This is a genomic window from Streptococcus pyogenes (assembly GCF_002055535.1).
In the GTDB taxonomy this organism is placed as follows: Bacteria; Bacillota; Bacilli; order Lactobacillales; family Streptococcaceae; genus Streptococcus; species Streptococcus pyogenes.
Genome location: NZ_LN831034.1, coordinates 1,321,670 through 1,379,340 on the forward strand (window position 1 = coordinate 1,321,670; position 57,671 = coordinate 1,379,340).

The following is a 57,671-nucleotide window of genomic DNA, read 5'->3' on the forward strand; positions in this document are numbered from 1 at the left end:
TAAGATTGGTGAGTAATTGGGACGCTTGAAGCTGACGAAAATATTTTAAAGCAATCCGCCCATTGCTGGTTTTATTCAAAATAGCAACGTAGTAAGTGGCATCATTAGCAAATAATTTTTGTCCCTTGATGAATGATTTACCAATTCTTTTATTGTCTTCAGTTGCTAATGTTATAACAGGAGGCGTATCGTCATCATCATCTTCTTCAAGTCCATCATCAAAGATTGGTGATACAATATCCAACCGACTATCATTTGTTAAATCATCGCTGAACCAGTTGATTAAATATTGAGAAGACCCTAACCAAGTACTGGTATTTTTATTTTCTAAAAGGTACTTGAGCATTAAATGAATCTTTTCGGAAGTTTCATAGCCAACACTAAAAACGTCTTCGCGTTCTCTAAAACGTCCTTTATAAGCTTCTCTTTTATTACTAACAGAGATGATTTTAGCATTCCCCATCAAACCTCTATGCTTATCGGTAAGCTGTTCCTCTCGTCCACTAATATTACAAATACCGAGATTTTCACGATTGGCTTCAACAAAAGAAATATAGGATTGGTGTAAGGCTTTAAATGTCGAAACCGATTCATTTTTAAAGCCCTGGAACTGATCAATTGAAAATTCTAAAAAGCAAGCTGATAAATCAATTAATTTTTCTTTTCCAGTGGCATCACAAAATGTGACTTTTAATTGATTATGTTGATAATCAGGACCAATTAAAGAATCAAGAATCAATGTTAGAAATTCTGGCTTCAAAATGAACTGCTGAACAAAGGTTAAAAATTTCTTGACATCACCCTCCTCACAATAATCAATCCAGTTATTCAGTTGCTTATGAAAAGAATCATACTGAATCTGCCCCATTTCAGCACTATAATAAGCAAATTTATCGACTAGGGGATGCGGTGCAGGATGACTACCTGACCTAGCAACAGAATCAGCCGTTACAGGAAAAATAATCATTTGCTTATCTGCCATAAATTCTGCCTTGTGAAACTGGCCATCTTTGTCAAGTTTCACTGAAATGATATTTTTACCATTTGACTTTAAACTCGTATGATAAATCGGCAGTAAAACCGGCTCATTATTTCTTTTTTGATGATCAACCAAGTCTGCTAGCTCTGCTTTTTCATAAGTCTTCAAGAGAGAAGTAAAAAAATCCATCAGTTTTCTCCTTTCTCCATGGCATCATACTCCATGCATTCATCGTTAACCGATTTTATCTCCTCTGGTGCTTTAAAAGCATAACTAGAAAGCGTGTTAACAATATCGCATTCAGACTGTGCTTTAAACGTAATGACTCCATTTTTCATCACAGTCTTTGTAAAGTATGATTTTAATGGTGTCTTTTTGTCCTTCGGATAGGCAAAGGAATGGAACATGATTCCCAAGTCGATATTGACACCATTATAATACGACACAGTAGTCTCATACTCTTCTTGGCTGATATCATCTACAAGCCCTAAACATTCTCTTGTACCCAAAAACACATCTCGACGTCCCCCTTTACGAATAGAACGCTCCATAATGGCTTCATGTTTAGCTGGAAGTCTATCTGAGTTCAAATCTTTTCTATCTTCATTCCAAACAAAATGAAACTTGATCAGATAAACAACATCACTCAAATAGGATACATAACTTAAATCTGCACTATAATCATGTAACAGAGCCCTGACACCCTGTAATTCGGTTTGAATCTGGTTAATAACCTTAACCTCTGTGACGATATTAGTAAAGGTCGGCTTATAATAGATGGCATCAACGATACCATTCAGTGCCTGTCTAGTCGGAACCGAATAGGATGAGCGTTCCGATCCCCCTTTTGTGGCTGGATTTGTAAAAAGAGCTCGCTGACCACTTACTCTCACGTAGAAGTCTCTAGATCTGTACAAGCTACTTTCCTCCTTCTGTTTTTTTGTAATCTAATTTTATTAAATAGTCTAAATTGATAATAATTACTAATGATGATTGGCAGGTTAACAAGGTCCTCTAACAACCTTTTGTTAATCTTCTTTCGTTTTGAGTTAGAAGTAAAAGCTAGCTGAATCGTATTTAACTCCTCTTTCCGTGTCATAATACTCCGACGTCAAAACCAGAATCTGACCATTTAGATAAGATTTTGTTGTCTCAAAGAGAGGATCGTTCTCGCGGACATTAACCGTAAAAGGTTGTAACTCTTTTAGTAATGATTTTATCGTTTGATAATCTTTTGCTGATAAAAAATGTGACACACCTAATTCTTCTAAATAAGCCAATTTTTTCTCAGCTTCGCCATAAGGTACGAGAATTCCTATCATATCATTATTGATGAGGTTCATTTTGGCTCCTGCTGTTTTAAAAGCTTGTTTTAACTTACCTTTGAACTTTTTATTTGCCGTCTGATAAATATTAAGGCTTAAATAGTCGTAGATTGATAGGTTGTCTTCCAAAGGATAATCCATCAGTCCCTGATTATTGGCATAATAATACTCAAAAAAGTCACGGTTTAAAGTTGAGATATCAATTGGAGACCCAATCTTATGAAGAATAGATTCTGTGGCTTCTTTTTTAGTTTTTATTTCTGTCAGCCTAGAAATATTTTCCTCTTCATTGGTCAGATTGACAAGAGTGACTTGCCCTTTATCTCGTTTGCCTTCTCGGTTACACCGTCCAGCAGCCTGAACAATAGAATCAATCCCTGAGTAGGAACGAATGACGCGATGAAAATCAACATCTACACCTGCTTCAATTAATTGCGTGCTAATACAAATAATAGGGATATTATTTTGTAACTCCGTTTTGATCTTAGCAATCAAGTCAAGTCTATGCTGCGCACACATATTTGTCGAAAGCTGATAGACCGGTCTATCAGTCATGTCTTTTAGCATAGTATAGCAGTTATGAACCGTTTTTTTCGTATTAAAAATAGCAAGAACTGAGTTTTCCTCACCTAGAATAAGGTTAATAACATCAGTCAAGTGAACTTTCTGATCACTATCATCAAATTTTCTAAGCTCTGTCCTTGAAAAAATCTGTTTTTCTTCAATCGTTAACTCAACTATTTCAGCTAATTCTCCCAAGTTCCCTCCATAACAGATACGATGGTCAATCTCTGAAGAATCATAAGCAGGTTGTGTCGCTGTGCAAAGAACGATGGTTGTATCCATAACTTTATTTAAAAAATTCATCGTTAAATTAAACAAAGTGGTGACTTCAATAGGCAGGGATTGAACTTCATCTAGAATCACAACACTATTAATCAAACTTGAAAAACGTCTCAGATTAGCTGATTTTGTTTTGAAAAGTGTTTGGAAAAATTGAACCATAGAAGTCAAGACTACTTGACTGTCCCAGCTATCACTAAGATAAGCTGACAATAAACTGTCCTTATCATCATCATCTTCATTAGCCTGTTTCACCACATTGGAATGGTGTTCTAGAACGCCAAGGTCACCTGTAACTTTTCTAATTTCGGAAGCATTTTGCTCAAGAACCGAAAGAAAGGGCGTTATGTAAAAAAACCTTGATTTGTCGTGATGAACTAATTGGTGAAACGCATAACGCATACTAAGATTAGTCTTGCCAGCTCCTGTCGGTAAATCTAAGCGATAAATCCCCTTGGAATCTCGTTTACCTCTTTCTTTAACACGCTCAGCGATTTCTGTCCGAATAGTGTTCAACTGATTGTTTGGCTGTCCAAAGCTAGCATATTTTTGTTCAATGGCCGCTAAATAGGAGTGTTTTAGAAAGGATCGCTCTGTTTTATCCATAGGACTTATCTTAAGGCCATAGGCATTTACTGTGTCCAAAATATCAGCGTTTTTTAAGAGTGACAAGTAAAGTCTCACCATACAAGACTGATAATAATCCCACTCACTCTTATCTTGCCAGTTTAAGGAAGACATGGCTTGTTGGTAATTATCAAAAGCTTTATCAATAAGCTCCCTTAAATCTTTGTAGCCATAATCACATAATTTTTTTCTAATTTTAGAGCGTACCCTTTAATATCTTCATGATAGTGATAACCATCTAAGTCTCTATTGATACGATTTTTAAACTTATTAAAGCCATAATATTCAGCATCGTCAAAATAGTAGCATAAATCATACATCCCATGATGAGCAGAGATGACATACCCCACCATTTCGTTGAATGTCATTCTCTCATTTTTATCAACCCCTCGGTTTTTTAGATGAGGCCCAATAATAGAACATAAGTATTTTGCCCCTGCATAAGAGTGATCAACATGCCGATTTGGATTATTTAATAATTTATCTTGAAAGGTTCGATCAGCTTTGCCCAGGTCGTGGTAAAGACCAATTAAAAAAAGCACATCTCCTTGACCAATTATAGATGCTTCCTGTCGACTAGAACAGGCCACATGCCATAAATGCTCATCTAAAGATTGCTTTTTATCTTTTTTACAGTCATAGTGTGCTAAAATCATTCTCATATGCCTCTCAAAATAACACTATTTGTACGATGATTGTAATAGTATTGTAACATAACTCTTTAAATAAAGAAAGCGTTTTTCTCATAATTAAACTTCAATCTAATATCTCTATTAGTAAGAAAAGAACACAGTTTTTCAACTGCGTTCTAAACACTATGATTTAATTTTCTTCATCTCTGCAATCCGTTCTTGGGTTGCGTCGTACTTAGCTTGGTAGTCAGCTTGTTTGTCTTTTTCTTTTTGGACAACTTCTGGTTTGGCGTTGGCAACAAAGCGTTCGTTGCCGAGTTTTTTGCCGACCATGTCCAGTTCTTTTTGCCATTTAGCCAGTTCTTTATCTAGGCGAGCAAGTTCTTCTTCCACGTTAAGCAAATCTGCTAGTGGCAAGTAGATTTCAGCACCTGTGATGATGCTGGTCATAGCCAGTTCTGGCGCAGCAATGGCTGAGCTGATTTCTAATTTTTCAGGGTTAGTGAAGCATTTGATGTAGTTGATATTGCTGTTGAAAAAGTCTTCTAATTCACTATCTGCTGTCTTCACCAAAATGGTGATTGGTTTTGATGGTGCCACGTTAACTTCAGCGCGCGCATTACGAACTGCACGAATCAGGTCTTTCAAACTTTCCACACCTTTATGCGCAGCTTCATTTTCAAAAGCTGGGCGAACCACAGGATAGTCCACCGTCACAATAGAACCTTGGGCATATTGAGCGTAAATTTCTTCTGTTACAAATGGCATGATTGGGTGAAGGAGACGTAAAATCTTGTCCAAAGTATAAAGAAGGACAGAGCGCGTGATAACTTTTTCAGCTTCGTTGTCGCTATACAGCACTTCCTTGGTCAATTCCACATACCAGTTGGCAAATTCTTCCCAAATAAAGTTGTAAAGAATGTGTCCTGCCACACCAAACTCAAACTTGTCAAAGTTTTCTGTCACTTTAGCGATGGTTTCATTGAGATTGTGGAGAATCCACTGGTCAGTCACATTTCCAGCTTCTGAGGCAGCTACCTTAGCCACATTACTTTCAGCATCTTCCAATGTCAACCCTTCATTATTCATGAGGATATAGCGAGAAATATTCCAAATTTTATTAATGAAATTCCAAGAGGCGTCCATTTTTTCGTATGAGAAACGCACGTCTTGTCCTGGGGCAGAGCCGTTTGAGAGGAACCAACGTAAGCTATCGGCACCATATTTCTCAATGACATCCATCGGATCAATCCCGTTCCCCAATGATTTAGACATTTTGCGTCCTTCTTCGTCACGAATAAGACCGTGAATCAGGACATTTTGGAATGGCTGACGCCCGGTAAATTCAAGCGATTGGAAAATCATACGTGACACCCAGAAGAAAATGATGTCATAACCTGTTACTAAGGTTGAGGTTGGGAAATAACGTTTGAAATCTTCTACATCTGTGTCAGGCCACCCCATAGTTGAGAACGGCCATAAAGCAGATGAGAACCAAGTGTCAAGAACATCTTCATCTTGAGTCCAGTCATCACCTTCTGGTGCTTCTTCGCCAACGTAAATCTCACCTTCTGCATTGTACCAAGCAGGAATTTGGTGACCCCACCATAATTGGCGAGAGATTACCCAGTCATGGACATTTTCCATCCATTGGAGGAAGGTATCGTTGAAACGTGGTGGGTAGAAATCTACTCGGTCATCTGTTTCTTGGTTGTCCATAGCTTGTTTAGCAAGCTCATCCATTTTTACAAACCATTGAGTGGATAGACGAGGCTCAACGACTGCACCTGAACGTTCTGAGTGACCTACTGAGTGAACACGTTTTTCGATGTTTACTAGGGCGCCAAGTTCTTCAAGTTTAGCAACGGTAGCTTGACGAGCTTCAAAACGGTCCATGCCTGCAAAGTCGCCAGCTAACTCATTCATGGTACCGTCATCGTTCATGACATTCACTTGTGGTAGATTATGGCGTTGACCAACCTCGAAATCGTTAGGATCATGGGCAGGCGTGATTTTCACAACTCCAGTCCCAAATTCAGGGTCAGCATGCTCGTCACCCACGATTGGAATCAATTTATTCACGATTGGTAAAATAACATTTTTGCCAATCAAATCTTTGTAACGAGGATCTTCTGGGTTTACGGCAACGGCAACGTCTCCAAACATGGTTTCTGGTCGCGTTGTTGCCACTTGAAGGGCGCGTGAGCCATCTGCCAACATATAGTTCATGTGATAGAAAGCTCCCTCAACATCCTTGTGGATAACCTCGATGTCAGAAAGGGCAGTTCTGGCAGCAGGATCCCAGTTGATGATGAATTCACCACGGTAAATCCAGCCTTTTTTGTAGAGGTCAACAAAAACCTTGCGAACTGCTTTTGACAAGCCCTCATCAAGGGTGAAGCGCTCACGGCTGTAGTCCACAGAAAGCCCCATTTTGCCCCACTGCTCTTTAATCGTAGTGGCATATTCGTCTTTCCACTCCCAGACCTTGTCTAGGAATTTGTCACGACCAAGGTCGTAACGAGAAATCCCCTGCTCGCGCAGACGCTCCTCTACCTTAGCCTGTGTCGCAATTCCTGCATGGTCCATCCCTGGAAGCCAAAGCGTATCAAAGCCCTGCATGCGTTTTTGACGAATGATAATATCTTGAAGTGTTGTGTCCCAAGCATGTCCCAAGTGCAACTTACCAGTCACATTTGGCGGTGGAATCACGATAGAATACGGTTTTGCTTTTTGGTCTCCTGATGGCTTGAAAACATCTGCATCAAGCCATTTTTGATAGCGACCTGCCTCAACCTCGGCAGGATTGTATTTAGGTGATAGTTCTGTCATCTTAGTTCTCCTTGATATGAGTCATTTTTTGGATAATAAGCTGCGCTGTTTCAGCAGCGGTGAGCTGGGTATTATTGATTTTTTGGTAATGCGTGAGCGTTTTGGGTGGTTCTTCTGGATTAAAAACAGCATATGCCATCGTGGATTGAATATCTTGTTCTGACCACTCGATGTTGCGTTTAAGAGGTTTATGTTTGAGACGATTTTCTGTGCGATTGCGTTTAAGACGTTCCTCTATATCTGTTTTTAATTCGACAAAGAGAACCTCTTGGTCATAAGACTGAAAAACAGCCTGAATCTTTTCAAGCATTGCTACATCATTTGGATCATTGAAGTCAATTACAATAGTAAAAATCATGTCTTGACCTGTCTTAGCAAAGGTTTCAAAAAAAGCAAAACGGATACGTTCAATCAAGGCAGTGCTCTCTTGAGACCAAGGCATAAACCGTAAAACAAAGTCAATAGAATCGTGATTATGAAACAAAGTCATGCCTGTCTGCCTGGCAACTTCTTGCCCAATGGTCATCTTGCCCGACGCTTGAGCACCAATGATGATAAGGTTCATTTTTGTTTCTGCTCCTCCCACTCACTTCTCAGTAACCCAAAACGCATGTCGCCACAGCGGCGACCTTGAACGTCCTTACGGTCACGGGCATTGGCTTCTAAGGTAAAGCCTAATTTGCGAGCCACTGCCTGACTTTGCTTGTTGTAGTCGTAGCAACCCAGCTCAATTTTATGCAAATCAAGTAAGGTAAAACCAATTTCAATCAGAGCTGAAGCCGCTTCTGGAACAATGCCTTGTCCCCTTTTCGTTGACGTAATAGCAGCCGTTCTGTTTCCACTTTGGGCAAAGTTTTTCTATTATATACTTCTAACAACATTTTAACAATAAGCCATCATCTTCTTTCAAATGAAACCAAATAATCCCTGCCTAGATAACCTAGACAGGGACGAATTTCGTGTTACGATTTCCGCGGTACCACCACTGTTTCAGACCATAAAATGGGTCTGCTACTTTTCATATCTGATTTCTGATCCTCAGCTACTAGCCTTGACATCTGTGCGGATTTCTCAACACCACCGCTCTCTGTAACAGACCAACTCAATGCACCTCTGATTGCTAATATTCTAACAAATTTATAGCCATTAAGCAACGAGAAGATGACTATTTTTTAAAGCTTGCACCATTTTCGACCAATTTTTTAACCGTTGCTGGACCAATGCCCTTAAGAGCAAGGAGGTCTTTTTCTGTCCACTCCTTAAAAGCTTGCGCTGAATGGATGCCTTCTGCATATAGGGTTTCGACAAGGTCAGAGCGGATACCAGCTACAACTGGCTGCCCTGCAAACTCATCAAGAGTAAGTCTTTCCTTGCTTGCTGTCAGGTTTTCAACTGTTTGGCTGCCTTTTTCCACAAGATTTTTACCAGCAGAAATGGTTTTATCCACAGCTGTTTCAACACTTTCAACTGCCTTATCAAAAACTTGACCTGCTTTTTTTAACAAGCCATTACGCTTCATTTCTAATTTCAATGCTTTTTTACGATTTTTTTGTTTTGCCACTATTTCGTGTCTCCTTCTTAATAATGCCTTGCTCCAAATAACTCATCTGGAATATCGTGAAAGGCTTTACCATTTTTATAATTGTCAAATTTACCTAGTAAAAATTCGTAGGCGTCTAACTTACTTTCATAACGAATAAAGGCATCTTTAGCCCTTTCATCGCCATCTTCTTGGGCAACTTCTTGACTGGTTGCCATGGCTAGCTGATTGACTTGAATCTGAGTTTTAACCCAGTCTTCAAAATCTTTTAAAAATTCTTTTTCATAAGACATGCTTGGCTTCCTCTTTCTGAAATTATCTTTACCATTATACCATAAGGCAGGCCTCTTGTGCCATGTTATTAATAACTGGTACCCTCATTTTGATGATAAACAATTAAGGAAATATTTTTAAGAAAAGCTTGCATCAATTAATAACTTATAGTATTATAAAAAGGTAGCCGCTGTAGTTAAATGGTATAATAAAGCAATGGTAATGCTTCGTTCCGAGTTCGATTCTCGGTGGTGGCATCTATAAAAAAATACTGTCCTAATAAGATTTAGGGCAGTATTTTTTTATAGCTAGTAAGCCTTTTTTAATAAAAATGACTAAGAACATAGACAATCTAGGGTTTACTTGCTATTTCATCTTGTTTATGGTATCATTTCACAGGCTAAGGGTGCTTCATGGATAACAACGAGATTTTGTATTCCTAAATAAGACGTTATCCCATAGAGCACGCCATACAGAATTAGTAAAGGAATCAAACGAATGATTGACATTATGTCTGACTTTCAAAATAAGACTTGTTCTAAGAATAATTTTATTGTTGGACCTTGTTCCATTGAATCTTATGATCACATTAGATTAGCAGCTTCAAGTGCCAAAAAACTTGGTTACAACTATTTTAGAGGAGGCGCCTATAAACCAAGAACATCTGCTGCTTCTTTTCAAGGCCTTGGCCTGCAAGGAATTCGTTACTTGCATGAGGTTTGTCAGGAATTTGGCTTACTATCGGTCAGTGAAATCATGTCCGAGCGCCAATTAGAAGAAGCCTATGACTATCTCGATGTCATTCAGGTTGGTGCCCGCAACATGCAAAATTTTGAATTTTTAAAAACCTTGTCACACATCGATAAGCCTATTTTGTTTAAACGAGGCTTGATGGCTACTATCGAGGAATATTTGGGCGCCCTTTCCTACTTACAAGACACTGGAAAATCTAACATTATCTTATGCGAACGTGGCGTTCGTGGCTACGATGTGGAGACTAGAAATATGCTTGATATTATGGCAGTCCCTATTATTCAACAAAAGACAGATTTACCGATTATTGTGGACGTATCTCATTCGACAGGCAGACGAGATTTACTCTTACCTGCTGCTAAGATAGCGAAGGCTGTCGGTGCCAATGGCATCATGATGGAGGTTCATCCTGATCCCGACCATGCGCTGTCAGATGCTGCCCAGCAAATTGATTATAAGCAATTAGAACAGTTGGGGCAGGAACTTTGGCAAGATTAAGCTCTAAATATCACTGCGTTATCTCTGTTACCTAGTACTGATGAAAGGAGTGCTTATGCCACAAACACTTCATGTCCATTCTCGGGTCAAGGATTATGATATCCTGTTTACCGACCATGTTTTAAAAACCTTAGCAGATTGCCTTGGTGAGCGCAAGCAGCGTAAACTCTTGTTTATCACCGATCAAACGGTCTACCACTTGTATCAGACTCTCTTTGAAGAATTTGCTCAGCAATACAACGCTTTTGTCCATGTCTGCCCTCCGGGAGGTCAATCCAAATCCTTGGAACGTGTCAGTGCTATCTACGACCAGCTCATCGCTGAAAATTTTTCCAAAAAAGATATGATTGTTACTATTGGTGGTGGTGTTGTTGGGGATCTGGGTGGTTTTGTCGCTGCAACCTATTACCGTGGTATTCCCTACATTCAAATCCCAACGACTTTACTTAGTCAGGTGGATAGCAGTATCGGGGGCAAAGTTGGAGTCCATTTTAAAGGTCTAACCAATATGATTGGCAGCATTTACCCTCCAGAAGCTATCATTATTTCAACCACCTTTTTGGAGACCTTACCGCAACGGGAATTCTCCTGCGGCATCAGTGAGATGCTCAAAATCGGCTTCATTCATGATAGACCGCTTTTTCAGCAGTTACGTGATTTTCAAAAAGAAACCGATAAGCAGGGACTTGAACGTCTGATTTACCAATCCATTTCCAATAAAAAACGGATTGTTGAACAAGATGAATTTGAAAATGGTTTGCGCATGTCTTTAAATTTTGGGCATACCTTGGGCCACGCGATTGAATCGCTCTGCCACCATGATTTTTACCATCACGGTGAAGCCATTGCTATCGGTATGGTGGTTGATGCTAAACTGGCTGTTTCCAAAGGACTCTTGCCAAAAGAGGACTTGGATAGCCTCCTTCAAGTTTTTGAACGTTACCAGTTACCAACAACACTTGAAAGAGCTGATGTCTCTGCGACATCCCTCTTTGACGTCTTTAAAACAGATAAGAAGAATTCTGAGCAACATATTATCTTTATATTACCCACAGAAACCGGTTTTACCACCCTAGCCATTAACAAAGACGATCACCAATTTGTCGAGAAGCTCGACAGTTTATTATAAATAGTGACTCCACTCTAGCTAGTTAAGCTTGCTAAGAGAATAACGGTATCCTGGAACTCCTAAAACATGTTACTACAGACAAGTCTTGATAACAATATAACTTTTAGCTAAGAATAACTAACAGCAACATCAAAAAGAGGATTTATGGAACTATAGGAGAACGGTATCACTCGTAAAAAGATCTTTCTTTTGCCTGTCGTTCAATTATTTCGTCTAAAAAGCCTTAATGAGAAACCTATAAGGAGATAGGAAACTCATTAAGGTTTTTTTAGTGAATTCTAAAATAAACCAAGCTAAAGGGCTTAATCTGGAGATGAGAAAGCCAAGCTTTAAAATTCGTATTGTCATCGCTTTGAATACGTAAAAAGAGAAGATGAGCGTCACCTTCTCTTTTGCTTTTCCATAGGCCACCCAATACAGTTGACAATAAGCCCTTAATCTAAAAGCACTTGTAATAGTTTACAATCGGTTTTAGCTTCTAAATGATGGACTTTTTGGGCAGGTATGGCTATGAGACTTTCTTGAGTTAGGACCTGTTTTTGATCCTCTAAATCGAAAATGAGCTGACCTTCTAAAACAAGTATTACTTTATCTCTTGGACTAGTCTCTTGACTAATGCTTTCTCCTTGGGCCATGGCATATAAAACAATAGATTGAGATAATCCCAGTAGACGGCTCAAGGATCGGCTAGCCACCTGATGATCATGATATTGCACCAATTGAGAGAGATTTTCAATCATGTTAAGCCTCCGGTTTTACTACTACTAAAAGCATTTGAAAGGCTTCTACTGCATATAAGGCATGAGGAATCCCAGCTGGCATCACAATGGTTTGACCTTCAGCAACCCGGTAGGTCTCTTGATCAATGGTGATTTCTGCTAAGCCACTTAAGATAGTAACCATGGCATCTCCTGGTGATGAGTGTCGCCCAATTTCTTGGCCCTTATCTAAGGAAAAAACTGTTATTCCTAGGTCTTGCCTTTGGACTAGTGTTCTACTTAACATTTGATCTTGCTCAATCATTACTTCTTGCGTCAAATCAAGAACCTTCGCGTGCTCAATATTATTGATATAAGACATCTTCGAACTCCTCTATGGTCTGTTTAGTTGTATGGACAGGTTGGTCTAAGGTTTATTTTACACTTTTTACAGCAATATAGCAGAGATTTTTGCCTGTTCTGGTAAAAAAACGACGCATCTTTAAAAACTGTTGTCTGTTCTCTTTCTTAAGGCCTCGTCTCATAATGTTCAGGGTGTTCATAAGACCTTCATCCTTAATCATTCCACGAGGTGTCATCAAAGACATTTTCCCATGGTGATAAGTCACTTGAGAAAAACCGTGTTCTTGATATAAGGCTTGCCAACCTGTTAGTGACAAGGGAGCAACATTGACATGAATCGTTTGACGTAACTCGTCAAGTACTTGTCTTGTTTTTGGATCTTCATAAGCTACGTCATGTGTCAAAAGTCGCCCGCCTGGTTTTAACACACGCCAATATTCATTGAGTGCCTTCTCCTTGGCTTGGGCGTTCAACATGGTTAACATGGCTTCATTAATCACAATATCAAAATGGTTATCTGGAAATGGTAGTGATAAAGCACTGGCTTGGGATACTGTAATGTGACGGGTTAACCCCTCAACAGCAACCCTTTCTTGTGCTTCTTTGACAACCTTGGGGTTTAAGTCAACGGCATCAATCTGACAACCGAAGGTTTTAGCTAACTCTATTGCTGTCGTGCAGCGATTGCAGGCAACCTCTAAAACGTGACAATCCTGAGAGAATTGTCCTTGTTCAATCAACCAGTTTGTCGCCTCAACACCGCCAGGTCTTAAGCGTTTTTTTCCTAGACGTGCTAAAAAGTCATGCCCAACTTCCTTTGTTACCATTGCTATTCTCCTTTATTCATTGAACTTTTCCTTTTATAAGAGCTTCTTTTCTAAAAAAACGGTAGGTTATCTGGCAGACCTCAAAGGAACTATGACTTGTATCACGTTAGGGATAAGGCTCTTCAAATAAGCTTTTTGCTCTTAAAAACAGCTCTCGCAAAAAGAATTTTAGCAGCCCATGATGACTGCTCCATCTCTTATTAATATATCATAATTAAGCTTACTTAAAAAGTGTTACTCATCACCTAAAAGAGGTTTAATAGCGTCAACTGGCATGTCTTGACCAGTGATTAATTTAAAAGCTTCTGCTCCTTGATAAAGCACCATTCCTAGCCCATTAATGACTTTTTGGGCGCCATGTTGACGGGCAAAGGCTAGTAACTTGGTTTCTGCTGGGCTGTACACGATGTCAAAGACCACCAAGTCTGGGCGAATGAGCTCGGGGTCGGTAATCAAACTTAGATTTTCTAAAGGCTTCATTCCTACACTTGTAGCATCAATAAATAGATGAGATTCCCTGATGGCCTCCTTAAAGGCAGTCTGATCTTCCAAGTCTTGAAGGGTTACTTTAGTCCTTGTTAGCTGGTTCAGTTTTGTCACAAGCTTTTGAACGCTACTTAGACGTGTAGCTTGTCGGTTAAACAAACGAACCTCTTTGGCGCCGTCAAAAGCGAGCTGGACAGCGATAGCTTTCCCAGCCCCACCAACTCCTGCTAGGGTAATGATTTTGTTCTTTACCGACACTCCTTCGTCAGCCAAGGCTCTGAGCGCTCCTATACCGTCTGTAATATGCCCCACGAGATGTCCTTTACCATCCTTATTGACAACCGTATTGACTGCACCGACCAACTCAGCAGCTGGGGACAAGTCATCCAATAAGGGTAAAATAGCTTCTTTATTTGGCATAGACACATTGGAGCCACGAATTCCTAAGGCACGAATCCCTTGCACGGCATCTGCTAATTGCTCTGTCCCTACTTCAAAAGCAAGGTAGGCATAATCCAGCCCCAGTTTAGCATAGGCTTCATTGTGCATTTTGGGAGACAAACTATGACGAATAGGGGTAGCAAGCAAAGAGACCAACAGGGTGTGGCCTGATAAACGTTCTGACATTTAGAAATCTCACTTTCCATTTCAACCTTGTAAAGGCGCCTTTCACGTAATAAAGGACGCCTATTTGTTTTTTATTATACCTTATTTTACAGAATTCATCAGACCTGGTGCCAAAGAAGTCTTCTTTTACTCATGCTTCATGCTAAATCCCAAAGGCCAATTTGAATACTGTCTTCAGTTAGGTCAGGTCCTTCAATGACTTCAAGGGTCACTGCCAGATACAAAACAGTCAAAATATCATCGAAGAAAATAACCTCTTCTAACTGGCTCAAGTGGCTATCAGCTAGCATCAAGGTTTCTTGCTTAATAGAGCTCTGACTACCATAACTGATTGCCACAGAAACACTAAGAGATGTGCCTGTGTGATTTTGCAAGCTAATGGCTCCTATGGCTTGCACCGTATCATATTGGTAGCAATAAGTTAGCCTTTTTTGACTTGCGGCCAGGGATTGCTTGGCGACTAAACTGAGATCCTGGTGCCGTCTTTTGCTAGCTTGTGCTAGGTTAAGCCTTGCCTCAACCGGTATTGATTGCCCAAAACAAGAAACATAGCCTGTGACAAGAATAGGCTTGGCAAAGATTTTCTCTTTTAGGTACCACGTCATTGAAAAAGCTTTTTTCACAAGAGAACCTTGGGCATCTTTGACTTGGAGCCACTGAGGCAAGAAGATATCGTCGCCTTTTTTAAAATCAAATGCCTGAGAACAAACCTGCAAGGGCAGAGATAAATAGTGCTGGTAACTAGTGATAAGAATGTGAGGTGTGCTAGCCTTACCTGCTTTTTGCTGGGTGTCTTTGTTCTCCAAAACAGAAAGGAATTGTGTGGTCTTTAGACAAGATTGACCAATTTCTTGTTGACTTGTCAGTCGGCTCTTTTTAAACTGATATTTCTCTAAAGGTAGTGTCACTAAGTGTTCTTTGGGGGCACGGCAGGCTACTTGTGTCTGAAAAACACTGCTAAGTTGCTGCGAGGCTTTTGCCGTGACCTTAATGTGTCCCGCCTCTCCAGTGAGGGCTAAAATGGCTAATAATTTTCCCCCATATGCCTGGCGCAGAGGCTCCTGATAAGGGGTGTGGTCAGTCGGATTCCCATTATCAAGAGCCAACAAACGGGCTGGTCCTTCTACTTGAACCTGCAACCAATCTTGAGCATGGCTGACCAATTCACCTCGGCTATCCAAGAGTGATAAATCCAGATAAAGCAATTCCCAAGGAGCGTCAATAGGTGCTTCAAAGGCTTTCCAAGATAGCTTTGCCACTGAACCATAGGTTCTAACCTGAGAACGTCCACTGGTTTTTGGAATGCTTTTACCAGAAATGTCGTAGGCCACTGCCCTTAGCAACCCTTTTTGATAGGGCACTCGCCAAGTCAGGTAAAGGTTCTCGTGAGGATTCTTAGCAGCGTCAGCTCCTTGGTAAAGCTGATAAGTGTGTCCCGTTGGCGTGCTATAAGTATGAAATGCCTTCCTTCCATAATCTGTTAAGTTGCCCTGCTCATCTTCAAACATCAGTTGCACACTGGCAGCATTGCTATAAACCACAACCTCCACCAATCCCTGCTCATCGAAACAAAGCTGGTCCTTCTGCCAGACTGGTAACAGGTGCAAGGTGGTCTGCCCCTGCGCCCACTGACTTTGGTAAAAATAATAGCTATCTTTTGGAAAGCCTGCCGTGTCTAAAATGCCAAAGTAGGCATTTTTAGGAGAAGGCCAAAGGCCTACAACACCGCTGTCGATCTTGTTCCAGGGGGTAGGTTCTCCTAAATAATCAAAGCCTGTCCAAACGCATTCGCCAGCAACAAAATCACGGGTAATGGTATCATACCAAGCCTGGCTAGCGAAGGCACCCCAATCAACCTTAGCATGATCATAAGAGGTTAGGTGATAACCGGAGTCAAGAACTTTTTTTGTCTCTTTATAATAAGCCCTGCTGGTAATGGCTGAGACTGTTTCAGAACCATACAACAGCCAATCAGAGTGCTCCTCATGAAGCCTATCATAGTCTTTTCCATCAGCATAGTTTAACCCAATGAGTCCCTGAGGATGGTCTAATTGACTAAGAAGAGTTGCCATTTGCGACACTTCCTCATGCCAGCAAAAGTCAGCTTCTTTTAATTTATTGTCCCCAAAGGTAATGGGACGTGAGGTGTCAATAGCAGTAATCCATTGGCACATTTGTCTTGTCAGCTCTGGGTAATGACTGACATCGGCTGAAAAACCCTCCATCAATTCATTACCAATCGACCACATCAACACTGACGGGTCATTCTTGGCAGACCAGACCATGGCCTCAATACTATACTGGGCCCAGCTCGTTTCAGGTGACCTCACTCTTTGAAGATAGTTTGCATTTTCAGTTCCGATAGTCTGATGGAAATAGTTTGAAAAGTCATTAACGTTTCCATTTTTGGCATAGGTCCAGGTGTCAAAGGCTTCTTCAATCACAAAAAAGCCGAGACGATTGGCTAGTTGCCTAAGTTTGGGACTACTTGGGTTATGGGTGCTACGAATGGTATTAGCCCCCATGTCTTTCAACAGGACTAATTGTCTGGCTAGGGCATCTTCGTAAGCACAAGCTCCTAGGCCTCCTTGGTCATGATGCAAACAAACTCCCTTTAATTTGACAGCTCTGCCATTCACAAAAAGCCCCTGATTGGCCATAAAAGTCAGCTGACGAAAACCAGTTTCAAGGCAAAAGCAATCAATGACCTGACCTTGATAGTAAAGAGTGAGTTCTAAATCGTAGAGGTGAGGATTATCTGGTGACCACAATTGGAGTTCTTCCAAAGACAGTGTAAGACCATACTGTCTTTGGAAAGCCAAATCAGCTAGAGGCACTTCTGTTTCTTGATAAAGGAGTTTCTTGTCTTTTGAGCAATGTGATTGTTCCCATAAACAGAGGCTCAATTGGTAGTGGCAAGTCTGAATAGACTGATTGAGGGCAAAGCGTAAATCAACTTTCTGTTGCCCTTTCTCCTGCACAGCAGTATCAGCCAAGGTCATTGCTACCTGGTCTGCCACAAAATGAAGCTGGGGAAGAACAGACAAACTCACTTCACGATAAAGACCACTGCCTGAATACCAACGAGAACTGGGAACCTTGTTTTCAACCCGGACAGCCAGAAGATTTTCAGCTCCAAAAGTCACAACATCAGAGATATCATAAGTAAATTCCTGATAGCCATTTAAGTGTTTGCCAATGAATTGCCCGTTAACATAAATTTCCGTTTCCATATAGGAACCCTCAAAAGTAATGGCAACATGACAACCAGCTAAAACCTCATCTAACACGAGATAATGCCGATACCAACCGACACCACCTAATTTATAAGCACTTTCAGCTTCACCATTTCTTGTGTAAGGCTGCGTAAGACTGAAATCATGTGGTAAATGAATCACCTGCCAGTTCGAATCATCAAAAGAAGGGTCCTGAGCACACGCCACATCTGCCATAAGAAAACGCCAGCCTTGATTAAAGGGCTGCTTTCTTCCTTCTTGATCAATATAGTGGTATTGGTAGCCAGTCACTGTCTGCTCCTTGCTATCTGGTGTCATATCAATCTCCTGTTTGACGTTACTGGTCGCCCTTGATGGCTTGGTAATTGTCCTTGTAACGATCTCTGAACTCTTTTGGCGATAAACCATTCAACTTTTTAAACATCTTGATAAAATAATGATTGGTATTGTAACCTGTTTCATAAGCAATTTCATTGATGGATTGGTTGGTGTAAAGCAATAACTGTTGCGCTTTTTGAATCCTAACATGATTTAAGTACTGGGTAAAACTACGCTCGGTTTCATTTTTAAAGCATTGCCCTAAATAAACCCCATTGACATGTAACCTATCAGCGATAGCTTTAAGAGTTAATTCTTGATGGTATTCCTTGCGAATGCAATCAATGGTTTCACTAACTAAATCTGAATAGCGTTTTTCAGGGGAATTGTTCTGATTGGTGACATCCAACACTTTTTTTAGTTCCCTCAAAATGCAATCAATGGATTGGCTGTCATGAATAGTTTTTACCATGGACAGATAAGTCATTTTATCTAAAATGGGAAATTGACGATAAATGTCAGAAAACAACAAGAACGAAACATGCTTCACATCCTCTGGTGAAAAGTTCAAGGTCTTCATCTCGTCAAAAATAGCTTCTAATTTAGACAAGATTGTAGGTTCGTCCCCAATCATCAACGCCTTGTTAAAAGCAAAGAACTGCAAACGGGACTCTGGTAGTTCAATTTTGGACTTATCTTTTGCTCTAATTGGTGACACTTCACAATTGTAAAAGAGGCTCTTAAGCACCTGATTGTAGCTTTCATAAACATTTTCCCAGTCATCAACTGTTTCTCCCAAAATAAGTTGATGCATGTTTCTTGAGAATCGCTTTTGTAGATCATAGGTAAACGCCTTGGCTTGATCAGTTTTACCAAGTAGGACAGCCAGATAAACCTTCTTATCTTCTTCTTTTTTGAGATAAAAAGGCTGACCTTCTCGTTCAAAATAAGCATCGATGGCTGCTTGCCACTCTTGACAGTCCAAATACAGCACTGTAAAACCAGTTAAAGCAGCCGCTGGCAAGCCTTGACTTAACTGCTGAAATTCTTTCTCACTCAATTCATCTGTAAGCCAAAGGGTCAAAAGGCTGTCATGATAGGCTTCTTGCCGGATTGATTCTGCCTGCTGGGCATCCAACCAGTCTTTAAATTGTTTCATTTTAGCCTGTAATTCTGCCTTATCAACAGGTTTTAACAAATACCCCTTGGTTTCTAATTCCATAGCCTTTTGCACATAGGAGAATTCTTGATAACCAGATAAAATCAAGGTTTGTAGCTGAGGATGATAGGTTTTAGCTGCTTCTATTAAATCCAGTCCTGTCATTCCAGGCATGGTAACATCTGAAATCATGACATCCACTGGGTACTGAGTCAAATAGGCTAAGGCTTCCTTGCCTGATCTTGCTGTTTGAACCACTTCAAATCCAAGTGCCTGCCAATCAATAATCATGGTGAGCCCTTGTAAAATCATGTATTCATCGTCAACTAATAGTACCTTATACATCAAGCATCCTTTCTAATCCTAATTTGAATGATAAAGCCACCATTTGGCTCCTTAGCCATGGACCAAGAAACCCTGTCTCGAAAATGATGAAAGAGACGGAGGTAAACATTTTGCAAACCAATAGAGCTATTGCCTGTTGTTTGGTGCTCTTGAAGCCTTTTTTCCATATCTGCTAAGCGCTCTTGACTAATACCACGTCCATTATCAAGCACCTGAATCAAGAGATGATCCGTCTCATCTAAAGCCTTGATGCTTAGTGCATTGTCATGGCGACTATAATCAATCCCATGCACAAAATAATTTTCAACGAGAGGTTGAATGACAAATTTAGGAATGGCTAAGTCAGCAACACTCTCATCAATTTTTACATGATAAGCGAAGCTATCTGGATACCGCATTTGATAAAGGTAAATGTACTTTTCACAAAAAGCCAGTTCTTCTTTTAAGGTGGTCATCTTATCTTGGCTAATATTGTTGCGAAGCAGACTCGCAAAGGCATAAATGACATCTGCTAATTCTTCTTGTTGACAACTAAGGGCGTACATCCGAATATACTCTAACGTGTTGTATAAAAAATGAGGGTTGATTTGAGACTGCAGAGCTCTCATTTGGGCATCTCGTTGCTCTACCTCTAACACATAAACTTCGTCAATATAAGCTTTAATGCTGGCCAACATCTGATTAATGGCTTCTGAGATATGATACAGTTCCAATTCCATGTGGCTGTTGTCGATGGTTAAAGACAAATCGCCTGCTGCAACCATTTCAACAGTATCCGTAATTTCAGAAACCTGCTGGATATAATTTCGGAAAACCCTAAAGAGCAACTGCAATAACAGCCAAGCTAAAAGTAGAGAAACAAGGCCATACACAAAAACTGTCCTGACAGCTTCCGCTAATAAATAGGATTTTCTGACAGCCACATAAGCCAAGAGGTCTCCCGAGCGATTGTACTGCATCCGATAAGCCTTGCTAAGATTACTAAGATCAGCTGCCCGATCTGCCTTGATAGCCTTTTTAACCTCAGCCTCTAAATGAGGAAATCTCCGACCTCCTTGATGGAAGAGTTTGCGGCCATAGTAATCAAAAGCAAAAGTAGCTAAATAGTGATCCTGCTGTGTCTCTACCAAAGTCGGTGGTTTGTCAAAGGTCAGGTAAAGACGACCTGTCACATCTCCTGATTCTGGATTTCGAATAGAGCGAACTAAAACATTTCCGGTTACTTTTTCAGGCTTGCTATAAAGCAAACGACCCGTCTTAATGACCTTATCGGCGTACAGATAAGCACTACTGTCCTCTAGCAGTAGGGTCATAGAAGTCACATCAGGGTACAAGTCAAAAAGACGCCTCACCTCTTCAGAAAATAGGACCGTGTCTTTTCCTTTTTCCCAGTCTTCAAAAACGTTTGAAAAATATTGGTTTGGGGTTAACGTCATGTATTGATAGAGATTATGGTAATCTTCTGAACGGCCAACCAACTGGTCTAAAACCCGTAGGGTAATATCGTTTTGTGACTGCAATCTACCTAGAGTCTCCTCCAATCGCATCTGCGCCTCAGCATCCACCCTTTTATAAGTACTACTAATAGAATAACTGCTCAAGCCAATAGCTGCTAAAGTGAAAAAACTTACAATTAGCAGGCTATATAATTTCATCAGTCGATTAATCAAAAAACCCTGCTTAAAGTGGTTAGTCACATACCTTCCCAATGTTTTAACACTCATCAATCACTCCATCTACTAGTCGACGATTAGCCTTAGTGACAAAGTCCAAGCAAAAGACTAGAGCTCCGAAGGTTAAAAAGAGATAAAGACCTTTGTATTGCCAAGTCACTAAGGTAATTCCCAACAAAACACTCAGCATGAGTAAAAAGGATTTGAAACTTAAAAAGACGCTGATAAAGGCTAATTTCATATTATTCCAAAGGTTAATCTCATAGCTCACTGCATAAAAAACCATGTAAAGATAGGTCATGGTTAGCCAAACCATGGCTATTACAATCAAGAAAGACACGGTAAACCAAAACAAGGATGGAAACTGTACTGCCCAATGCAAATTAAAGGTTAAAAAAAGGAAAGTCAGGGCAAAAAGACCAAATCTTAGATTAGCTTCTTTGAAATAAGATTTCCAAAGTTGAACAGCCCTTTTCAAAGAATAGTGGTTTTCTTCTTGAGGTGTTTTTAAAAATAGGGTGACAATGGTTTGCCAGGCTGGCCCCACCCCAAACACAATCAGTCCAGCTAAGGACAAGAGATGAAAAATGAGGGTCAATTGGATCATTTTCCAAATTAAAAAGCAGGTTTTTTCAATGCCATTCATATGATAGTCCTCTTTTTCTTGTTAACACTTATAGCAGTTTCAGGGACCAGCAGCTACGAGACTAGTTTTAGCACCCCCAGTAAGATGCTGGTATTAGTTTTACTCTGATTAATAGTTTAGACTCTTCTAATATAGCACACTTTATAGGCTTTTGGAAACCGCTTTACTAAGAGTAGTAACATTATTGACATTAATTTTTCTCCCTTTATAACTTCCACTTATTTGATGATCCGTTTTTTCCACTCATCAGAAGAAAAGAGCTGAGATTTCCCAGCCCTCAACTTATAATCAAGAAAATGAATGCCTTACTTGTCTTTAGCTACAAAGTCGTCCAATTGTTTTTGAACTTCTTTTTGCACCTTGTCCCAACCAGCACCTTTGAGGTCTGCAAGAAGTTTTGGAAGGGCTTCGTCAGGATCCACTGTACCAGTATTGATACTTGCTTTATATCGGTTCATGACATTTGAAATATTTGACAATTCCGTTTTGATAACTTTTGTGTCAACAGTGAAACCAAGGATTGGAGATTCTTTAGCATCCTTGATTGATTGGTCACGTTTAGCAATCATGTCGTCAGTAACAGATTCTTGAGTGTAAAGGATTTTATTGTTACCAGTATTCCAAGCACCCATGTGCATTTTTGGTTGATAGCCATCGAGCAGTTTGATTTTCTTGTCGCCAATTTTTTCCCAAGCTTTGCCTTCGACACCATAAACAAGCCCATTTAACAATTCGGGATCGCTATTAAGAAGAGAAAGGACTTCAACTGCTTTTTCTTTGTTTTTAGATACGCTTGATACCACAAAGTTTGCCATTTGTGCTTGTGATGTGGTTTTTAGCGGTTTAGTCAATGGACGAGACACGATGTCTTTTCCTGCAGCATTGGTCAAGATAGTATCGCCATAGTCCATAGGACCTTGGGTTTCTTCACGCATAAACCAAGTGTTTCCTTCAAGGGGATAACCTTCTGTATTGGTCGCTGCATCTGTTGGAATCAAACCTTCTTTATACCATTTGTGCATCAAGCGGAGATTGTTTTTAAAGGACTCATCTTCATACTGATTAATGATGGTTGGCTTGCCTTCATCAATTTTCACAGCAAAGGGTTGGGTTTTGGTTAATGGGTAGTCATAGTCACCTGACATACTAAAGACTTGACCAATAGCAAAAGCTGCTGTATTTGGTTCTTTTTCGTGGAATTGTTTCAAGACATTTTCAGCATCTGCATAGGACTTAATGTTTGAAATGTCAAGGCCATATTTGTCCACTAGTTCTTTATTGAAAGAAAGCATCTGTTGGGCATAAACGTTGGCATCTACTGGGAAGGCATAGAGTTTACCGTCAATAGTATTTCCTTTAATATAGGCTGGGTCTAAGTTTTTATACGTTTTCTTAGCGTATTTTGGCATTAACGTTGTCAAATCAGCAAAAGCACCTTTTTGTGCATTGACCACATAATTATTGGCAAAAGCAATGTCGTAGTTTTCACCAGAGGCAATGATGGTACTCATTTTATCATCCCAGTCCCCCCAACCGATGTATTGAAGGTCAACCGTTGCACCTGTTTTTTCTTTGATGCGCTTGTTAGCAATTGTCATCAATTCATCGAAGTTATCAGGTTTGTCACCAACTTGGTACATCAATAATTTGACATCACTATCCTTTGATGCTGACTTGCTTTCGCAGGCTGCTAAACTAGACGCTGCAAGCACAGTTCCAGTCACACACACGATTTTTTGCCACTTTTTCATAAGTGAAGCCTCCTAAAAAATGTTTTCTTTTGTTACTAATGATTAGATAAAATCTGGTCTTGTGACCAGTTCCTTAAGTCCTATTCCTTCACCCCACCAATGGTCAAACCACCGACAAAGTACTTTTGGAAGAATGGGTAAGTCAAGGCAATCGGCAAGGTTGCAATAACCACGATAGCCATACGAACTGATTCTTTTGGCAGCGATGCTAAGCTATCTGCCATTTGTGCACTCATGCCAGCATTTTGTGCCAAGGCCTGTAGGTTGCTCTGAATTTTCATCAGTAAGTACTGCATTGGGTAAAGATTCTCACTTTGCACATAAAGCAAGGCGTTAAACCAATCATTCCAATAAGTTAAGGCAGAAAATAAACTGATGGTGGCAATCCCTGGAACAGCTAATGGTAAGACAATTTTCATAAAAATCATCCATTCACTAGCCCCATCCATACGAGCCGACTCAATAATGCTATCTGGAACTGTCTTTTTAAAGAACGTTCTCATGACCAAGATGCCAAATGGGCCCAGAGCCATTGGTAAAATCAAGGCCCAAACCGTATCCTTCAAATGAAGGAGATTGCTGACCACCAAGTAATTAGCAACCATCCCTGGTGCAAAGAGCATGGTGATAAGTGCATAAACAGTAAAAAAACGTCTGTATGGGAAATAAGGTCTTGAAATCGCATAAGCATAGGTTGATGTCATGGTCGTGTTAATAAAGGTTCCCACCACTGTAATAAACACGGATATCCCAAATGACCTCATGATTCTATGGGACATGGCTCCTTGAAAAATATACTGGTAAGCCTTAGTTGACCAGACATCTGGAAAAAAACTATACCCATGATTAATCAAGTAACTTTCATCAGTGAAGGAAATAATAATCACGAAGATAAAAGGAATGATACAAGAGATGGCAAACAGACCAATCAGAATATTAAAGATAGCATTGGTTTTTCGATCAAAGGTTCTAACATTAACCTTTTCGACTTTTTTCTTTTTCTCCATGTTTTCCTCCTAAAACAAGGCTGCATCAGGGTCCATGCGACGAACAATCGCATTGGTGACTAACAAGATGCTGGTCCCAACTACTGACTGATAAAGGCTAGCTGCCGATGCCATCCCAATATCTCCTGTAGCAGTCAAGGCATTGTAGACATAGGTATCTAACACACTGGTCACGTCATAAAGTGGGCCTGAATTCTTAGGAATAACGTAGAAAAGTCCGAAATCAGATTTAAAAATATTACCAATATTAATGATCAATAAGATAGACATCATTGGCAATAATTGTGGAATGGTGATGTTCCTAATTTGTTGCCATTTGCTTGCACCATCCACCATAGCAGCTTCATAATAAGTATCAGAAATCCCTTTGACTGAAGCATAGTAGATAATGCTATTGTAGCCTAGCCCCTTCCAGACACTCATGAAAAGTAAAATCAAGGGCCACCAAGTGGGATTGGAATACCACTTGATTGGATCTGCTCCACTTCCGGTCAAGAGCTGATTAATGAAACCTTTATCCGTATTTAAAAAGGCAGAAACAAAGTATTCAATAACCACCCATGATAAGAAATAAGGCAATAAGGACATGGTGTGATAGACCTTAACCGTTCTCTTATTTCGTAACTCACTCATGATAATGGCAAAAGCAATCGCAAAGAAAACATTAAAGAGTAAGAAAATCACATTGTAAGCAATGGTATTTCTGGTAATCAACCAAGCATCTTTGGAAGCAAAGAGGTATTTGAAGTTAGCCAAACCAACCCAAGGGCTCTCCTTCAAACTTTCCATAAAGCCCCCTGCTGAATAATGAAAATCTTTAAAAGCAACCACATTGGCTAAAACTGGAATATAAAAGAAAAAGATGAACCAGATGAAACCTGGTAATACCATTAATAATAAGGCCCGGTATTTAATCACATTTTTCCAAAAGGATGTCTTTTTGTTGGTTTGTCTTATCATTTCCCAACCTCCCTTTGTGTTAATCACGTTATAGTTACAGTATATCAAGCGCTTTCATTATTTGAAAGCAACAAATTATAGGTATGATAACACAAAGTATAGAATCACTTAGAAAGCCTTTTCATTGTTGCTTAAATCTGTCATACTAAGATGAGACATGATCGTCTATTCTACTATAATAAAGGAGAACACCTCATGAGCTTGTTATGTATTGATATAGGAGGCACTTCCCTTAAATTTGCCCTCTGTCACAATGGCCAATTAAGCCAGCAAAGCAGCTTTCCCACTCCCTCTAGTCTGGAAAAGTTTTACCAATTACTCGACCAAGAAGTTGCTCGTTACTCTGCTTACCATTTCTCAGGTATTGCCATCAGTTCACCTGGGGCAGTCAATAAAGAAAAGGGGGTTATCGAAGGCGCCAGCGCTATTCCCTACATTCACCATTTTAAAATACAAGAGGCCTTAGAAGAACGGCTACATTACCCTATTTCTATCGAAAATGATGCCAATTGTGCCGCCTTAGCTGAAGCTACCTTAGGGGCAGGAAAAGGCGCTAGTAGCCTAGCCATGCTCGTTCTTGGTACTGGAGTTGGAGGAAGCTTGGTCATTGATGGCAAGATTTACCATGGTGCCCACTTATTTGGGGGCGAGTTTGGTTTCATGATCATGAACGACCGCTACCAAACCTTTAGTCAGTTAGGGACAGTGGTAAATATGGCCAAGCGCTATAGTGCAATCGTCAATAACGGAAAAGATTATACTGGCAAAGCTGTCCTTGCCCTCGCAGAACAAGGAGATCCCCTAGCACTCAAAGAAAGGCAGGTCTTTCTCCAAAGTTTAGCCATCGGTATTTTTAACATTCAACACGCCTTTGATCCTCAACTGATTTTAATCGGGGGTGGTGTTTCCCAAGCTGACTTTCTACTGTCAGCGATTGAAGCTGAACTAGACAAACTCTACCAAGCCGTCGAAATCTCCGACCTTAGACCCCAATTAGCTATTTGTCACTTTAAAAACGAAGCTAATCTTCTGGGAGCTGCCATTGATTTTTACCAAGAACACAAGGAGGCCTAACCATGGACCGCTAAATCCCTCTTATCCCCTATTGTCCCTAATCGCCTCTGACATCTACAAAGACATCCTAAAAGGATTGCTGATTAGCTACAACGATACTGGCTTTCTGCCTAAATGACTCTCTGCTGATGAACACAGCCTGATGCCTGGTCCCTTTGTTGATGTCATTGTTGCTGACGCTTCTGTTAAAGGAATTGGTCATCAGTTAATGCTCGAGCTATTAGAAGCTATGCTAGTTATCGCCAATAAGCAAAGCCTCACTTAATAACTCACTCATATAGTCCCCTTATCGTGGACAGTGACATAACAAACAGTCACTAGAAACCATAAGGGACTTTTATCTGGCCCAAAAATATGAAAGAAAATCCTAAAATACCAAGATGAAAAACAAGCATCCTTAGCCAAGATACTCTAAAGAATTGAAGAGTCAAATTAAACAAGATGGGTAGTTGATGCTAAACCAGACAGAACGCTTATATCTAGTTCGGCAAATACCAACACTTTCCAAAGAAATACAAGAGCCTCGATCCTCTTAACATGAGGAAAAAGGCCCTTGTTTAATCATTGGTAACATCATTATTCACTTGTCTCAAAGGAGACGTTCACACGTTCAATCACTGAGGTGAGAAGCAGAGCCTCCAAACTCCTCCATTACTTCTAATGAAATCAAGCGGTTATGAGTAGCTACTTTTTTAAACCAATAAGCTGAAGCTTTAGGTCGTCGCACTTGGGTATGGATATTATTTTCCACAAGGCCATAGCGGTTTTTGTAGGCATTGAGCCAAGACCAGCCATCAATTGGTGTCCATACATGGTAACCAAAACAATTCGAGCCTGCTTCTATTCCTTTGTGGAGATAGGTTAAATGTTCTTTCAAAAATTGGATGCGATAATCATCTTGAATCTGACCAGTTTCATCACGGTAACGGTCTTCTCCTGAAATCCCTACACCATTTTCAGATAAGAACCAAGGAATATTGTCGTAATGGTCTCGCATCTTGATGGCAATATCATAGACAGCCTCAGGATAGATCTCCCACCCCTTATCCACGTTCATGCGGCGGCCAGGCATCAGGTAGGGATCATAATACCATTCAGGACTCCAAGATGGGCTAATCACTGGAATGGCATCAGGAGCCTTCACGCGCTTAGGGTGGTAAAAATTCAATCCCAAATAATCCACTCTATTCTCAGCAATAAGAGCCAACTCTTCTGGCGTTGATTGCCACAAAACCCCATCTTTTTTCAATACCGCAACCAATTCTTCTGGGAATTTCCCATGAACAGCAGCTTCCATAAACAAGTCATTGTTCCAAAGTTCTGCAAAATGCGCAGCAGCCATATCCGCTTCTGATTGACTAGCTGGGTAGGCTGGCGTCAGATTGAGAATGGTTCCAATACGCCCATCACTAAGTTCTGCTGGACCTCGCCTGTAAGCTTGAATAACCTTGGCTGTGGCTAGGGCTAGATTATAGGCGACCTGGACTGCTTTTTTCCCATCCACGATAGCAGGGTAATGAAATTGCATTAAATAAGAGCCTTCCACAACGACCATAGGTTCATTGTGGACAAACCAATCCTTAACCCGATCACCAAACTGCTCAAAACAAACCTTGCTAAAGGCGACAAATAAGTCCACAACATGCTTTGATTCCCAGCCACCATAGGCTTGATAGAGGGCAATTGGCAGGTCAAAATGATGCAAATTAATAACAGGACGAATACCATTGGCCAAGCAAGCATCAATCACTCGATTATAATAGGCAAGGCCATCAGGATTAATCGTCGCTTGCTCAAAGTCATCAATCAAACGTGTCCACTGAATGGAGGTACGGTAAGAATTGTGACCTAGTGAAGCTAACAAGGTCAAATCAGATTCAATCTGATGATAGGCATCCGAAGCCGTATCAGGTCCCACGTAATCGTAAAACAAGTCAGGCTCCTCTTCATACCAATAATCAAAGAGATTGCGGTGCTGCTTAGCAAAACGCCCCTCACTTTGAGGGCCTGAGGTGGCTCCTCCCCACCAAAACTCTTTTGGAAATGCTAACATATCATTCCTTTCTAGCTCGTATGCTAAGCATAGTCTTCCGGTCTTGCTTGGGTAACTTGACCTTGATTAGCTGTTAGTTTATCTTGCTGTTGATAGTAGATGCGATAGTAACGACTTGGAATGTCACTTCCAATACGGTGTTTATCTTCTTGTAAGTCAGCATAGAGTGTTTCCAACTGAGGCTCCTGATTTAACATAGCCTGCCAAAAATCTTGGTCTTTGGCCACCCGTTCAAACCAAGGAGCAATAGCTTGTTGAAACGCTGGCTTATCTAGCTTTCTCAACGTATTGACACGTTCGACCAATTCAGCTACCCAAGCTGATAACGTTGATACATCCTTAGCCAGGAGAGCTTCTTCCACTTCAAAAGGAAGGTCCCTGTGCAGATGACGATTGCCATTATGCCAAGCAAATGCCTGTAAAGCTAAGGCTAATTCAGTATCTTCTGTATAGTCTGTTAAGGTTTCTAGCCAAGAATGACTAGGCTGATAACGGTTAGCATCCCACAGATAATGGCTCATATCTGTCAAGGTAAGCTTAGATAATTCCCAACTAATCATAGGGTTAGAAACAATCCCCTTGACCTGATAGTCTGGCTGGCATAAAAATGGCGAGCGATTGGCAAAAGGGGTTAAAAAGAGACGTTCTGGATCTTTTTGATAATCATTAACAGGAATATTGTCCCAAATAATGATAGGCCGTTGATATACTGCTGCCATAGTTTCAATATCTGCTTGCGAGATTTGACTCGCTAGCGTGCTTGGGCCTGTCCAGAAAAAGGCGACTTCTTTAGGAATCCTTTCTGACAGCTCTTGCAAATAGATAGAATCATGGTGGTTGTCGTATTCTGTCGGACAGATCACCAATTCTGGCGCCGCATGTTGTTGGTTTAAAAAGTGATGAACCTCAGTTGCCAAGTGGGCCTGGGCATAGGCAGTCTTTTTGAATCGTCTCTCAACAGCATCTACAATTTGGTAGTCAATATCATCCAGCAAAAGCCCAAAATGACAAACACCTAACGCTAGAAGTTGTTGCAATTTTTGATAGAGCAACTGATAGTCAGCTTCCTTGGTATAATCAAAATCAAGCCCCGGACTAATCATATACCAAAAATCAAGCCCTTCTTCCTTGGCTACTGCAAGTAGCTCTTTGAAATAAGTCACCCAATCCTCAGGATAAAGATCGCGCCACAGTTTTCGTTGGTAATCATCATCTTTAGGAGCATACATGTAAGTATTCATCCTTTTATTTCCAATAAAACGCAGGCAATCTAACCGCTCTTCTCGTGTCCACGGTGTTCCGTAAAAGCCTTCAATTATCCCCCGCATAGCAAAAGAAGGGCTGTGCTTGACAGAAACAATGGGCAAATAAAGTTTATCCCCTTTGAAGGTCATGACTTTAAGCAAAGCTTCTTGGGCGTAACGAAAACCTCTAAGGTTTTGGCTTTCAATAATGATTTCCTTATCTTCTGAAATCTTCAGGGTAAAGGCATCCTTAGCCAGCTGACGGTTAAAAAAGTGTTTCATCGTCACCTCTGCTTGGCCTTCTTCAATCCACTGAAAATACTTTGACGTTGCCAATTCTGCCAGCAGGGCTTTTTGATTTTCAAAGCGGAAAAAACGGCCAATAAATCGGCAAGTCAATGGCGTGTCAAAGACAAGATAGTCTCCTCTTGTCATGACTTCTTGATAATCCTTTAAGGCGTGATAAATGGTCATTTCTGGTCTCCTTTACCTGAGCTAACCAGCTCATGCTAGTAACGTCTTTTTTAGTGACTACTTTCTCTGATAAATACTTGAACAGGTAACTGGCAAGACACCACTGCTTGGTCTGGCTCATGAATAATCTGCAACAAGACTTTAGCTGCTTCTTGCCCCATTTGGTAAAAATCTTGAGCTGCTGTGCTTAATTTGGGACTCAACAAACGGGAGGCTTGACTATTATCAAAGCCTACAATAGCGACTTGATCAGGAATAGATAAGCCTACCTGTGTGATTTTTTGAATCAGCTGAATAGCCAACCAATCGTTTTCCACGACAAGCCCCCTTTTAGTGGCTGTCGTCTCCGATAAGGTTTTCACCAAACGGTCCAAATAAGCATCTGTTGTTTCAGTCTCTGTCTTAGGAAAATAATGGGATTTTAGAGACGATTCTGCCATTGCCGCTAAGTAACCCAAATAACGGTCTCTAACGGATGATACTTCTCCAAAAGAGCCTGTTGCCACAAAACTAATCTGGTCACAGCCTTGCTCAATCAAGTGCTGAGTCAATTGACAGGCACCGCCTTTATTATCCGCTACAACAGACGGAAACTGAAAAAGATCTAGAGATTTATCCAACAAGACTAGAGGAATGTGATGATGGTCGCAGTAAAACAGGAAATCAATACTGTGATTGACATCTTCAGGATAATAAATAATCCCAGCATAGTCTGACAGGGTGTCTAACCTTACTGTACTGGCCAATTGAACCATGAGACGGTAACCTGTTTCAGCAATGGAGGTCATAATTCCCTTAGCATAATCTCCCAATTCATAATCAGAAGCAAAAGGAAGAATCAACAATAAATCCTTATTCGCTTCAGGGGACGTCACTTGCTTTTTAGCTACGAAGCTTCCTTTCCCACGACTTCTCGTAATCAAGCCTTCTTGCTCCAGTTCTACAAGCGCTCGCTTAGAAGTGATACGGCTAACCGAGAACTGTTCTGACAATTCTTTTTCAGTAGGTAGGCGGTCACCAATTTGCAAACGACCTGATGCTATCTGCTCTTTAATGAAATGATATATCTTTTTGTATAATAATTTTGTCATTCTTTACTCCTGTTATCAGTATAACATGTCAAAAAAGAGTTGTAAACCTTTTCAAAAACCTATAGACAAAGTTTAACTTATCATTTATAATGAAACCGAAGATAAATGATATATCATTTTGGAGGATATGACATGACACGACCAATCCCAACTAGCGTCAGCCAATTTATGGCCAAGGTGGAAAGCCTTTGTGGAGACCAACACCCTGATTGGGCTCTTAATTTCAAAACCAGCTTTACCAATACCTTAGAGACAACCCTAAAAACCTACGAAGATGGCACTAGCTTTCTTTTAACTGGCGATATTCCTGCCATGTGGTTACGTGATTCCACTGCGCAAATGAAACCTTACCTCTTCCTCGCCAAGGAAGATGAAGAAATTAGAAAGATTATTGCCGGTCTGGTCAAACGCCAATTCCGCTACATTTGTATCGATCCCTATGCCAATGCCTTCAACGAAGAAGCTAACGAAAAAGGACACCAAACAGATCATACCCAAATGAACCCTTGGATTTGGGAACGCAAATATGAGATTGATTGCCTTTGCTACCCTATTCAACTGGCTTATCTGCTCTATCGTGAAACAGGAAGCACCGATCAGTTTAATGACGATTTTCATCGTGGGGTAGAACTCATTCTTGACCTATGGACAGTTGAGCAAGACCACGCCCAGTCCCCTTACTTGTTTGAACGCGATACTTGGCGCAAAGAAGATACCCTAACACATGCTGGAAAAGGAAGTCCTGTCGCACCAACAGGGATGACCTGGTCAGGCTTTAGACCAAGTGATGATGCTTGTCAATATGGTTACCTCATTCCTTCAAATATGTTTGCAGTGGTTGTGCTTTCCTATCTAGAAGATTTATATAACAACCTTTTTCACAATGAACCAGTAGCTACTCGTGCCAAGCAGCTGAAAGAAGCTATTCAATCGGGTATTGCAGACCATGCCCTTGTTCAAAACAGCAAGGGAGAAACCATTTACGCTTATGAAGTGGATGGTCTGGGACAGTTTTCCATCATGGATGATGCTAATATTCCAAGCCTCCTTGCTGCACCTTACCTTGGTTTTTGCACTAAAGATGACCCTATCTATCTGGCAACGCGCCGCACCATTCTCAGCCAAGAAAACCCTTATTATTATCAGGGAAATGCAGCAGCAGGCATCGGTTCTTCCCATACACCAGAAAATTATATCTGGCATATCGCCCTTGCCTTACAAGGATTGACCGCTCTTGACCAAGACAGTAAAAAAGAGATGCTTGATTTGCTTGTGGCAACAGATGCTGGTACCCACTTAATGCACGAGGGTTTCGATGTCAATGATCCTTATCAATACACTCGTGAGTGGTTCTCTTGGGCTAACATGATGTTCTGTGAACTACTTCTTGACTATCTGGGCTTTAGTATTGCTCCTTAGAAAGTGAGGCCACTATGGCAACTAAAAAAGTACATATTATTTCACACAGTCACTGGGATCGCGAGTGGTACATGGCTTACGAACAACACCACATGCGTCTGATTAACTTAATAGATGACCTGTTAGAAGTTTTTCAAACGGATCCTGATTTTCATAGTTTTCATTTGGATGGGCAAACCATTATCCTAGATGATTATTTAAAAGTACGCCCCGAACGAGAACCTGAGATTAGACAAGCCATTGCTTCGGGAAAACTCCGTATCGGACCTTTCTATATCTTACAGGACGATTTTTTGACCAGCAGTGAATCCAATGTGCGCAATATGCTGATTGGTAAGGAAGATTGTGACAGATGGGGCGCTAGTGTGCCACTTGGTTATTTTCCTGATACCTTTGGAAATATGGGACAAACACCACAGCTGATGTTAAAAGCCGGCCTACAAGCTGCTGCCTTTGGTCGTGGCATTCGTCCAACTGGATTTAACAATCAGGTGGATACCAGTGAAAAATACAGCTCCCAATTCTCTGAAATCAGTTGGCAAGGCCCAGATAACAGTCGTATTCTTGGACTCCTCTTCGCCAACTGGTACAGCAATGGCAATGAGATCCCGACAACAGAAGCTGAGGCGCGTCTTTTTTGGGATAAAAAACTTGCTGATGCCGAACGCTTCGCCTCAACCAAGCACCTTCTGATGATGAACGGGTGTGATCATCAACCCGTACAACTTGATGTCACCAAGGCAATCGCCTTAGCCAACCAACTCTATCCTGACTACGAATTTGTGCATTCCTGCTTTGAAGATTACTTGGCTGATCTCGCAGATGATTTACCAGAGAACCTTTCAACCGTCCAAGGAGAGATTACCAGTCAAGAAACCGATGGCTGGTATACCCTAGCTAACACGGCTTCTGCTCGTATTTACCTCAAACAGGCTAATACCAGAGTCTCTCGCCAACTCGAAAACATCACCGAACCCTTAGCAGCAATGGCTTATGAGGTAACAAGTACCTACCCTCACGACCAACTGCGTTACGCTTGGAAAACCCTCATGCAAAATCACCCTCATGATTCTATCTGTGGTTGTAGTGTTGATAGCGTTCATCGGGAAATGATGACGCGCTTTGAAAAAGCCTATGAAGTCGGACACTATTTAGCAAAAGAAGCTGCTAAGCAAATTGCTGACGCCATTGATACCAGGGATTTTCCAATGGATAGCCAACCCTTCGTCTTATTTAATACCAGCGGCCATTCCAAAACAAGTGTTGCTGAGCTCAGCCTGACCTGGAAAAAATATCATTTTGGCCAACGCTTTCCTAAAGAGGTTTACCAAGAAGCTCAAGAATATTTGGCAAGACTCTCCCAATCTTTCCAAATTATTGACACTAGTGGACAAGTGAGACCCGAAGCAGAAATTTTAGGCACAAGCATCGCTTTTGACTACGATTTGCCCAAGAGATCCTTCCGCGAACCTTATTTCGCCATCAAAGTGAGATTACGGCTACCAATAACTCTCCCAGCCATGTCTTGGAAAACCTTAGCATTAAAGCTAGGAAATGAAACAACTCCTTCAGAAACCGTTTCCCTCTACGATGACAGTAATCAGTGCCTTGAAAATGGGTTTCTAAAAGTTATGATACAAACCGATGGTCGTCTAACCATCACCGATAAACAATCTGGACTAATCTATCAAGACCTGTTGCGGTTTGAAGATTGTGGCGATATTGGAAATGAATATATTTCTCGCCAGCCAAATCATGACCAACCTTTCTATGCGGATCAAGGGACCATCAAGCTTAACATCATTAGCAACACCGCTCAAGTTGCTGAACTTGAAATCCAGCAAACCTTTGCCATTCCTATCTCCGCAGATAAGCTCTTACAGGCTGAGATGGAGGCTGTCATTGACATCACAGAACGCCAAGCAAGACGTTCACAAGAAAAGGCTGAGCTAACCTTAACAACCCTTATCCGCATGGAGAAAAATAATCCTCGCCTCCAATTCACCACACGTTTTGATAACCAAATGACTAATCATCGCTTGCGCGTCCTATTCCCAACGCACCTTAAAACAGACCATCATCTAGCTGACAGTATTTTTGAAACTGTCAAACGTCCAAATCATCCAGATGCCACCTTTTGGAAGAATCCAAGTAACCCACAGCACCAAGAATGCTTTGTGAGTCTCTTTGATGGTGAAAATGGAGTCACTATTGGTAACTATGGCCTCAACGAATATGAGATCTTACCAGATACCAACACCATTGCCATCACTCTCTTACGTTCTGTTGGCGAAATGGGCGACTGGGGTTACTTCCCAACACCTGAAGCCCAGTGTCTTGGCAAACACAGCCTTTCTTATAGTTTTGAAAGCATCACTAAGCAAACACAATTTGCCAGCTACTGGCGAGCTCAAGAAGGCCAAGTCCCTGTTATTACCACACAAACAAACCAACACGAGGGAACATTAGCCGCAGAATATAGCTATTTGACGGGTACAAACGACCAAGTTGCCCTCACAGCTTTCAAACGTCGCTTAGCAGACAATGCCCTTATCACGCGCAGCTATAATCTCTCAAACGATAAAACTTGTGACTTTAGCCTAAGCCTGCCAAACTACAATGCCAAGGTCACTAATTTGTTAGAAAAAGACAGCAAGCAAAGCACACCCAGCCAACTTGGCAAAGCGGAAATTTTAACTCTAGCTTGGAAGAAACAATAAACTATTATCATTAGTAATAGATTAACATATTCAAAAAGAGTCTGGGACTATTGTCTCAGACTCTTAAGTTGATTTTGAGTGATTATTCATACCTTTAACATCAGTCAGGCTTAGCTATTTCTATTAACTGGGTTAAAATGCCATCATGAATCTGCGAGCTAATTGTGAGATAGTCATAACGATTTAAAATGGTCGTGACATTCCTTAAGTCAAATTGCCAGTCATCTCTTTTTTTCAAAGCCGGTATAGCAAACACGCTTTGACTATCATCTTGTCCTTGTTTAGTACTGCTTTGAATGACTATGACAAGTTTATGGTTTTGATCCAGAAATGCTATTGATAAGCAAGGTTGCTTTGTCTCCAAACTCATTTCTATAGCATTATCTAACAAAAATGACAATAGCTTAGTGAAATCTACTACTTCTAGAAAAAACGTTGCAATACAATTAGGGATCGATACCTCAACCTTAAGCTTCTTATTTTTTGCCTCAATTAATTTAGCTAAAACAATATGTCTGATTGCTTCAACTTGTAATTTATCTAAACAAGTTAAATCAAGTCTGTCATCTTTAGCATTATTCTTTTCAGCATTCAAGATACCTTCATAAGTAAGTCTCACAATAGAGATATCATTTTGTTCGATTCCAATCTTAAGACGACTAGACACGGTAGTTAATAGCCGCCTAAGCTCTTGAATATCTTGATACAGCAATCCAAGGTGCTGACTATAATTAATCAGCTCACGATATTCTTTTTGTTGCACAATTGCCTCAATAGAGTTTTGTTTTACATAACGCTCTAAATGAATTAATAAAGTAAGAAACAAAATGAAATAAAAGAGCACTATGATTGAACGAGCAGTCGTTGTAGCAAGTCCTGATAAAGAAGGCGACATCACATCTATCCCTTGGACACACAAGTAATATAGAGCCATCGAAGAGTTAGTAAACACTAATAGTTTACTAGCTCTATGTGATTGAAAATATTGGCGCCAGGTTGAAAAATCGAAATGAAAAACTTGAATGCAGCGATAAATCAAAAAAATACTAAAACAAGTAATGCTGTAAATCAGTAGTGTATTATGTTTAACAACTGAATAAGGCATACCAAACAATGGCATAACAAAAAATACAATAAATCGCTTAACCAAACTAATAGACACTAGTGGAAAAAAGGCATAAAACATTAAAAACTTAGCTTTTATTGATTTACCATAGTATAGGGCTATAAGCGCAAAGAAAAGAAACTGAGCCAACATCACAACATCAAGAATGAAATGGTCTGGAAAGAAAGCCCAAAAAACTACTTGAAACAAAACCATACTAAGTGATAAATAAAAAATATTTTTCAGGCGAAGCGGAATTGCACTTACAAAGCTAAAAAGCTTTAACGTTAACATAATTTCAATAATATCTAAAAATATAAATCCTAAAAATTGAAGAAAATCTTCTAACATTTATCCTTCTCCTTCTCGTTCAAAATATGTTATCACATCTCGATTTTCTTTTCATTTCGAACTCCGTAATAGATAAACTGAGCTTTTTCATTTTAATCATATTCTTTATTTTATCATAAGTTCTGTCATTCTAACAGTTAAATTACGAAAAGCTTGATTAAGTAACTTTTCTACATTCCGATCATTTTACTGGTTATCAACTCAGATTTATCAGTTGTTGATCTCATTATAAAAAAGTGTTGCATTTATCTTTAATATCTAACACATAAAGACTCACACAGCCTACAGTTTTTGCAAAGGTTTCTTACAGCTTAAAAGATTAAATCAGGATAAATCCTCTATATCATCGTTCATATTAGCATACTAAAATAACTTCTGGTAATGTAACCTCCTGACCACTCAGTTTTCTAATTTATAGCAAAAAACAGCTTTTTTTCAACAACCAATTATCCTAATATTGTCTGTGTGTACTTGCTCTTCAAATAGACCCTACTTAGTGACAAACTAACAAACTTTTTTAACCATGAATGTTTCTAAAATAAACATAGAGTTATCAATAATATGACTATGCTTAGTAAACCGTTTTTGACATCCCTACTATGTCAAGCTATTGCTCAAACCCATTACCTGAGCTTATAAAACTTGAGTTGTTATTGCCACTCAATCATACACGTTTTTGTAACTTCACGACAGCCTCGGTCCTAGCTGTATGGGGGAACATGTCTACACTTTGGATATAGTGAACATCGTAAACCTTTGTTAGCTGCACCAAGTCGCGGGCCAAAGTGGAGGTATTACAAGACACATAAACCATCTGTTTAGGCTGGTAATGAAGAATCGTTTTTAATAATTTATCATCTAAACCAGTTCTTGGTGGGTCCACAATGACGGCATCCGCGCGGTAACCTTGTTTATACCATTTAGAAATAATATCCTCTGCCTTCCCTGCCTCATAGTAAGCGTTGTCAAAGCCCATGGCTTTGGCATTTTTTTGTGCATCTTCAATCGCTTCTGGGATAATATCCATCCCCCGCACAGACTTGACCTTCCCTGCAAAAGCAAAGCCAATCGAGCCAACCCCACAATAGGCATCAATAATATGATCTTTGCTCCCTACATCCAAGGCCTTCACCACCTCACCATACAAAACTTCTGTCTGCTGTGGATTAAGTTGGTAAAAAGCTCTCGGTGATAACGCAAATCCATAGTCTAAAACTTCTTCATGAATCGCCTCTTGTCCCCATAGAATTTCCGTTTCGTCCCCATAAATCTCACTCGATTTAGAACGATTACTATTCAAGGCAACCGTTTTAACCTGAGGAAATGCCTTAGTCAATTCGCCAATGAAATTCGCTAACCTAACTTCTTTGCTACTCACAACAATAATCTGTACCTGATCACTAGCCTGTGCCTTACGAACCATTATCGTCCGAATCCCAGCAATCTTGCGCTCATTGTAAATGGGCAACTTGTACTTGTCCACTAACTGCGTAATCTTATTGATAATATCTTGCGTTAGTTGATCCTGTACCAAGCAATTGTCAATAGGAACCAAGCGATGACTTCCCTGGGAAAATAAACCAGCCTTGACCGTCCCGCCAAATGACCGCAGCTGAAACTGCAATTTGGCCCGATAGTGATCTGGCTTTTTCATTCCTAAAGTCGGTCTAATCTCAAATTGTTCATAGCCAGTTGGTTTGAACTTTTTAAGGGCCTGCCTAATCACATCATCTTTGAAATCTAGCTGTTTAGGATAGGCTAGATGCATGATTTGGCAACCACCACAAGTTTCATAAACAGAACAAGCTGGTTTGACACGATTCTTAGAAGCCTTGTTTACCGTTAACAGTTTGGCCTCTGCAAAATTCCGTTTAACCGCCGTGATTTGGCAAAAAATATCTTCTCCCTTTAAAGCACCAGGGACAAATACCAAAGTTTTCTGATAAAAACCAATCCCCTCACCGTTAATTCCCATTCGCTTAATTTTTAAAGGAATTTTCTGTTTAACCTTTACGACCATCTCTTCCCCTTACTTCCTCTAGTATCCTAATCTCACCACCAAAAGCATTCACAAGCAACACATTTTTAGCAGTATTTTCGTCTTCTATTTTACCATTTTTGATATAATGAACATATAGATAAAACTCCTAAAATTGTGGCTTTACAATGTCGTTCCTCGACTATTCCCCGACTTCTGGACGAGGTCTTTTTTATTTGTCTAATTCCACCATCACTTCTTCCACTATCTCCTCGGTCACAACTTCTCCATTTTTTACTTTCTCATGTGGCAAAACATAATCAAAAATCTGTCCGTTTTTACGCACGATCATAACTGTGTCTCCTGTGATATATCCACGGTCAATCGCTTGTTTAAACTCGTCGTATGTTAGCATTTTTACCCTCCTACTTATTTATTCGTATTTTACAGGAAATAATATAATTAAATTTAAAGGTCGTTTAAATTTAATTAACATCTTTTTTGTTACAAACTAAAATATTGATTGTTAGCGAATATTAAATAAAAAGAAATTTTAGCGTAATATTATTGATAAATTAATTTTATTAATTTTAAGTTTTTTTAATTTAAAGTGATATAATTAACCTGTAAATAATAAAAGGAGGACATGGATATGTCTAAATCAAATCGTCGTACTTGGCAAGGTTTAGTTGTTATTTTAATAGCTATTCTCACCACTTTTACCACAAGTACTGTTACGGCAGCCAGAAAAATTAGAAATTTCCCTGATACCACGGAAATTTTGTTAGGAACGAAGGCGACTGAGACACCAGGAATCTTACCATTCACTGGTAGCTACCAATTAGTTTTGGGCGATCTTGACAATCTGCAAAGGCCAACCTTCGCACACATCCAGCTAAAAGATCAAGATGAGCCTAATATTAAACGAAAAGGACTTAAATTCAATCCTCCTGGCTGGCATAATTACAAATTGACTGACGCTAATGGAAAAACAACTTGGTTAATGGACCGTGGCCATTTAGTTGGTTACCAATTTAGCGGCTTAAATGACGAGCCTAAAAACCTAGTTACAATGACAAAATATCTTAATACTGGCTTTAGTGACAAAAATCCTTTAGGAATGCTCTATTATGAAAATAGATTAGATAGCTGGTTAGCTCTACACCCTAACTTCTGGCTAGACTATAAAGTTACTCCTGTTTATCATAAAAATGAGTTAGTTCCTCGCCAAGTAGTTCTACAGTATGTTGGAATTGATGAAAATGGAGATCTACTTCAAATTAAGTTAGGTAGTGAAAAAGAAAGTGTAGACAACTTTGGAGTAACATCAGTTACATTAGATAACGTATCTCCTTTAGCTGAATTGGATTACCAAACAGGAATGATGCTAGATTCAACTCAAAACGAAGAAGATAGTAATTTAGAAACCGAAGAGTTTGAAGAAGCGGCTTAACATAAACTTATACTTAATAAAAATATCTAGATTGTGAACATTATCCCAAATGTTAGATTATTTATTTAATATTTGGGGTAATTTGTATAAAGTTAAATTTTGAAGAAAAATTGGTATAGGCTACTATCTGTGCTATTTTTTAAAAAAAACAACGTCTATTTAGAAAGTCCCTTAAATAGGACTTTGAGAAATTAGTCTGTTTTAACGGCCTTTGTTGAGGATGATTGAATCGAGTAATATGTATAGTAGATTGAAAGAAAAAGGGTGATTTTATGAAAAGGTCCAAAAAAGCATCGTTACTTAGTGTTATTGTTGGAATGGCTTTAGCTGTGATACCAATTTATATTGTTAATTATGACAATGAACTTATCGTTCTTTTAATGAGTATTTTTTTTAATGGGATAATTGTTTCCGCTTTTGAACTTATTAAAACATATGATGGTTTGCAGGAAGAATATAAAAAGCTAACTGTAGATAGATGGAAGAATACTATTTTACTGGCTTTCAATTCATTATATTTTGCTTCTATTTTGACAAATAGTCTATCAAATAATTTATCGACCATTTTATCAACTAATCGTTCTGACAAAGTAAGTGCAATATTTCTTACAGGTTGTTCTATTTTAGCACTACTTCCATTCCTCCTTCATAGGTTAATAAAACGAGAAATAGAAATTGAAAATGAAAGAAAAAAATTAAAAAAATAATTACTTATAACACAAAAAACCGCCCTCAATCAAGAGAGCGGTTGGCTTTTTATTTAAAGAGACAGTGACTAACTACAGTTGTTAAAACAAGTAAGAACATTAAAGAAAAATAAAATGAATGTCTCATGAGAAAATGACGCCATTTATGCCGACACCCATTATCACATTTTGACGAATAGCAGTTACCAAAATTTTTACCTGTAATTCTAGCTACCCACAGCAATAAAGAATACATCAATGTCAATACACCGATTAGCATTAGACTTGAGACAGTAATCATCCTTGATAAATCAAGAGTCTGAAGATCATTACCAATGTCAAATATCGCCCTTGCTACATCTATACCACCAAACATAACAAAAACAAAAGCTGAAAACACTCCTAAGATAGCAATAAAGTCTGTGTAGATTGAAGATTTTGTATTCCGAACATCATCCACTCCTTGCTTAACTTTTTGCAAAACACCGTCAGTCTCTGCGGATTGTTTTTTTAATTCGTCATTTGTAGCTGCAAGGTTAGAAGTTTCTTTTGCTAATGTGTTTAGCTCAGGGATAATCTTCTCCAGAACATCTTTAGCTTCTTGAGAGTTTTTAAGTATAAATTTTTTCTAAGTTTGAGCTAATGAATAATTGCTTTTTATTTTATCGAGGTTTTTTATCAAAATATCTTTTTGTGTATCAGTCCCTGAAAATTCCGAAATAATAAAGTCGATATTTGAGTTTAATTTCTCATTTTCTTCAACGCTATCTTCGTGACTATACACATATTCAGCAATTATTTCATAAGGAATTGTGACATTATCTTTAGCCATTTCCCTATGATAAACCTTTAATAAAGTGTCTTGATTATTTACTGGTGCTTTGCAAAAATTAGCATCTAGTAATAATTCCATAAACGCTGGAGCTATTGTACCCATATTTTAGCCCCTGGATTATGTCCAAAAAAGTCTTTTATTTCTTCGATTGTATATTTAATTCCTTGGACACCGTCCATTATTCTATCCTCATACTTTTTCCAAGGTGTATGGTCGTGAGTAATATCAACAAGTTCGAACGGACCGAACCCATGCAGAGCATCAACTGTATTCTCAATCAATTGAGTATTCTCTACTTTTTGTGAGTCATATTCAGTTATCTCTAAGTCAGATAACTCCCCGAATGGGCTGACGCTGAATTCAACATATTCCATAATCATCTCGTCTGTAGAAATGGAAAAAGCTCCAAAACGTTTATATTCATGATAGACATCAGGAACAACCGGTCCATACTTCCACTTTTCCATACTCTCTTCAAAAAGCGGAGCTCCATTTTCAAGAATGTTTCTTACATTAACGAAGTATAATAATTTTTGCAATTTAAGGTTATTAATTTTGTAGCCTTTTTTATTTGAATACTCAATTATATAATTTGCAACAAATAACGCATGCATCTCAATTACACCTCCTTTTTCTTAATTATAACATATTTGTCAAGTACTATATCTTGTTAGCTAAAAAGTTAGCTAACACTACATCTTGATTAGGATACCAAAAAACAGCCCCCGCAAAAAGCGAGGGCATTTGTCTTATCTAATTTAATTTACCCCAAATACTGATGCGGTTCCCGTCTTTATCAGTCTGTCCAATAGCTAGGTAGTCACGCATACCTAAGCCTCCAACATAGCTAATCCAATAATAGCCATTAGCGTAGCCCTCGCTATCAAAGCTGACAGTATCACCTTGCTTGTAGATACCTACAACCTCGCTGGCTAGACTTGGCCAGCGTCTGATATTGATCTCTGCAACATCAAGGGTAAAGGTGCCTGTTTTTGCTGTCTCTACGATAGTGTCAGAAGTTTGCGGCTCGGTGCTGACTGGTTGCGTGACTGTATCCCCTTGATATGGTGGGTAAAACCAACCTATCACGCCAGTAAAGTCACGAGTGTTAAAACGAGCTGGTGCACCGACATACAAAGCATCAGGATTGCCATCAATGTTTTGCTCGACAGTGCGCATGGTGTAACCGTCACTATCCTCGATAACAATTCCCGTATGTCCAAATTGGTGATACGGCACTGATTGGACAAAGAATGCTCCAGTCCGTGGATTTGCATCTGTTGGCATGCGATGGACTTCCCAACCTACGGCAGCAGCGCTATCTAGTAAGTCAATCGCATTTCCCCAAAGGTCGACATCGAACCAGTGCTTTGCTGCATAACAAGGCACATCTGCACATTGCCAGCCCGCAAACTTATCTTTATCCACGCCAACGCCAGCGTTTGCTAAGTTAATAAAAAATTCAATGACTTCCCGACACTGAGAATTAATCATCTGCTCCTCCTTTCTGACAATAGCCTCTTCATCCCATTTCTGCAGGTCATTTTCCTCGATTAGTTGTATCAACAGCTCCGCATAGCCACTAGCTGTGGCGTAACCTGCCTCCTTGATAGCATGACAAGCTTTTTTGTAGTCAGTCTCCCCAACAACTGCCTCATAGCGTGGATTATCGACTAAAAATTGTCCGTGGTCAGCTATCGACTCATCCCAACTATCATAGGCCCTAAATCTGTCTACAATATCCGTAACAATACCTGGCTGGTACTCTTCCTGTGTCTTGGTATTAAATGACTTACCAGTCCAAGAGCTATCTGCCTTGATACCAAACAAAGCGTTATGTGGAGCATGCTTGCCCCACCCACTCTCTAAAATAGCTTGAGCAGTTGTCAAGGATGGCAAAATCTTATGAGTGTGCCACTCTGCGATAACTGCGCTTTTTATTTTGTCTAAAAATGCCATTTATCATCCTCTCCTATAAAAGGAGCCAAAATCAAAGAAATCACGGCCAGTGGAAAATATAGCACCGCTATTGCTATGATGACGGCTAGTTGTGTGATTGCTTTTCTCATGCTACTCCTCTTCTTTTTGCTTTAGGTCAACTTGTGGCGCCTCGAGTTTAACACCTGTTTTATCAATTTTGATTGTCGCAATATCAAACTGGTCTGTATCACGTTTGAGCTTTTCGAAAAATGATCTGACAAAACTTGGCATTGGCAAACCTAGTTGTCCCCAATTTTCTACGATTGAAATACCATAACAGGCGATAAAAAATAGGACAAAGGCGACTGCTAAAGGCTTAGCTCCGAGCAAGATTAGGTAAGGATAGACAGTATAGACTAACAACACAACTAAAAAGTGTTTAATAATGCCAGATAGCCCTTTTGTACTGTTTGCTCTCTTATTAGTAATACCTTTTGTCAGTCCTGTGATAATGTCAAAACAGACAAAAAGTGTAAAAACGTGGATTTCGACGGTACGAACTAAATCCCCGAAAAGGTGAATAAGACTTGTTAAATCAATAATCATCTAACCACCTCAATCCTGCTTAACTAAGTCTGCATATTTGATAACTGTTACTTTGGCTTCTGACTCTAGCTCCTCTAAGGTTTGTTTGTCATACTCAAATGCTTCATTAACGTGTACAAAGACTAGGTTCCCTTCGCCTGCCTGCTCTTCGTGCGACTCGTCTACTACCGTAAAGACATCATAGGCTTGATACTCACCTTTTTTGGCTGGCTCGATTAGCTCTAAAAGACCTTTGTAAATATCGGGTTCCACTTTGCTTCCGCTTGTTAGTAGATGGATTGCTTGTAGATTAGCCATTTTTTGAGATTTTGCAATGACAAGCTCCAGAGATTTAGCTTGTTTTTCAGCGGCTTCTGCTGTTACCTTTGCTTGCTCCGCATTTTGCTCAATCTCTTTTTGTGCGAGGCTCAACTCTTCCACTTTTTGCACTGATTCTGCTACGGCGTATTTAGTCACATACTCGCGTACAAAAGCATCTAGCCCCTCTTTAATAAGGTCATCTGCTCCCTTAGCTGTCTGATCACCGATTAATTCAATGGGGATAAATAGCCCATTGTCACCGATTAAGCGAACCTCTGTTTTTACAACTTTACCGTCTTCATGAATTGGATAAGGTTTGCCTGATAGTGTTAATGTCTTCATAGTTATTCTCCTTTTTTACTTTCTTCGAATTGTTCCAAAATGTTGTCGATAAGAATGATTTCAGATGATGTAAATTCATCTTCACACTCTTCTAAAAAGTTTAAAAAGTCAATAAATCGCTTGGAGTACTCACCCCCTTTAATCACAATTTCTTCGTCTGCTAGCTCGTTGAGTAGGTCGTTGAGCTCGTCGAGTTTAGCGGGGTCTGCTAGCTTGATGTTTTTGTGCTCATCAATGACAAATTTGTCATCTTTATCCTTAGCTGCATACATATCAATTAAGTCGGTCTCATCTTTTGCATACTCATTGATTTTATCGACTACTTTGGCAAGCAGCTTAGCACGGCCACGATTAGCACGCATATTAGTGATTTTGATTTTGTCTAGTACACGATATAGTGTATTGAGTTCTTTATTTTTTAATGTTAAATCCATTGTTTCTCCTATTAAATTTTGTTGATATGATTATTTAACTCGTTAGTGACCGCATTTGTAAAATTGCCATGAACGGTATTCCAGCCGACGTTAGCTAAGTGCTTCCAACAACGGCCTAAGGCTACTACGGCCGCATACAAGTCATTCATATCGAGTACTTTAGTCATTTTGTCCGGCCTAAATTTAAAGCCTCTATTGATGCTAAAGTCATCTGCAATAAGTACACTATCACCATAAATTTCTGTTTGGTCGACTGCCGCAGTGTGGTTGTAGCCTGTAGCGTGCCTAAAGCAACGCATACCCGCAAAACGTCCAGATGACGCACTGTTGACCCCATCACCAGATGAGGTGATACCTATGGCTGCATAGAGTGCCGAACCTGTATAACCTTTTGGTGTGGCATTACTAAAATGTACAAAGGCAGTGTGTGTGTCGTCCCTGCGGACCAGAGCGTTATCACGACTGTTAAAGTTGATGGTCGCATTACTATTAAAATCCATCTTAGCCGAGCTAAGATCAATAAGCATAGCGCCATTACGAGCTTTGATGACTTTGCCCTCGAGCAAATCAGTGATAGCATAGCCAATTTTAGCTTTGATAAAGTTAGCGTCTAAACCAACGATACTACTTGCGTTAAGGTTAATTACTCTAATCCTAGCAGCGTCAATCGTGCCTGCAATAATCTGATCAGCCCTAATCTTGATAGCCTCTGCTATCTTTGTGGTAAAGGTACCGTTGACAGTCGTATTGCCATCGAGAGCGATGTGTTTACCTGCGATTGTTACTCCGTAGGAGTTGAGGTTAATTGCTGAGATAATCTCATTACCAGACATTTTGGCATTAATGCCGCCAGCCTTTTGGATAGCTAATTTAATGCTGTCTCCAGCGCCACTAATAATACTCATGACACCATCTCTAGTAACCCGCTGCTCAATTTGTCCTGCTAGTTGAGTAAGGCGTGATTGGATTTTACCAGTCGGGGACCCCACATCACTCTGCAAACCTCTAATTGTATGGGTTAAGCTACTGTAATTATCTTCCGCATCCTGCAAACGCCTTTGGTAACTCTCCAAACTCTGCTGCACACGACTGACTGCTCCTGTCCTGTCTCTAATCTCTTGTGAGATTTGGCTAGCTGTTGACTGCTGTACAGCTCTTAGTCCGCTGATTTGAGACTCGAGCTCTATCCTCATGCCTTGATTACTACGAGTAAACTCAGCACGTAAGCCCGCAAGCTTACTCTCGTAGGCCTCTGTAGTGCCGCTTGAGGTTGTTGTGATCTTAGCCGATAACTGTCTTAGCTCGTTATCATACTTTTGTGATAATCCTTGAGCGGTTGCTTGTATCTCAGCTTGTAAACCGATTTTATCATTGGCTAGTTGAGCTTTTAGGCCGTTAATGCCAGACTGGTAACTTGAGGATAAGCGCCTATCAGCATCTCGATACTCACGCCTGATACCATCAATGGTATCATTGATGAGCGCTAGCTTTTTATCAGTATCCTCGCTGATACGTGTAGCGACACCTCTGGCGGAGTTGACTATCTCGGTCTTGATCTTACCGTCGTAGTATTCCTGCAACATACCACGGTTAGTCAGCTTAATTTTTGACCAAAGCTGGGAATTAGCAGTATCTGTCAGCTCTAAGCTAATCTCTTTGAGGTCTTTAAATAGTCCAGTCGGATTACCTGTACCCTCAACTACTACTGGCGCAACATAGCTAGTAGCTTGGTCTCCTCGCTCAATCATGAGCTGATTAAAATGCGCTGTGCCTAGACACTTGCTAGCTAGTCTGACTTTTGGGTTGTCGTCCTCTGCGGTAAATGTGTAATGCACACGTCCATCCTTACCAATAACGAGATTTGACTCGTCTAATGTCAACGTTGGATCTCTACTCATATTTCCTCCTCTTTACACTTGCTTATCCATTAAGAGTGCTTTTAATTTTTTGACTTCACTATCAACATAAGCTTTAGTTGCCGCATGATCATCCGCTGTGGGATTCTTGAGTTTCAGGTTGCCATCAATCTGCGAAGTTTTCTTGGCATAAAAACCACCGTCATGCTTGACGTAGAACTTATCATCACCAAGATTTCTAATCCTAAGCAACTTCCCTGTCGTTCCTGAGGTTGAGTTAATGTAGATTCCTTGAGCAGCAGTACCTTTTCCGCCTTTCTGTTTTTTAACGATATCAATAGATAACGCTGCAGCGTTTTCATCGTAATTTGCCTCAACGTTTGGGTTTTCGTGTGTGATTTTGAGCGTTCCCAATGCTTTTTCGACGCCTCTAATTTGCATCGCACTACCATTTTCATTGCCGCTAGTAATATTAAGCGCAGAGGAAAAATTGGGGGTGGTTGGCTGACGCATCGCAATATTAACGGCATTAGTCTTACCGCTGTAATCGACAAAAAGCGCTGATTGATTGAAGGTCTCTTTACCCGTCCGCAAGCTCATTAACGGCCCATCACTGGTATCATTGTTAGAATAGACAACAACACCAGCACCTTCCGATTTAGACATATCAATGTTAATCGCTCCTCCTACGGAAGATGAGGGTTTAATACCACTTTTATTAGGTTTAAACTGTAGTTGACCTGTCATGACGCCGCCTTTGAGATTTAATTTCTTGTCAAGCTCTATTTTTGACTCTGCTTTTAAGTAAACAGCGTTTTTATCTGCTTTGCTTGATTCTAATTTGGTGATTTTACTATTAGTTTCTTCTTTTTGTGCAAACGCACCTAGATCTGGTTTATTAAGGTACTTAAGCTTACTAAATTGGTTTTTACCATCACCAAACTTAGCATATCCTGTATCGGTCTCAAAGCCTATTTCACTCTCAAGTAAGATGACATCGCTGCGAGTCCATTCTTCGGCAGTCATCCGCTTAAATTGGACTCGTAGCGGTATAGTTTCTGTCATTTTTTACCTCCGTCTAATATAATTTGTGGGCTGTCTGACCATATCCCTGTGATTGCGGCATCCTTACCATCCACAACCTCTTTATAAGCCATCTCTAGAGCCAATTCCTGCGTGTCTGAGGCGTTTAAATCTATTTGCTTAGGTTTATACCAGTCACCAGTTAAAACGCCTGTATAACTTAAAGGATATACCTCTATAGACTGTTTATCCTTAGTGACCTCAAACGTCTGTGCATCCGTTTTTGCTTTAGTTGGTGTCAGCACTAACTTAACTCCCTTGTTGTTAGCCTGTGTCAGCGTGATAGCCACTTTTTGGAGTAGCTCACAAGTCTGGCTAAAGCTAATCGTGTACGTCTCGCCACGTTTAAAACCACCATCGTTGGCTTCTACCTCGATGTAATCCTCATCATAGGTTTTGGTGCGGTTAGGGTCGCCAACCAATAAATTTTTGTTATAGCGGGTCTTACCGTTGTTACCTAAAATTTCGGCGTTTAGACGGGACGTCTCGCTCGTTTCACTGACTTTGTTTTTGAGGTCATCAAAGCTTTGTTTAATAGACGGGATGTCATCAACTTTGATAGCCTCTGTGATTTTTTTAATCGCTTCCTCTGGTAACGCTAGGTTTTTGAGGGTGGCTCGGAATTCCTCTAGCTCTTTGTCAGTACGCTGGTTAATTTCTTCCTGCGCTTTTTTGGCTTTTTCGATTTCAGCCATTGCCTCGTCAAAGGCCCGTTGGTTAGGGTTTAAATCCTCTGTATCTAGTACCTTGACCCATTGATGGCCATCCCAAATCCAAGTGCGCTGATACTTACCATTTTTTTCGAACCAGTAATCACCTATCTTGTGCTCAATATTGTCATCTGGTTTTTCGTACCAAACGCGTTTACCATTGATGTCATTGAGGTATTTAGGCAGATTGAGTTCAAACTGTTTTTGGTTATTAGTAATAACCCTTTGATTATTTTCCAACGCATTGATACGCTCTGAGACCCCGCCTGTCAAACTCTTAGAGATTGATTGACCAATCGTGCCAAGCTTTATTGTATGGTTGCTATCTGTATAGACGTCATAGACAATCTCAACTACTTTTTCAGACTCAGTCGTGATGCCAAACTTTGGATAATAAAGCGGCACAATATCGCAAAGCTCAACCTCCTCCATGACCCTAAAATCTTGGTAGTCAAGTGTTTGTGACAAGTCGATATAATCAACCTCAATGCTGACTTTAGGGGCGCCTACGTTATTATCCTTAAGGTACTTCTGAGCCAACTTTCTAATTTCTTCGACTGTTGGCTCTTTTTTATTTTTGTCATCGTTAAAATGACTTGATAAATCAACCATTTGGATTCTGCGCTGAGCATATAAGCTGAGATACTGACCATCTAGGATAAATTCAGGCAATGTCACTAGCTGTTCTTCGGGTTGTTTATGCTCGCCTACATGCGGCTTACCAGGGGTTTCCTCTTGCGGTTTTGGTTGTGGCGTATATCTTACGTAAGGATAGATAGAGGTGTAATTGCCATCTAGCAATCGCTCCTCTTCTACGCTGACGATATTACGGCCATACTCCAATACCGTGGGAGCTTTACGCCCCATTTGCTTGCGTAAGATGATTGTACGGTTGTCAAACTCGTACTCACCACCGTAAACATCTAGGATAGAGCCAGCGACACCTCCTAGAGCACCACGGGCATTGCCGATTTTATCAATTTCCCAGTTAAAGCTACCAAGCGTTAAGATGTCGCTTTTAACGTCAAACTTATCATCACCGACAAGGTTTTTCTTCCAGATTTCTAAAGCTGATTCGGCTCCTACGCTCGCACCGTTTACAAACGGTTTTAAAGCAATATCCTGTGTGCGCATAGAGATATGACGCGCAAAAATCTCGATGTGGTCTTTACTATTTCGTAGTACCCGATTAATCTCAAAAGTCTGCCATTTGGTTCTACGACCAGCGTCAGACTTAATCTTCATTTCCTCTTTAAAAACTGAGGCAAAGACACCATCTAGCGGATATTTGATGTACAGTGAGTAATTACCATTGCGCTCACGAGTGGCTTTAACCTCATAAGCATCCGCAATCTCACCGAGACCAAAAGTCCTAAATTTGGTTTCCTTAGCCTCATACAAAACTGGTATCATACTTTAACCCCCCAGTTTGGCACTGCGGTAATTGTAAAGCTACCAGTCCACGAGATTTTATTTTGCCCAACGTCAAATAACGGCATGCGGTGGCGTTCTGTTCTTACGATATTATCCCAAGCAGATAGGACATCTTTATAGACTAGGTGCCTTTCCATATCTATAACAAGCTCGCCCTGCACATTTTCAAGTCCTGTCTCAAAGTCATTAATGGTTAAAACACCATTGCCTGTGCCTTTGATTTTTAGGATAGGTTTAGCTTGAACATTGCCGGGATTTTGTAGAGTACCACCATTTACAAGAGTCACTTTTTGCTTACCTGTTTTTAAATATTTGATAGGGTGGATTAAGAAGTTGATTTTCAGTCTGCCGAAATTCCTTAAAACCTCCTTTATGCTAAAAGGGGTGATATGTGTTGCTTTATAGATATAATCAGGCTCCCATGACAACTCTAAGTCTTTCCAACCTTTTACATTCAGCCAATTGCTTATGTCAGTTTCTACTTCGGTGAGTCGTCTTTTGCTATATAGACGTAAAGGGTAAGACCGTTCAATAGCCTCAAGCCTTTTATTGTCCTTTAAAACCACACCATCACGACCAGGTACCTTAACTTGATCAACATCGTAAAAGGACGAGTCATGCTCAACGTCATTAATAATTCTCAAATCAAAATCTGAAGATTTTTTACCATCAAACTTGATAAAAGCTGTCATTTAACATCACCTAACCTTCCTTGTTGTTGTTGAATATACCAGCTAAATTCTCTGAATAAACGTTGATATTTCTCGCGGCTATTACCGTCGGATTCATCAACCTTGACATTAAGGGTAAAACTGTTATTTGAGTTATTTGTGGTCTGATTAGCAATCTCCGCAACTCCTCCGCCAAATCCAGAGGCTATTTCTGGGGTCGCATTAATCGTCATTGACTCTTTTAGCTTTTGCATAGATGAGTCAATGACTTTTCTATCCGCATCAATACCTACAGCGATACCCTGAGGGATAAAACGTCCAACCTCATCCCTCATAACACGAGATGGCGAGTGGATATCTAAGGCACTTTGAATTGTTGCGGTGATACGTGCCGCAATGCTTTGAGCTGCCGCTAAAGCTGCCCCCGACCCTGCATAAATACCATTGGCCAAACCTTGCATGGCATTAACACCATGAGAGTGCATTGGACCACTCATCGTGCTAAAAGCATCTGTGATTTGGTTCGACTTGCTACGCATGTCATTAACAATCTGCTGTCCTTTTTGAGACATCTGTTGAGCCAAGCTCTGCATGGTTTGCATAACTTTTGACGTTCCATTTGTCACACCATTACTCAAGCCATCAGTAATATGGCCACCGTACTCAGTAAATACTCGCGATGGCGAGTGGATACCCAACTCTCCTTGGAAAGAGCGTTTAACTTCTTGACCCATTTTGACACTTGCGTCACTTGCTTTACCTGCCCCTTGACTTATACCTTGAGAAACTCCATTAGGGATTTCTTGGCCAAGTTGAGCAAAGTTAGCAGCTTGCAGTTCCGCCTGTAATCCCGTAGAAACATTAGTGACCATCCCTTTAACTTTTTCTGGCATTTCCACACCTGCTGAGTCTAAAACGCTCCCCATTGCATTTTTAGCAGTTTCTGTGGCTGCTCTAAAGTTTTCCTGCAAGGGTGCTAGCTCGGCATCTGTTGCATCCACAAAAACTTGCGTCTGTGTGGCTCCTTCAGGACCCATGCGCCTTAGTTGCTCCAAAATACCTTGATCCACACCACGCTGAGCCAAAATCTCCAAATTAGTAGCCCACTGTTCAGTAGCAGCTCTATTTTTTTCAAGGTTGGCATTCATTTGATCTACTGATAATGCCGTCTTTTGTTCGATAGCATCAAAAATAGATATCGTTGTCTCTAAAAGTTCAGAGTACTTAGTGCGCATATTGTCTATGGCAGTTCGTTGAGCTTCTGACATATTTTCGTACGCTATAACCTGTCTTGCTGATCCTGATTCTTCAGCGGCAGCCATAGCGTCTGCAGCAGCTTGTTGAGTAGCTGATGTCTTGTTATACTCCTCCTGCAGTTGAGTCTGCATATTTTTAAGTTTAGCTTCTTCTTCTGTGAGTTCTGCAATCTTTTCTTTTCGGACGGAATCGGAGACGTTAGCTTCTTCATTCCACTTTTTACGTAGCTCGGCATTTTCAGCTAGCTTTTTACTAACCTCACTACGTTTCTGTTCAATATTTAACAGGTTTTGTTGTGCTGTTTGCCATGTGCTTTCTGCTTCCATGGCGCTAATGCGTGACTTAATTTGATCTGCGTTGTGCGAAAGAGAGTTTGAGTTTTTATCGTAGGCCAAGTTCAAGCCATCAATAGATCCATTAAGCTCGTCAATCTTATTCTTCAGATTTCGTTTTTCGCCTGCAGTTTTGTTTTCTTTGGCTGCTAACTTAATGATTTCATCAGCTAATTTTTGATGAGCAGCAGTGCTTTCTTTGACGGACTCAAGGCCCTTCTTACGCTCTTGCACGCCCTCACGGACAGAATCTCTTAGCTGTTTATTACTTTCAACTAGCCCTTCTTGTTCTTTTTTCAGCTTTTTAGTCTCATCTGACTCTTTAGTTAGCCATGACCACAAACTTACTCCAACAGCAACTAACGCACCAATCGCACCTACTACCCAACCAACGGGACCTGTTAAGGCTACAAGTGCTGCTTTTAACGCAGTTACCGCAGCAGTACTGGCTATGGTTGCAGCAGTAGATAAACTGATAGCGCCTGTCATAACACCATAAATCACGGTACTGGCTTTTAAGACACCTAACTGAGATAGTCTTGCAACCATATCTGCTTTAGTCATCGTGGTACTTACCGCTTGTACCGCAGTCACAGTCTTAATGGTTGTTGCTCCAATACTCATTGATGCAGATGCCATAACCCAAGCTCTATTTAGCGCTTTAATCATTGTTATAGTCTCATTAACTGCCCTCATGGCAGCTAGACCAGATGCTACACCAACTAAGGCAGGCGACAGAGCTTTGACGACTGATATTCCAGCACCAATAACACTAAACAAAAGTTTAAATAGCGGTGTACTAGCTTTAATACTTGCATTGATGGCGCTAAAAGAGGCATTGATAACAACTTTCAAACTATCAAAATGATCAGCTATGCCCTTACCTGTTGCAGCCTTAGACAAATCATCCAAAGCCTTAATGCTATTGGCCACACCTTTTGCAATAGCGTTCTTGATGTTGTTAAAAGAGGTTTCAATCCCTTTACTATTTTCTTTGGCTAGTTCTGCAAAACCGCCGACACCATCATTTAACTCAATCAACTTATTAGAAAATTGGTCAAATGTTATTTGCCCGTTTTTTAACGCCTCATAAAAATCCTTTTGAGCCGATGCCCCTGCAAATCCAAAAGCTTCCGCAGTTTGTTGTAAGGCATAAGGCATTGTTTCTTGGAGGGTTTTCCAAGCTTGCATATCAACCTTACCAGCTGATAGCATTTGGGCATATTGCTCCAGCCCTCGGCTTGCAGCCTCTGATGAAGCTCCTGAAGCTAAAAAGGCATTGTTTAAAGCTAGTGTGAGATTGGTCGACTTATTGATATCTTTAGTGATAGAAGTCAAACGTTGAGCGGTTCCGACAACCTCGTCTAGAGTTGTTGGCAAACCATCAATCCCATTAGCCAGCTTATCTGTTGACCTCGCAACATCCTCAGCGCTATGGCCCATTGCTTTCATCACCCTTGGATATTTTTCAAGCGTGTCAAATCTTGTGATAGCCTTGCCAAGAGATTGACTAACCAGATCAACTGCAGCCGAAGCTAATTTAAAGACTCCTGCACCAACCGCAAATTTTTTAAGAGAGGAGCTGCCTTTGTCACCGTGCTTGGCAACTTTATCTAACTCACTATTGAGCACCTTTACCTGTTTACCATCAACGTCAACAAGTATCGTTACCTTACCATCAGCTGCCATCGTCTTCCTCCTCTCCGTCATCTAAACTGTACTTAGCCTTTAGCTTACGCATGTTATCTCTGTATTTTTTACTGCCTTCACCATCATCTTCCCACTGTCTAATGGCTATGATACGCTGCATGACAGTATCGTCTGGAAGAGCATTTAAAAGAGCCTTGAATTCAATCCAAGACAATCTGTTTTGCTCTTTTAAAAGATTGATTTGGTAGGCTTGCCTAAAGCTCGCATAGATAAACTCAGCGTCTAAACTCAAATCAATGACTTTTTTGTTATCCTCTTTTTCTTTTACTACAGGCATTGGATTCCCTTTGATGTCAAGCTGAGGCTTCTCAGGCTTTTTCGTATCAATATAATTTTTTTTGATATGAATCCAAAGGTCCACAGCATAGGAAAAAGGTAAATCTGTTCTATCTAGCAAAATATCAAGGCACAAAAAACACTTTTCCGCCTCATTTAAAAAGTCATCATCAATAACGTCAAAGACATCTAAAACCTTGTTAAAACTCAAATTAATGGAGTAAATTTCACCTCTAAACTCAAACGACTCTACTAATGGATCGTTTAGTTTCATAGGCTACTCCTTTTTGTACTTTTTCGTTTTCTGCTTAACGATTTTTTCTCTTTCGATAGCTAACTCTTTGAGTTTGACCTCAATTTCCCTGCAAACAATTTCCAGAGTATTCTCGAGTGCTTCTTTGTCGGGATACTCTGCGTAGAGCTGTGCAAATGTACCTTCTCCGAATAGTAGATCATAATTGATTTCTAAGTATTTAGCTTCCAAATCTAAAGCACTTTGGGCAACATCTTTCGTAACCCCTTTATCTTCAATTTCGTTGTCTAAGTTGGCTTCGATAACCTGTTTTTCATATTCATTGAGGCGACGATTTACTTCAGTCTCAATATCAAAAAACTCAATCAATCGCTCTTGGCTTGTATCAAACCAAAGCTCTACCTGACCAATTTTGACCGGAAAACCTGTGCGCTTTAGGTCAACTATAATTTCAGACATAATTCCTCCTTAAAAAATATAAGGTTGAGCAGTTAGCCCAACCTTATAAAACCTCACTTGGGACACTTTCTTTTGGCAATGAGTTATAAGTAATCTTACAACTAAAGGCTTCAAAATCGGCTGCAGCGCCAGAACCTGCAATAATCTCGGAAACCGTAGACAGGCCTATCCATTGTTTTTTGTTATCTGATGCAACAACCTTGTGCCAAACCTTTCGGCCCTCTCCTGTTTTATACTTCATATCCGCAATGTGCTTTTGCGCCTTATCTTCCGGGTCATAAGTCCCTTCAAACGTATATGCGCCTTTGACACCAACTACAGTTGTTTCTTCGGTTCCGTCACCGTCATAATACGCTTCATCTTCGGTTTTTTCGTCGGTATCATCAGAAATGTCCTTAATCCATTTTGCGATTTCCATCCATTCAGAACCTTTTGCTTCAGGCTCTACTCCAGCGTTATAAGGTGCGATAAAATGCCCGCGTAAGGCGTTCTTTTGTCTTGCCATTAGTTTTTCCCTTCTATTTCTAGGTGTGCTGTAATATCCAGCACATAAATATAAAAGCCTTGGTCGCTTAAGTCATTTAAAAATGGCTTTTCGACATCAAGGCTAGTAAATGTGTACGAATGATTAAGACTTGGTAATTTTAAGTCAAAGTTAGACAAAGCACTGTTAATAGTCCACATCACAGTGCTTGCTAACTCCTGATTTTTAGTTTTGATTGCAATCTCAAAAGGCAGGCTTATCTCACGAGTACCGTCCATGTACTCGTTATTTACCTTCCCGCCTGGCATTGGATAAATGGCTAAATCTTCTTGTCTTGTTAGATAGTCAAGTCTAGGCTTTATGCCTAAGTCTAATCCTTCGACAAATTGCCTCAAAACAGTTGCAAAGTCATTTGTCATTTAAATCCCATTCCTCTCAGTAAGGATTTTTCCCAATCCTTAACGATTGTAGCGTTGGCTAGTGCACGTTTATCCCATCGTTTACCTGTTCCTGGTGTTGTGTACTTTTTAAATTTAAAGGACTTGTACTTGTTGTAAGCACCACCATAAAACTGGGCTCTGGCGTGTGGTCCGCTCCACGTAACACCTACACTGTTAGCTCTCGAGCTTCCTCTCAAAGCTCCGTCTCTGTAAGGAACATAAGGGTTCATGGACATCATGACTTGGTTGTTCATGATGAGCTTTCCTTTAGCTAATGCTTGCGGAGATACTTTACGCTTGATGCCTCCCAACTCTACCACTACCTTAGCCATTAGATAACCTCCACTTCAAAACAAAAAATTTTGTTTGTTAGTGGGTGGTAGACTGGTATCACTTTATCAACGGTGTACTCAGTATCACCATCAATGACAACAGCATCAACCCATGACCTATCGGCTACTGTCTTACAGTATTTAGGATAAATAAAGATAACCGACGGCTTAGTCTCTTGCCTTGCATTATCTTTACCTGCGGTTGCAAGATTACGGTCAAACCTAACGGGAGAGAGTGTAAAAGGTCCGTCATAGACAAACCCTCCATAATCACCTTTATCTTTGACAAGTTTTACCTGCAGTTCGTCAATAAGCAGTCTTTTATCGATCATAGCTAATACCCGTATATCCCAACCCAACAGCTAGTAACTCATTCTCTGCATCTAGACAGAGATTAAACCTGTCTGCCAGAGTTTTTTGTTGGCTGCCTTGGCCATGCCCGACAGTGTAGCTAATACTTGTCCGTCCTAGAGATATTCCAGCAAAGGATTGTTTATCCTCTGCTGTCATTACTCCTGAGTCATTTAAATATGCTATCTGATAAGCGATTGCCCGCTTTACAGCCTTTTGCACTAGGACTATTTCTTTTTTTAAATCTTTGTAATCATAGCGATTACGACAGTAAAGATTGACAGCGTGGCTAGCACGTTTTTCCATTTTTTCAAAATCTTCTACATCGTCAAAACCCAAATCTTCAAATTCTTTTTGCGTTAAAAAAGCGATAATAACCACCTCCATCGACTAAGACTCGAGAGCGTCATC

General features: G+C 40.2%; 51 protein-coding genes, 1 tRNA gene and 2 pseudogenes (1 of these 54 cut by a window edge). 9 read left to right on the plus strand and 45 right to left on the minus strand.

Features of this window, described 5'->3' with window-relative positions:
• The 8 genes and pseudogenes from cas8c to B6D67_RS07105 form a co-directional block, all read right to left on the minus strand.
• Positions 1-1,168 carry the 5' portion of a type I-C CRISPR-associated protein Cas8c/Csd1 gene (gene cas8c / locus B6D67_RS07065; protein WP_010922511.1) on the minus strand. 728 nt of this gene lie to the left of the window's left edge, so only the first 1,168 of its 1,896 coding nucleotides appear in the window; it begins with the start codon at positions 1,166-1,168; its stop codon lies beyond the left edge, outside the window.
• Positions 1,168-1,896, minus strand: coding sequence for a type I-C CRISPR-associated protein Cas5c (gene cas5c / locus B6D67_RS07070; protein WP_010922512.1), 729 nt, complete (start codon positions 1,894-1,896; stop codon positions 1,168-1,170). Before cas5c ends, cas8c begins: the two co-directional genes overlap by 1 nt.
• Before the next feature lie 132 nt (positions 1,897-2,028).
• A pseudogene (gene cas3 / locus B6D67_RS07075) lies at positions 2,029-4,436 on the minus strand (CRISPR-associated helicase Cas3').
• Between the two features lie 153 nt (positions 4,437-4,589).
• Positions 4,590-7,238 carry a valine--tRNA ligase gene (locus B6D67_RS07080; RefSeq protein WP_029714133.1) on the minus strand — a complete coding sequence of 883 codons (2,649 nt, stop codon included), beginning with the start codon at positions 7,236-7,238 and terminating at the stop codon, positions 4,590-4,592.
• A 1-nt stretch (position 7,239) separates the two neighbouring features.
• Positions 7,240-7,803 carry an AAA family ATPase gene (locus B6D67_RS07085; protein WP_002989022.1) on the minus strand — a complete coding sequence of 188 codons (564 nt, stop codon included), beginning with the start codon at positions 7,801-7,803 and terminating at the stop codon, positions 7,240-7,242.
• A pseudogene (locus B6D67_RS10275) lies at positions 7,800-8,042 on the minus strand (GNAT family N-acetyltransferase); the annotation flags it as partial. The gene B6D67_RS07085 and the pseudogene B6D67_RS10275, both read right to left, overlap by 4 nt.
• Positions 8,043-8,403: 361 nt before the next feature.
• Positions 8,404-8,799, minus strand: a complete 396-nt coding sequence (locus B6D67_RS07100) for a helix-hairpin-helix domain-containing protein (protein WP_002989018.1) — start codon at positions 8,797-8,799, stop codon at positions 8,404-8,406.
• Between the two features lie 17 nt (positions 8,800-8,816).
• Positions 8,817-9,071, minus strand: a complete 255-nt coding sequence (locus B6D67_RS07105) for a DUF1912 family protein (RefSeq protein ID WP_002983750.1) — start codon at positions 9,069-9,071, stop codon at positions 8,817-8,819.
• A 166-nt stretch (positions 9,072-9,237) separates the two neighbouring features.
• Between B6D67_RS07105 and B6D67_RS07110 the strand changes: the two genes are divergently transcribed.
• The 3 genes from B6D67_RS07110 (at position 9,238) to aroB (ending at position 11,431) form a co-directional block, all read left to right on the plus strand.
• Positions 9,238-9,308 (plus strand) — tRNA-Thr (locus tag B6D67_RS07110).
• Positions 9,309-9,549: 241 nt separating this feature from the next.
• Positions 9,550-10,302, plus strand: coding sequence for a bifunctional 3-deoxy-7-phosphoheptulonate synthase/chorismate mutase (locus B6D67_RS07115; RefSeq protein WP_002983746.1), 753 nt, complete (start codon positions 9,550-9,552; stop codon positions 10,300-10,302).
• A gap of 55 nt (positions 10,303-10,357) precedes the next feature.
• Positions 10,358-11,431 (plus strand): 3-dehydroquinate synthase, encoded by a 1,074-nt coding sequence (aroB, locus tag B6D67_RS07120; protein WP_010922517.1) that lies wholly within the window; start codon positions 10,358-10,360, stop codon positions 11,429-11,431.
• Positions 11,432-11,865: 434 nt separating this feature from the next.
• Here aroB and B6D67_RS07125 read toward each other — a convergent pair whose 3' ends face one another.
• The 11 genes from B6D67_RS07125 to B6D67_RS07175 all read right to left on the minus strand — a co-directional run bounded on the left by B6D67_RS07125 (position 11,866) and on the right by B6D67_RS07175 (position 25,527).
• The gene (locus tag B6D67_RS07125) at positions 11,866-12,171 is read right to left on the minus strand and encodes a cupin domain-containing protein (RefSeq protein ID WP_002983743.1); all 306 of its coding nucleotides are present in this window, start codon (positions 12,169-12,171) and stop codon (positions 11,866-11,868) included.
• A 1-nt stretch (position 12,172) separates the two neighbouring features.
• The gene (locus tag B6D67_RS07130) at positions 12,173-12,511 is read right to left on the minus strand and encodes a cupin domain-containing protein (RefSeq protein ID WP_002983741.1); all 339 of its coding nucleotides are present in this window, start codon (positions 12,509-12,511) and stop codon (positions 12,173-12,175) included.
• 52 nt (positions 12,512-12,563) lie between these two features.
• Positions 12,564-13,319 carry a class I SAM-dependent methyltransferase gene (locus tag B6D67_RS07135; protein WP_010922518.1) on the minus strand — a complete coding sequence of 252 codons (756 nt, stop codon included), beginning with the start codon at positions 13,317-13,319 and terminating at the stop codon, positions 12,564-12,566.
• Between the two features lie 234 nt (positions 13,320-13,553).
• Positions 13,554-14,432 (minus strand): shikimate dehydrogenase, encoded by an 879-nt coding sequence (locus B6D67_RS07140; protein WP_002983735.1) that lies wholly within the window; start codon positions 14,430-14,432, stop codon positions 13,554-13,556.
• 137 nt (positions 14,433-14,569) lie between these two features.
• Entirely contained in the window at positions 14,570-17,986 is a 3,417-nt protein-coding gene (locus tag B6D67_RS07145) for a glycoside hydrolase family 2 protein (RefSeq protein ID WP_011285649.1), read from the minus strand.
• A gap of 19 nt (positions 17,987-18,005) precedes the next feature.
• Positions 18,006-19,490, minus strand: a complete 1,485-nt coding sequence (locus tag B6D67_RS07150) for a response regulator transcription factor (RefSeq protein ID WP_010922520.1) — start codon at positions 19,488-19,490, stop codon at positions 18,006-18,008.
• On the minus strand, positions 19,490-21,214 hold the full coding sequence (locus B6D67_RS07155) for a sensor histidine kinase (protein WP_010922521.1): 1,725 nt from the start codon (positions 21,212-21,214) through the stop codon (positions 19,490-19,492). The genes B6D67_RS07150 and B6D67_RS07155 overlap by 1 nt, the downstream gene beginning before the upstream one ends.
• On the minus strand, positions 21,204-21,809 hold the full coding sequence (locus B6D67_RS07160; RefSeq protein WP_010922522.1) for a YesL family protein: 606 nt from the start codon (positions 21,807-21,809) through the stop codon (positions 21,204-21,206). Before B6D67_RS07160 ends, B6D67_RS07155 begins: the two co-directional genes overlap by 11 nt.
• Before the next feature lie 305 nt (positions 21,810-22,114).
• Positions 22,115-23,560 carry an ABC transporter substrate-binding protein gene (locus B6D67_RS07165; RefSeq protein WP_002995654.1) on the minus strand — a complete coding sequence of 482 codons (1,446 nt, stop codon included), beginning with the start codon at positions 23,558-23,560 and terminating at the stop codon, positions 22,115-22,117.
• Positions 23,561-23,640: 80 nt separating this feature from the next.
• Positions 23,641-24,567 carry a carbohydrate ABC transporter permease gene (locus B6D67_RS07170; protein ID WP_002988998.1) on the minus strand — a complete coding sequence of 309 codons (927 nt, stop codon included), beginning with the start codon at positions 24,565-24,567 and terminating at the stop codon, positions 23,641-23,643.
• A gap of 9 nt (positions 24,568-24,576) precedes the next feature.
• On the minus strand, positions 24,577-25,527 hold the full coding sequence (locus B6D67_RS07175) for an ABC transporter permease (protein WP_011285651.1): 951 nt from the start codon (positions 25,525-25,527) through the stop codon (positions 24,577-24,579).
• A 195-nt stretch (positions 25,528-25,722) separates the two neighbouring features.
• Between B6D67_RS07175 and B6D67_RS07180 the strand changes: the two genes are divergently transcribed.
• On the plus strand, positions 25,723-26,601 hold the full coding sequence (locus tag B6D67_RS07180; RefSeq protein ID WP_011285652.1) for an ROK family protein: 879 nt from the start codon (positions 25,723-25,725) through the stop codon (positions 26,599-26,601).
• A 142-nt stretch (positions 26,602-26,743) separates the two neighbouring features.
• Positions 26,744-26,866 carry a hypothetical protein gene (locus tag B6D67_RS10525; RefSeq protein ID WP_011285653.1) on the plus strand — a complete coding sequence of 41 codons (123 nt, stop codon included), beginning with the start codon at positions 26,744-26,746 and terminating at the stop codon, positions 26,864-26,866.
• Positions 26,867-27,211: 345 nt separating this feature from the next.
• Here the strand turns inward: B6D67_RS10525 and B6D67_RS07185 are convergent, their stop codons facing one another.
• The 3 genes from B6D67_RS07185 to B6D67_RS07195 are packed head-to-tail and all read right to left on the minus strand — an operon-like array spanning position 27,212 to position 31,463.
• Positions 27,212-28,654 carry a glycoside hydrolase family 1 protein gene (locus B6D67_RS07185; RefSeq protein WP_010922527.1) on the minus strand — a complete coding sequence of 481 codons (1,443 nt, stop codon included), beginning with the start codon at positions 28,652-28,654 and terminating at the stop codon, positions 27,212-27,214.
• A 23-nt stretch (positions 28,655-28,677) separates the two neighbouring features.
• Positions 28,678-30,372 (minus strand): beta-N-acetylglucosaminidase, encoded by a 1,695-nt coding sequence (locus tag B6D67_RS07190; RefSeq protein ID WP_010922528.1) that lies wholly within the window; start codon positions 30,370-30,372, stop codon positions 28,678-28,680.
• Between the two features lie 50 nt (positions 30,373-30,422).
• A complete protein-coding gene (locus tag B6D67_RS07195) occupies positions 30,423-31,463 on the minus strand; it encodes a GntR family transcriptional regulator (RefSeq protein ID WP_002983707.1) in 1,041 nt (346 codons plus the stop codon).
• A 132-nt stretch (positions 31,464-31,595) separates the two neighbouring features.
• On the opposite strand from B6D67_RS07195, the gene B6D67_RS07200 reads away from it, so the two are divergent.
• Both B6D67_RS07200 and B6D67_RS07205 read left to right on the plus strand, forming a co-directional pair.
• Complete coding sequence (locus tag B6D67_RS07200; RefSeq protein WP_011285655.1) at positions 31,596-32,882, plus strand: glycoside hydrolase family 125 protein; 1,287 nt, start codon at positions 31,596-31,598, stop codon at positions 32,880-32,882.
• A gap of 14 nt (positions 32,883-32,896) precedes the next feature.
• Complete coding sequence (locus B6D67_RS07205) at positions 32,897-35,602, plus strand: alpha-mannosidase (protein WP_010922530.1); 2,706 nt, start codon at positions 32,897-32,899, stop codon at positions 35,600-35,602.
• Positions 35,603-35,702: 100 nt separating this feature from the next.
• On the opposite strand, the gene rocA is transcribed toward B6D67_RS07205, so the two are convergent.
• The 3 genes from rocA to B6D67_RS07220 all read right to left on the minus strand — a co-directional run bounded on the left by rocA (position 35,703) and on the right by B6D67_RS07220 (position 39,451).
• Positions 35,703-37,058 (minus strand): transcriptional regulator RocA, encoded by a 1,356-nt coding sequence (gene rocA, locus B6D67_RS07210; RefSeq protein WP_010922531.1) that lies wholly within the window; start codon positions 37,056-37,058, stop codon positions 35,703-35,705.
• 664 nt (positions 37,059-37,722) lie between these two features.
• Complete coding sequence (gene rlmD, locus B6D67_RS07215) at positions 37,723-39,078, minus strand: 23S rRNA (uracil(1939)-C(5))-methyltransferase RlmD (protein WP_010922532.1); 1,356 nt, start codon at positions 39,076-39,078, stop codon at positions 37,723-37,725.
• A gap of 190 nt (positions 39,079-39,268) precedes the next feature.
• The gene (locus B6D67_RS07220) at positions 39,269-39,451 is read right to left on the minus strand and encodes a competence regulator inhibitor paratox (RefSeq protein ID WP_011184907.1); all 183 of its coding nucleotides are present in this window, start codon (positions 39,449-39,451) and stop codon (positions 39,269-39,271) included.
• A 237-nt stretch (positions 39,452-39,688) separates the two neighbouring features.
• Here B6D67_RS07220 and sda3 point away from each other — a divergent pair, with 237 nt between their 5' ends.
• A complete protein-coding gene (gene sda3 / locus B6D67_RS07225; protein WP_011285611.1) occupies positions 39,689-40,489 on the plus strand; it encodes a streptodornase Sda3 in 801 nt (266 codons plus the stop codon).
• A 272-nt stretch (positions 40,490-40,761) separates the two neighbouring features.
• Positions 40,762-41,196 (plus strand): hypothetical protein, encoded by a 435-nt coding sequence (locus B6D67_RS07230; RefSeq protein WP_011017966.1) that lies wholly within the window; start codon positions 40,762-40,764, stop codon positions 41,194-41,196.
• A gap of 49 nt (positions 41,197-41,245) precedes the next feature.
• Here the strand turns inward: B6D67_RS07230 and B6D67_RS10435 are convergent, their stop codons facing one another.
• From B6D67_RS10435 to B6D67_RS07320, 20 genes are all read right to left on the minus strand, one after another.
• The gene (locus B6D67_RS10435) at positions 41,246-41,656 is read right to left on the minus strand and encodes a hypothetical protein (RefSeq protein ID WP_228549912.1); all 411 of its coding nucleotides are present in this window, start codon (positions 41,654-41,656) and stop codon (positions 41,246-41,248) included.
• Positions 41,657-41,803: 147 nt separating this feature from the next.
• Positions 41,804-42,112 carry a hypothetical protein gene (locus tag B6D67_RS10440; protein ID WP_228549913.1) on the minus strand — a complete coding sequence of 103 codons (309 nt, stop codon included), beginning with the start codon at positions 42,110-42,112 and terminating at the stop codon, positions 41,804-41,806.
• Positions 42,100-42,624 (minus strand): Panacea domain-containing protein, encoded by a 525-nt coding sequence (locus B6D67_RS07240; RefSeq protein ID WP_011017840.1) that lies wholly within the window; start codon positions 42,622-42,624, stop codon positions 42,100-42,102. The genes B6D67_RS10440 and B6D67_RS07240 overlap by 13 nt, the downstream gene beginning before the upstream one ends.
• Positions 42,625-42,763: 139 nt before the next feature.
• Positions 42,764-43,969, minus strand: coding sequence for a glucosaminidase domain-containing protein (locus B6D67_RS07245; protein WP_011888700.1), 1,206 nt, complete (start codon positions 43,967-43,969; stop codon positions 42,764-42,766).
• Positions 43,957-44,079 (minus strand): hypothetical protein, encoded by a 123-nt coding sequence (locus B6D67_RS10530; protein WP_029713948.1) that lies wholly within the window; start codon positions 44,077-44,079, stop codon positions 43,957-43,959. The genes B6D67_RS07245 and B6D67_RS10530 overlap by 13 nt, the downstream gene beginning before the upstream one ends.
• Position 44,080: 1 nt before the next feature.
• Positions 44,081-44,536 carry a phage holin family protein gene (locus tag B6D67_RS07250; RefSeq protein ID WP_011184730.1) on the minus strand — a complete coding sequence of 152 codons (456 nt, stop codon included), beginning with the start codon at positions 44,534-44,536 and terminating at the stop codon, positions 44,081-44,083.
• Positions 44,537-44,545: 9 nt separating this feature from the next.
• On the minus strand, positions 44,546-45,178 hold the full coding sequence (locus tag B6D67_RS07255) for a hypothetical protein (RefSeq protein ID WP_011888699.1): 633 nt from the start codon (positions 45,176-45,178) through the stop codon (positions 44,546-44,548).
• A 2-nt stretch (positions 45,179-45,180) separates the two neighbouring features.
• A complete protein-coding gene (locus B6D67_RS07260; RefSeq protein WP_002983467.1) occupies positions 45,181-45,612 on the minus strand; it encodes a DUF1617 family protein in 432 nt (143 codons plus the stop codon).
• 11 nt (positions 45,613-45,623) lie between these two features.
• Complete coding sequence (locus B6D67_RS07265) at positions 45,624-47,510, minus strand: gp58-like family protein (RefSeq protein ID WP_014635603.1); 1,887 nt, start codon at positions 47,508-47,510, stop codon at positions 45,624-45,626.
• A gap of 12 nt (positions 47,511-47,522) precedes the next feature.
• Positions 47,523-48,533, minus strand: a complete 1,011-nt coding sequence (locus B6D67_RS07270) for a hyaluronate lyase N-terminal domain-containing protein (RefSeq protein WP_011017589.1) — start codon at positions 48,531-48,533, stop codon at positions 47,523-47,525.
• A complete protein-coding gene (locus B6D67_RS07275) occupies positions 48,530-50,674 on the minus strand; it encodes a phage tail spike protein (protein WP_014635605.1) in 2,145 nt (714 codons plus the stop codon). Before B6D67_RS07275 ends, B6D67_RS07270 begins: the two co-directional genes overlap by 4 nt.
• Complete coding sequence (locus tag B6D67_RS07280) at positions 50,671-51,387, minus strand: distal tail protein Dit (RefSeq protein WP_011888697.1); 717 nt, start codon at positions 51,385-51,387, stop codon at positions 50,671-50,673. The genes B6D67_RS07275 and B6D67_RS07280 overlap by 4 nt, the downstream gene beginning before the upstream one ends.
• Positions 51,384-54,644 carry a tape measure protein gene (locus B6D67_RS07285; RefSeq protein WP_029714384.1) on the minus strand — a complete coding sequence of 1,087 codons (3,261 nt, stop codon included), beginning with the start codon at positions 54,642-54,644 and terminating at the stop codon, positions 51,384-51,386. Before B6D67_RS07285 ends, B6D67_RS07280 begins: the two co-directional genes overlap by 4 nt.
• Positions 54,634-55,215: a bacteriophage Gp15 family protein gene (locus tag B6D67_RS07290; RefSeq protein WP_011888696.1), complete on the minus strand. Its 582-nt coding sequence runs from the start codon at positions 55,213-55,215 to the stop codon at positions 54,634-54,636. The genes B6D67_RS07285 and B6D67_RS07290 overlap by 11 nt, the downstream gene beginning before the upstream one ends.
• Before the next feature lie 3 nt (positions 55,216-55,218).
• The gene (locus B6D67_RS07295; RefSeq protein WP_011888695.1) at positions 55,219-55,653 is read right to left on the minus strand and encodes a hypothetical protein; all 435 of its coding nucleotides are present in this window, start codon (positions 55,651-55,653) and stop codon (positions 55,219-55,221) included.
• 43 nt (positions 55,654-55,696) lie between these two features.
• A complete protein-coding gene (locus tag B6D67_RS07300; RefSeq protein WP_011018120.1) occupies positions 55,697-56,158 on the minus strand; it encodes a phage tail tube protein in 462 nt (153 codons plus the stop codon).
• Entirely contained in the window at positions 56,158-56,556 is a 399-nt protein-coding gene (locus B6D67_RS07305) for a minor capsid protein (RefSeq protein WP_011888694.1), read from the minus strand. Before B6D67_RS07305 ends, B6D67_RS07300 begins: the two co-directional genes overlap by 1 nt.
• Positions 56,553-56,909, minus strand: coding sequence for a minor capsid protein (locus B6D67_RS07310; protein ID WP_010922083.1), 357 nt, complete (start codon positions 56,907-56,909; stop codon positions 56,553-56,555). The genes B6D67_RS07305 and B6D67_RS07310 overlap by 4 nt, the downstream gene beginning before the upstream one ends.
• Entirely contained in the window at positions 56,909-57,241 is a 333-nt protein-coding gene (locus tag B6D67_RS07315; protein WP_011888693.1) for a minor capsid protein, read from the minus strand. The genes B6D67_RS07310 and B6D67_RS07315 overlap by 1 nt, the downstream gene beginning before the upstream one ends.
• Entirely contained in the window at positions 57,231-57,647 is a 417-nt protein-coding gene (locus B6D67_RS07320; RefSeq protein WP_011888692.1) for a head-tail connector protein, read from the minus strand. Before B6D67_RS07320 ends, B6D67_RS07315 begins: the two co-directional genes overlap by 11 nt.
• Positions 57,648-57,671: the final 24 nt, after the last annotated feature.

Excerpts from the sequence above, each read along its gene's own strand:
- B6D67_RS07080 (WP_029714133.1), bottom strand. The coding sequence starts at position 7,238 with ATGACAGAACTATCACCTAAATACAATCCTGCCGAGGTTGAGGCAGGT.
- B6D67_RS07085 (WP_002989022.1), bottom strand. The coding sequence starts at position 7,803 with ATGAACCTTATCATCATTGGTGCTCAAGCGTCGGGCAAGATGACCATT.
- B6D67_RS07105 (WP_002983750.1), bottom strand. The coding sequence starts at position 9,071 with ATGTCTTATGAAAAAGAATTTTTAAAAGATTTTGAAGACTGGGTTAAA.
- B6D67_RS07115 (WP_002983746.1), top strand. The coding sequence starts at position 9,550 with ATGATTGACATTATGTCTGACTTTCAAAATAAGACTTGTTCTAAGAAT.
- aroB (WP_010922517.1), top strand. The coding sequence starts at position 10,358 with ATGCCACAAACACTTCATGTCCATTCTCGGGTCAAGGATTATGATATC.
- B6D67_RS07125 (WP_002983743.1), bottom strand. The coding sequence starts at position 12,171 with ATGATTGAAAATCTCTCTCAATTGGTGCAATATCATGATCATCAGGTG.
- B6D67_RS07130 (WP_002983741.1), bottom strand. The coding sequence starts at position 12,511 with ATGTCTTATATCAATAATATTGAGCACGCGAAGGTTCTTGATTTGACG.
- B6D67_RS07135 (WP_010922518.1), bottom strand. The coding sequence starts at position 13,319 with ATGGTAACAAAGGAAGTTGGGCATGACTTTTTAGCACGTCTAGGAAAA.
- B6D67_RS07140 (WP_002983735.1), bottom strand. The coding sequence starts at position 14,432 with ATGTCAGAACGTTTATCAGGCCACACCCTGTTGGTCTCTTTGCTTGCT.
- B6D67_RS07145 (WP_011285649.1), bottom strand. The coding sequence starts at position 17,986 with ATGACACCAGATAGCAAGGAGCAGACAGTGACTGGCTACCAATACCAC.
- B6D67_RS07150 (WP_010922520.1), bottom strand. The coding sequence starts at position 19,490 with ATGTATAAGGTACTATTAGTTGACGATGAATACATGATTTTACAAGGG.
- B6D67_RS07155 (WP_010922521.1), bottom strand. The coding sequence starts at position 21,214 with ATGAGTGTTAAAACATTGGGAAGGTATGTGACTAACCACTTTAAGCAG.
- B6D67_RS07160 (WP_010922522.1), bottom strand. The coding sequence starts at position 21,809 with ATGAATGGCATTGAAAAAACCTGCTTTTTAATTTGGAAAATGATCCAA.
- B6D67_RS07165 (WP_002995654.1), bottom strand. The coding sequence starts at position 23,560 with ATGAAAAAGTGGCAAAAAATCGTGTGTGTGACTGGAACTGTGCTTGCA.
- B6D67_RS07170 (WP_002988998.1), bottom strand. The coding sequence starts at position 24,567 with ATGGAGAAAAAGAAAAAAGTCGAAAAGGTTAATGTTAGAACCTTTGAT.
- B6D67_RS07175 (WP_011285651.1), bottom strand. The coding sequence starts at position 25,527 with ATGATAAGACAAACCAACAAAAAGACATCCTTTTGGAAAAATGTGATT.
- B6D67_RS07180 (WP_011285652.1), top strand. The coding sequence starts at position 25,723 with ATGAGCTTGTTATGTATTGATATAGGAGGCACTTCCCTTAAATTTGCC.
- B6D67_RS10525 (WP_011285653.1), top strand. The coding sequence starts at position 26,744 with ATGCCTGGTCCCTTTGTTGATGTCATTGTTGCTGACGCTTCTGTTAAA.
- B6D67_RS07185 (WP_010922527.1), bottom strand. The coding sequence starts at position 28,654 with ATGTTAGCATTTCCAAAAGAGTTTTGGTGGGGAGGAGCCACCTCAGGC.
- B6D67_RS07190 (WP_010922528.1), bottom strand. The coding sequence starts at position 30,372 with ATGACCATTTATCACGCCTTAAAGGATTATCAAGAAGTCATGACAAGA.
- B6D67_RS07195 (WP_002983707.1), bottom strand. The coding sequence starts at position 31,463 with ATGACAAAATTATTATACAAAAAGATATATCATTTCATTAAAGAGCAG.
- B6D67_RS07200 (WP_011285655.1), top strand. The coding sequence starts at position 31,596 with ATGACACGACCAATCCCAACTAGCGTCAGCCAATTTATGGCCAAGGTG.
- B6D67_RS07205 (WP_010922530.1), top strand. The coding sequence starts at position 32,897 with ATGGCAACTAAAAAAGTACATATTATTTCACACAGTCACTGGGATCGC.
- rocA (WP_010922531.1), bottom strand. The coding sequence starts at position 37,058 with ATGTTAGAAGATTTTCTTCAATTTTTAGGATTTATATTTTTAGATATT.
- rlmD (WP_010922532.1), bottom strand. The coding sequence starts at position 39,078 with ATGGTCGTAAAGGTTAAACAGAAAATTCCTTTAAAAATTAAGCGAATG.
- B6D67_RS07220 (WP_011184907.1), bottom strand. The coding sequence starts at position 39,451 with ATGCTAACATACGACGAGTTTAAACAAGCGATTGACCGTGGATATATC.
- sda3 (WP_011285611.1), top strand. The coding sequence starts at position 39,689 with ATGTCTAAATCAAATCGTCGTACTTGGCAAGGTTTAGTTGTTATTTTA.
- B6D67_RS07230 (WP_011017966.1), top strand. The coding sequence starts at position 40,762 with ATGAAAAGGTCCAAAAAAGCATCGTTACTTAGTGTTATTGTTGGAATG.
- B6D67_RS10440 (WP_228549913.1), bottom strand. The coding sequence starts at position 42,112 with ATGGGTACAATAGCTCCAGCGTTTATGGAATTATTACTAGATGCTAAT.
- B6D67_RS07240 (WP_011017840.1), bottom strand. The coding sequence starts at position 42,624 with ATGCATGCGTTATTTGTTGCAAATTATATAATTGAGTATTCAAATAAA.
- B6D67_RS07245 (WP_011888700.1), bottom strand. The coding sequence starts at position 43,969 with ATGGCATTTTTAGACAAAATAAAAAGCGCAGTTATCGCAGAGTGGCAC.
- B6D67_RS10530 (WP_029713948.1), bottom strand. The coding sequence starts at position 44,079 with ATGAGAAAAGCAATCACACAACTAGCCGTCATCATAGCAATAGCGGTG.
- B6D67_RS07250 (WP_011184730.1), bottom strand. The coding sequence starts at position 44,536 with ATGATTATTGATTTAACAAGTCTTATTCACCTTTTCGGGGATTTAGTT.
- B6D67_RS07255 (WP_011888699.1), bottom strand. The coding sequence starts at position 45,178 with ATGAAGACATTAACACTATCAGGCAAACCTTATCCAATTCATGAAGAC.
- B6D67_RS07260 (WP_002983467.1), bottom strand. The coding sequence starts at position 45,612 with ATGGATTTAACATTAAAAAATAAAGAACTCAATACACTATATCGTGTA.
- B6D67_RS07265 (WP_014635603.1), bottom strand. The coding sequence starts at position 47,510 with ATGAGTAGAGATCCAACGTTGACATTAGACGAGTCAAATCTCGTTATT.
- B6D67_RS07270 (WP_011017589.1), bottom strand. The coding sequence starts at position 48,533 with ATGACAGAAACTATACCGCTACGAGTCCAATTTAAGCGGATGACTGCC.
- B6D67_RS07275 (WP_014635605.1), bottom strand. The coding sequence starts at position 50,674 with ATGATACCAGTTTTGTATGAGGCTAAGGAAACCAAATTTAGGACTTTT.
- B6D67_RS07280 (WP_011888697.1), bottom strand. The coding sequence starts at position 51,387 with ATGACAGCTTTTATCAAGTTTGATGGTAAAAAATCTTCAGATTTTGAT.
- B6D67_RS07285 (WP_029714384.1), bottom strand. The coding sequence starts at position 54,644 with ATGGCAGCTGATGGTAAGGTAACGATACTTGTTGACGTTGATGGTAAA.
- B6D67_RS07290 (WP_011888696.1), bottom strand. The coding sequence starts at position 55,215 with ATGAAACTAAACGATCCATTAGTAGAGTCGTTTGAGTTTAGAGGTGAA.
- B6D67_RS07295 (WP_011888695.1), bottom strand. The coding sequence starts at position 55,653 with ATGTCTGAAATTATAGTTGACCTAAAGCGCACAGGTTTTCCGGTCAAA.
- B6D67_RS07300 (WP_011018120.1), bottom strand. The coding sequence starts at position 56,158 with ATGGCAAGACAAAAGAACGCCTTACGCGGGCATTTTATCGCACCTTAT.
- B6D67_RS07305 (WP_011888694.1), bottom strand. The coding sequence starts at position 56,556 with ATGACAAATGACTTTGCAACTGTTTTGAGGCAATTTGTCGAAGGATTA.
- B6D67_RS07310 (WP_010922083.1), bottom strand. The coding sequence starts at position 56,909 with ATGGCTAAGGTAGTGGTAGAGTTGGGAGGCATCAAGCGTAAAGTATCT.
- B6D67_RS07315 (WP_011888693.1), bottom strand. The coding sequence starts at position 57,241 with ATGATCGATAAAAGACTGCTTATTGACGAACTGCAGGTAAAACTTGTC.
- B6D67_RS07320 (WP_011888692.1), bottom strand. The coding sequence starts at position 57,647 with ATGGAGGTGGTTATTATCGCTTTTTTAACGCAAAAAGAATTTGAAGAT.